The sequence below is a fragment of the Bradyrhizobium sp. WSM4872 genome (assembly GCF_055811715.1).
Genome location: NZ_JBVVPT010000002.1, coordinates 303,304 through 358,393, shown reverse-complemented (window position 1 = coordinate 358,393; position 55,090 = coordinate 303,304). Strand labels below are relative to the sequence as shown.

General features: G+C 64.3%; 57 protein-coding genes and 1 riboswitch (2 of these 58 running past the window's edge). Of the genes, 25 read left to right on the top strand and 32 right to left on the bottom strand.

The genetic code is table 11. The annotated features are described in order from the left end of the window. The 3 genes in view from AC0L3C_RS04830 to grxD are tightly spaced (at most 47 nt apart) and all read right to left on the bottom strand, a layout consistent with a single transcriptional unit that may run on beyond the window. Positions 1 to 1,187 carry the 5' portion of a serine hydrolase domain-containing protein gene (locus AC0L3C_RS04830; RefSeq protein ID WP_473407305.1) on the bottom strand. Its footprint begins 100 nt before the window's first position, so the window shows 1,187 of its 1,287 coding nt (coding positions 1–1,187); it begins with the start codon at positions 1,185 to 1,187; the stop codon falls past the left edge of the window. A gap of 47 nt (positions 1,188 to 1,234) precedes the next feature. Then, positions 1,235 to 1,786, bottom strand: coding sequence for an O-acetyl-ADP-ribose deacetylase (locus AC0L3C_RS04825; protein WP_473259082.1), 552 nt, complete (start codon positions 1,784 to 1,786; stop codon positions 1,235 to 1,237). Positions 1,787 to 1,789: 3 nt separating this feature from the next. Beyond that, the gene (gene grxD / locus AC0L3C_RS04820) at positions 1,790 to 2,116 is read right to left on the bottom strand and encodes a Grx4 family monothiol glutaredoxin (protein ID WP_007602294.1); all 327 of its coding nucleotides are present in this window, start codon (positions 2,114 to 2,116) and stop codon (positions 1,790 to 1,792) included. A gap of 241 nt (positions 2,117 to 2,357) precedes the next feature. Here grxD and egtB point away from each other — a divergent pair, with 241 nt between their 5' ends. Both egtB and egtD read left to right on the top strand, forming a co-directional pair. Then, complete coding sequence (egtB, locus tag AC0L3C_RS04815; RefSeq protein WP_473259085.1) at positions 2,358 to 3,656, top strand: ergothioneine biosynthesis protein EgtB; 1,299 nt, start codon at positions 2,358 to 2,360, stop codon at positions 3,654 to 3,656. A 53-nt stretch (positions 3,657 to 3,709) separates the two neighbouring features. Continuing rightward, positions 3,710 to 4,681, top strand: coding sequence for an L-histidine N(alpha)-methyltransferase (gene egtD, locus AC0L3C_RS04810; protein WP_473407304.1), 972 nt, complete (start codon positions 3,710 to 3,712; stop codon positions 4,679 to 4,681). Between the two features lie 25 nt (positions 4,682 to 4,706). Here egtD and AC0L3C_RS04805 read toward each other — a convergent pair whose 3' ends face one another. Next, a complete protein-coding gene (locus AC0L3C_RS04805; protein ID WP_473407385.1) occupies positions 4,707 to 5,900 on the bottom strand; it encodes a low temperature requirement protein A in 1,194 nt (397 codons plus the stop codon). 24 nt (positions 5,901 to 5,924) lie between these two features. Further along, entirely contained in the window at positions 5,925 to 6,161 is a 237-nt protein-coding gene (locus AC0L3C_RS04800; RefSeq protein ID WP_007602284.1) for a BolA/IbaG family iron-sulfur metabolism protein, read from the bottom strand. 210 nt (positions 6,162 to 6,371) lie between these two features. Here AC0L3C_RS04800 and AC0L3C_RS04795 point away from each other — a divergent pair, with 210 nt between their 5' ends. Continuing rightward, complete coding sequence (locus AC0L3C_RS04795; protein ID WP_027567668.1) at positions 6,372 to 6,731, top strand: DUF427 domain-containing protein; 360 nt, start codon at positions 6,372 to 6,374, stop codon at positions 6,729 to 6,731. 121 nt (positions 6,732 to 6,852) lie between these two features. On the opposite strand, the gene AC0L3C_RS04790 is transcribed toward AC0L3C_RS04795, so the two are convergent. Further along, on the bottom strand, positions 6,853 to 7,026 hold the full coding sequence (locus AC0L3C_RS04790) for a DUF1328 domain-containing protein (protein WP_007602280.1): 174 nt from the start codon (positions 7,024 to 7,026) through the stop codon (positions 6,853 to 6,855). Between the two features lie 189 nt (positions 7,027 to 7,215). Between AC0L3C_RS04790 and AC0L3C_RS04785 the strand changes: the two genes are divergently transcribed. Then, positions 7,216 to 8,394, top strand: a complete 1,179-nt coding sequence (locus AC0L3C_RS04785; protein ID WP_473407384.1) for an acyltransferase family protein — start codon at positions 7,216 to 7,218, stop codon at positions 8,392 to 8,394. A 123-nt stretch (positions 8,395 to 8,517) separates the two neighbouring features. On the opposite strand, the gene purL is transcribed toward AC0L3C_RS04785, so the two are convergent. Then, positions 8,518 to 10,728 carry a phosphoribosylformylglycinamidine synthase subunit PurL gene (purL, locus tag AC0L3C_RS04780; RefSeq protein ID WP_473259094.1) on the bottom strand — a complete coding sequence of 737 codons (2,211 nt, stop codon included), beginning with the start codon at positions 10,726 to 10,728 and terminating at the stop codon, positions 8,518 to 8,520. Positions 10,729 to 10,911: 183 nt separating this feature from the next. Between purL and AC0L3C_RS04775 the strand changes: the two genes are divergently transcribed. Next, a complete protein-coding gene (locus AC0L3C_RS04775; RefSeq protein WP_473259096.1) occupies positions 10,912 to 11,391 on the top strand; it encodes a PaaI family thioesterase in 480 nt (159 codons plus the stop codon). A 75-nt stretch (positions 11,392 to 11,466) separates the two neighbouring features. Continuing rightward, entirely contained in the window at positions 11,467 to 12,423 is a 957-nt protein-coding gene (locus tag AC0L3C_RS04770) for a DMT family transporter (protein ID WP_473407303.1), read from the top strand. Here the strand turns inward: AC0L3C_RS04770 and AC0L3C_RS04765 are convergent, their stop codons facing one another. Beyond that, complete coding sequence (locus AC0L3C_RS04765; RefSeq protein ID WP_473259101.1) at positions 12,424 to 13,398, bottom strand: tripartite tricarboxylate transporter substrate binding protein BugD; 975 nt, start codon at positions 13,396 to 13,398, stop codon at positions 12,424 to 12,426. Then, positions 13,395 to 14,096 carry a phosphoribosylformylglycinamidine synthase subunit PurQ gene (gene purQ / locus AC0L3C_RS04760; RefSeq protein WP_473259103.1) on the bottom strand — a complete coding sequence of 234 codons (702 nt, stop codon included), beginning with the start codon at positions 14,094 to 14,096 and terminating at the stop codon, positions 13,395 to 13,397. Before purQ ends, AC0L3C_RS04765 begins: the two co-directional genes overlap by 4 nt. Before the next feature lie 163 nt (positions 14,097 to 14,259). Between purQ and AC0L3C_RS04755 the strand changes: the two genes are divergently transcribed. Then, entirely contained in the window at positions 14,260 to 15,276 is a 1,017-nt protein-coding gene (locus AC0L3C_RS04755; RefSeq protein ID WP_211397668.1) for a magnesium and cobalt transport protein CorA, read from the top strand. A 10-nt stretch (positions 15,277 to 15,286) separates the two neighbouring features. Here AC0L3C_RS04755 and purS read toward each other — a convergent pair whose 3' ends face one another. Together purS and purC are read right to left on the bottom strand one after the other, a co-directional pair. Next, a complete protein-coding gene (purS, locus tag AC0L3C_RS04750) occupies positions 15,287 to 15,529 on the bottom strand; it encodes a phosphoribosylformylglycinamidine synthase subunit PurS (protein ID WP_007602264.1) in 243 nt (80 codons plus the stop codon). Positions 15,530 to 15,541: 12 nt separating this feature from the next. Then, positions 15,542 to 16,309 (bottom strand): phosphoribosylaminoimidazolesuccinocarboxamide synthase, encoded by a 768-nt coding sequence (gene purC / locus AC0L3C_RS04745; protein ID WP_171944915.1) that lies wholly within the window; start codon positions 16,307 to 16,309, stop codon positions 15,542 to 15,544. Positions 16,310 to 16,618: 309 nt separating this feature from the next. On the opposite strand from purC, the gene AC0L3C_RS04740 reads away from it, so the two are divergent. Further along, positions 16,619 to 16,942, top strand: a complete 324-nt coding sequence (locus AC0L3C_RS04740; protein ID WP_473259107.1) for a DUF1476 domain-containing protein — start codon at positions 16,619 to 16,621, stop codon at positions 16,940 to 16,942. Positions 16,943 to 16,997: 55 nt separating this feature from the next. On the opposite strand, the gene cynS is transcribed toward AC0L3C_RS04740, so the two are convergent. From cynS to AC0L3C_RS04720, 4 genes are all read right to left on the bottom strand, one after another. Continuing rightward, positions 16,998 to 17,480, bottom strand: a complete 483-nt coding sequence (gene cynS, locus AC0L3C_RS04735; protein WP_007612142.1) for a cyanase — start codon at positions 17,478 to 17,480, stop codon at positions 16,998 to 17,000. A 16-nt stretch (positions 17,481 to 17,496) separates the two neighbouring features. Further along, positions 17,497 to 18,420: an ABC transporter ATP-binding protein gene (locus AC0L3C_RS04730; protein ID WP_473259110.1), complete on the bottom strand. Its 924-nt coding sequence runs from the start codon at positions 18,418 to 18,420 to the stop codon at positions 17,497 to 17,499. A gap of 5 nt (positions 18,421 to 18,425) precedes the next feature. Then, positions 18,426 to 19,268, bottom strand: coding sequence for a nitrate ABC transporter permease (ntrB, locus tag AC0L3C_RS04725; RefSeq protein WP_473281943.1), 843 nt, complete (start codon positions 19,266 to 19,268; stop codon positions 18,426 to 18,428). A 160-nt stretch (positions 19,269 to 19,428) separates the two neighbouring features. Continuing rightward, positions 19,429 to 20,808, bottom strand: coding sequence for a CmpA/NrtA family ABC transporter substrate-binding protein (locus tag AC0L3C_RS04720; protein ID WP_473407302.1), 1,380 nt, complete (start codon positions 20,806 to 20,808; stop codon positions 19,429 to 19,431). Between the two features lie 160 nt (positions 20,809 to 20,968). Here AC0L3C_RS04720 and AC0L3C_RS04715 point away from each other — a divergent pair, with 160 nt between their 5' ends. Beyond that, entirely contained in the window at positions 20,969 to 22,897 is a 1,929-nt protein-coding gene (locus AC0L3C_RS04715) for a sigma-54 interaction domain-containing protein (RefSeq protein WP_473407301.1), read from the top strand. 6 nt (positions 22,898 to 22,903) lie between these two features. Here the strand turns inward: AC0L3C_RS04715 and AC0L3C_RS04710 are convergent, their stop codons facing one another. The 3 genes from AC0L3C_RS04710 to AC0L3C_RS04700 are packed head-to-tail and all read right to left on the bottom strand — an operon-like array spanning position 22,904 to position 25,519. Further along, positions 22,904 to 23,782 carry a sulfurtransferase gene (locus AC0L3C_RS04710; RefSeq protein ID WP_473407300.1) on the bottom strand — a complete coding sequence of 293 codons (879 nt, stop codon included), beginning with the start codon at positions 23,780 to 23,782 and terminating at the stop codon, positions 22,904 to 22,906. A 46-nt stretch (positions 23,783 to 23,828) separates the two neighbouring features. Beyond that, the gene (locus AC0L3C_RS04705) at positions 23,829 to 24,941 is read right to left on the bottom strand and encodes an acyl-CoA dehydrogenase family protein (protein ID WP_473407299.1); all 1,113 of its coding nucleotides are present in this window, start codon (positions 24,939 to 24,941) and stop codon (positions 23,829 to 23,831) included. 35 nt (positions 24,942 to 24,976) lie between these two features. Next, complete coding sequence (locus AC0L3C_RS04700) at positions 24,977 to 25,519, bottom strand: OsmC family protein (RefSeq protein ID WP_007612153.1); 543 nt, start codon at positions 25,517 to 25,519, stop codon at positions 24,977 to 24,979. Positions 25,520 to 25,765: 246 nt separating this feature from the next. Here AC0L3C_RS04700 and AC0L3C_RS04695 point away from each other — a divergent pair, with 246 nt between their 5' ends. Next, entirely contained in the window at positions 25,766 to 26,431 is a 666-nt protein-coding gene (locus tag AC0L3C_RS04695; protein WP_473407298.1) for a TetR/AcrR family transcriptional regulator, read from the top strand. Positions 26,432 to 26,501: 70 nt separating this feature from the next. Here the strand turns inward: AC0L3C_RS04695 and AC0L3C_RS04690 are convergent, their stop codons facing one another. After that, the gene (locus AC0L3C_RS04690; RefSeq protein WP_473407297.1) at positions 26,502 to 28,070 is read right to left on the bottom strand and encodes a bifunctional AfsR/SARP family transcriptional regulator/alpha/beta hydrolase; all 1,569 of its coding nucleotides are present in this window, start codon (positions 28,068 to 28,070) and stop codon (positions 26,502 to 26,504) included. 148 nt (positions 28,071 to 28,218) lie between these two features. Here AC0L3C_RS04690 and mddA point away from each other — a divergent pair, with 148 nt between their 5' ends. The 3 genes from mddA to AC0L3C_RS04675 are packed head-to-tail and all read left to right on the top strand — an operon-like array spanning position 28,219 to position 30,741. Then, positions 28,219 to 28,992 (top strand): methanethiol S-methyltransferase, encoded by a 774-nt coding sequence (mddA, locus tag AC0L3C_RS04685; protein WP_473259133.1) that lies wholly within the window; start codon positions 28,219 to 28,221, stop codon positions 28,990 to 28,992. Further along, the gene (locus AC0L3C_RS04680; RefSeq protein ID WP_473407296.1) at positions 28,989 to 29,966 is read left to right on the top strand and encodes an NADPH:quinone oxidoreductase family protein; all 978 of its coding nucleotides are present in this window, start codon (positions 28,989 to 28,991) and stop codon (positions 29,964 to 29,966) included. Before mddA ends, AC0L3C_RS04680 begins: the two co-directional genes overlap by 4 nt. Positions 29,967 to 29,994: 28 nt before the next feature. After that, positions 29,995 to 30,741, top strand: a complete 747-nt coding sequence (locus AC0L3C_RS04675) for a hotdog family protein (protein WP_473407295.1) — start codon at positions 29,995 to 29,997, stop codon at positions 30,739 to 30,741. A gap of 106 nt (positions 30,742 to 30,847) precedes the next feature. Here AC0L3C_RS04675 and AC0L3C_RS04670 read toward each other — a convergent pair whose 3' ends face one another. Beyond that, positions 30,848 to 32,047, bottom strand: a complete 1,200-nt coding sequence (locus AC0L3C_RS04670; RefSeq protein WP_473407294.1) for a TrmJ/YjtD family RNA methyltransferase — start codon at positions 32,045 to 32,047, stop codon at positions 30,848 to 30,850. 368 nt (positions 32,048 to 32,415) lie between these two features. Between AC0L3C_RS04670 and AC0L3C_RS04665 the strand changes: the two genes are divergently transcribed. Both AC0L3C_RS04665 and AC0L3C_RS04660 read left to right on the top strand, forming a co-directional pair. Continuing rightward, the gene (locus AC0L3C_RS04665) at positions 32,416 to 33,630 is read left to right on the top strand and encodes an NADP-dependent isocitrate dehydrogenase (RefSeq protein ID WP_018456365.1); all 1,215 of its coding nucleotides are present in this window, start codon (positions 32,416 to 32,418) and stop codon (positions 33,628 to 33,630) included. Between the two features lie 96 nt (positions 33,631 to 33,726). Then, a complete protein-coding gene (locus AC0L3C_RS04660) occupies positions 33,727 to 34,221 on the top strand; it encodes a DUF3455 domain-containing protein (protein WP_473407293.1) in 495 nt (164 codons plus the stop codon). A 4-nt stretch (positions 34,222 to 34,225) separates the two neighbouring features. Here the strand turns inward: AC0L3C_RS04660 and AC0L3C_RS04655 are convergent, their stop codons facing one another. Further along, the gene (locus AC0L3C_RS04655) at positions 34,226 to 35,452 is read right to left on the bottom strand and encodes a cyclic nucleotide-gated ion channel (RefSeq protein WP_473407292.1); all 1,227 of its coding nucleotides are present in this window, start codon (positions 35,450 to 35,452) and stop codon (positions 34,226 to 34,228) included. A 4-nt stretch (positions 35,453 to 35,456) separates the two neighbouring features. Further along, complete coding sequence (gene alaS, locus AC0L3C_RS04650; protein ID WP_473259148.1) at positions 35,457 to 38,150, bottom strand: alanine--tRNA ligase; 2,694 nt, start codon at positions 38,148 to 38,150, stop codon at positions 35,457 to 35,459. Between the two features lie 222 nt (positions 38,151 to 38,372). Next, positions 38,373 to 38,462: riboswitch (glycine riboswitch) on the top strand. Positions 38,463 to 38,606: 144 nt separating this feature from the next. On the opposite strand from alaS, the gene gcvT reads away from it, so the two are divergent. The 3 genes from gcvT (at position 38,607) to gcvP (ending at position 43,156) form a co-directional block, all read left to right on the top strand. Next, positions 38,607 to 39,755 carry a glycine cleavage system aminomethyltransferase GcvT gene (gcvT, locus tag AC0L3C_RS04645; protein WP_473259150.1) on the top strand — a complete coding sequence of 383 codons (1,149 nt, stop codon included), beginning with the start codon at positions 38,607 to 38,609 and terminating at the stop codon, positions 39,753 to 39,755. Positions 39,756 to 39,766: 11 nt separating this feature from the next. Then, positions 39,767 to 40,135: a glycine cleavage system protein GcvH gene (gene gcvH, locus AC0L3C_RS04640; RefSeq protein ID WP_027518872.1), complete on the top strand. Its 369-nt coding sequence runs from the start codon at positions 39,767 to 39,769 to the stop codon at positions 40,133 to 40,135. Between the two features lie 156 nt (positions 40,136 to 40,291). Further along, entirely contained in the window at positions 40,292 to 43,156 is a 2,865-nt protein-coding gene (gene gcvP, locus AC0L3C_RS04635; protein ID WP_473407383.1) for an aminomethyl-transferring glycine dehydrogenase, read from the top strand. A 133-nt stretch (positions 43,157 to 43,289) separates the two neighbouring features. On the opposite strand, the gene AC0L3C_RS04630 is transcribed toward gcvP, so the two are convergent. From AC0L3C_RS04630 to recA, 3 genes are all read right to left on the bottom strand, one after another. After that, positions 43,290 to 44,210 carry a hypothetical protein gene (locus AC0L3C_RS04630; protein ID WP_473407291.1) on the bottom strand — a complete coding sequence of 307 codons (921 nt, stop codon included), beginning with the start codon at positions 44,208 to 44,210 and terminating at the stop codon, positions 43,290 to 43,292. An 81-nt stretch (positions 44,211 to 44,291) separates the two neighbouring features. Then, positions 44,292 to 45,278, bottom strand: a complete 987-nt coding sequence (locus tag AC0L3C_RS04625) for a hypothetical protein (protein WP_473407290.1) — start codon at positions 45,276 to 45,278, stop codon at positions 44,292 to 44,294. A gap of 99 nt (positions 45,279 to 45,377) precedes the next feature. After that, positions 45,378 to 46,466, bottom strand: a complete 1,089-nt coding sequence (gene recA, locus AC0L3C_RS04620) for a recombinase RecA (RefSeq protein WP_007602214.1) — start codon at positions 46,464 to 46,466, stop codon at positions 45,378 to 45,380. Positions 46,467 to 47,027: 561 nt separating this feature from the next. Between recA and AC0L3C_RS04615 the strand changes: the two genes are divergently transcribed. Beyond that, positions 47,028 to 47,195, top strand: a complete 168-nt coding sequence (locus AC0L3C_RS04615) for a hypothetical protein (protein ID WP_473259156.1) — start codon at positions 47,028 to 47,030, stop codon at positions 47,193 to 47,195. A gap of 711 nt (positions 47,196 to 47,906) precedes the next feature. On the opposite strand, the gene AC0L3C_RS04610 is transcribed toward AC0L3C_RS04615, so the two are convergent. Further along, positions 47,907 to 48,164: a DUF2798 domain-containing protein gene (locus tag AC0L3C_RS04610; RefSeq protein WP_473259159.1), complete on the bottom strand. Its 258-nt coding sequence runs from the start codon at positions 48,162 to 48,164 to the stop codon at positions 47,907 to 47,909. 261 nt (positions 48,165 to 48,425) lie between these two features. On the opposite strand from AC0L3C_RS04610, the gene AC0L3C_RS04605 reads away from it, so the two are divergent. Continuing rightward, positions 48,426 to 48,614, top strand: a complete 189-nt coding sequence (locus AC0L3C_RS04605; protein WP_473259163.1) for a hypothetical protein — start codon at positions 48,426 to 48,428, stop codon at positions 48,612 to 48,614. 161 nt (positions 48,615 to 48,775) lie between these two features. After that, complete coding sequence (locus AC0L3C_RS04600; protein ID WP_027518878.1) at positions 48,776 to 49,009, top strand: DUF6894 family protein; 234 nt, start codon at positions 48,776 to 48,778, stop codon at positions 49,007 to 49,009. A 9-nt stretch (positions 49,010 to 49,018) separates the two neighbouring features. Here AC0L3C_RS04600 and AC0L3C_RS04595 read toward each other — a convergent pair whose 3' ends face one another. Next, positions 49,019 to 49,273: a hypothetical protein gene (locus AC0L3C_RS04595; RefSeq protein ID WP_473259167.1), complete on the bottom strand. Its 255-nt coding sequence runs from the start codon at positions 49,271 to 49,273 to the stop codon at positions 49,019 to 49,021. 105 nt (positions 49,274 to 49,378) lie between these two features. Then, complete coding sequence (locus AC0L3C_RS04590) at positions 49,379 to 49,690, bottom strand: hypothetical protein (RefSeq protein WP_473259169.1); 312 nt, start codon at positions 49,688 to 49,690, stop codon at positions 49,379 to 49,381. A 359-nt stretch (positions 49,691 to 50,049) separates the two neighbouring features. On the opposite strand from AC0L3C_RS04590, the gene AC0L3C_RS04585 reads away from it, so the two are divergent. After that, positions 50,050 to 50,514, top strand: a complete 465-nt coding sequence (locus AC0L3C_RS04585) for a PaaI family thioesterase (RefSeq protein WP_473281982.1) — start codon at positions 50,050 to 50,052, stop codon at positions 50,512 to 50,514. A gap of 110 nt (positions 50,515 to 50,624) precedes the next feature. On the opposite strand, the gene AC0L3C_RS04580 is transcribed toward AC0L3C_RS04585, so the two are convergent. Further along, a complete protein-coding gene (locus AC0L3C_RS04580) occupies positions 50,625 to 50,918 on the bottom strand; it encodes an HdeA/HdeB family chaperone (RefSeq protein WP_007602202.1) in 294 nt (97 codons plus the stop codon). Between the two features lie 180 nt (positions 50,919 to 51,098). Here AC0L3C_RS04580 and AC0L3C_RS04575 point away from each other — a divergent pair, with 180 nt between their 5' ends. Next, positions 51,099 to 51,341, top strand: coding sequence for a PilZ domain-containing protein (locus AC0L3C_RS04575; RefSeq protein WP_473281985.1), 243 nt, complete (start codon positions 51,099 to 51,101; stop codon positions 51,339 to 51,341). Positions 51,342 to 51,387: 46 nt separating this feature from the next. Here AC0L3C_RS04575 and AC0L3C_RS04570 read toward each other — a convergent pair whose 3' ends face one another. Beyond that, positions 51,388 to 53,424 (bottom strand): pyrroloquinoline quinone-dependent dehydrogenase, encoded by a 2,037-nt coding sequence (locus tag AC0L3C_RS04570; protein WP_473407289.1) that lies wholly within the window; start codon positions 53,422 to 53,424, stop codon positions 51,388 to 51,390. Between the two features lie 12 nt (positions 53,425 to 53,436). Then, complete coding sequence (locus tag AC0L3C_RS04565) at positions 53,437 to 53,670, bottom strand: hypothetical protein (protein ID WP_247400416.1); 234 nt, start codon at positions 53,668 to 53,670, stop codon at positions 53,437 to 53,439. A 184-nt stretch (positions 53,671 to 53,854) separates the two neighbouring features. On the opposite strand from AC0L3C_RS04565, the gene AC0L3C_RS04560 reads away from it, so the two are divergent. Further along, positions 53,855 to 54,259, top strand: a complete 405-nt coding sequence (locus tag AC0L3C_RS04560; RefSeq protein WP_473259180.1) for a hypothetical protein — start codon at positions 53,855 to 53,857, stop codon at positions 54,257 to 54,259. Positions 54,260 to 54,369: 110 nt separating this feature from the next. Then, positions 54,370 to 54,702, top strand: a complete 333-nt coding sequence (locus AC0L3C_RS04555; protein WP_473281990.1) for a hypothetical protein — start codon at positions 54,370 to 54,372, stop codon at positions 54,700 to 54,702. 75 nt (positions 54,703 to 54,777) lie between these two features. Here the strand turns inward: AC0L3C_RS04555 and AC0L3C_RS04550 are convergent, their stop codons facing one another. Beyond that, positions 54,778 to 55,090: the 3' portion of a carboxymuconolactone decarboxylase family protein gene (locus tag AC0L3C_RS04550; protein WP_473407288.1), read on the bottom strand. It continues 44 nt past the right edge of the window; the window shows 313 of its 357 coding nt (coding positions 45–357); its start codon lies off the right edge, out of view — the gene reads right to left on this strand; it ends in the stop codon at positions 54,778 to 54,780.

Sequence of the window (55,090 nt, the reverse complement as noted above, 5' to 3'; positions counted from 1 at the left end):
TTGGGGTCGATCACGAAATAGCAGCCGGAGGCGCCGTCCCATTTCAATTCGCCGAGATCGCCGGGCGGCGGCGGTTTGGCGTTGCCGGGATCGGTGCGGACCGCAAGTCCGAGACCGAAGCCGAAACCATCGCCGGGGAAGTAGAAATAATCGCGATCGACGCCCGATTTGGGGCCGATCTGGTCGGTCACCATCAGCTTGAACGTCTCCGGTTTGAGAATCGTCTTGCCGTCGAGGCTGCCGCCGTTGAGCAGCATCTGCGTAAAGCGCTCATAATCGGCCATGGTCGTGACCATACCGCCGCTGGCGAACTGGATCTTCTTGACGACCGTCGGATCGTTGATCCGCCCGACCCGGAAATCGCTGTCGTTCGGCACCGGCTGCGCCAGCAGCTTCTGCTTCTCGGGATCGGTGACGAAGAAGCCGGTGTCGACCATGCCGAGCGGGTCGAGCAGCTTCTCCCGCTCGATCTCGATCAGCGGCTTGCCGGCCGCGACCTCCATCACCCGCGCCAGGATGTCGGTGGAATGGCCGTATTGCCACAGTGCGCCCGGCTGGTTGTGCAGCGGAAGTTTTGCGATTCGCTCGGCGAATTCCGCGAGGTCGAAATCGCCGGCATAGATGTTGGCCTCGCGATAGGCCTTGCGGACCAGGCTGTCGCCGTAGAAGCCGTAGGTGACGCCCGAGGTGTGCGTCATCAAATCATGCACCGTCATCGGCCGGTTCGGCGGCACGAGCTCGAGCGACTTGGTGCCGTCCTCGGCCTTCTTCTCGACGCCGACTTTCACATTGGCAAAGGACGGAATGTATTTCGAGACGGGATCGTCGAGCTTGATCGTACCTTCCTCGATCAACTTCACTGCGACAACAGAAGCGATCGCCTTGCTCATCGAGAACAGACGGAAGATCGTCTTGTCGGTGATCGGCGCGTTGCTGACCGCGTCCTGCACGCCGAAGACTTCGTGGTACACCGGCTTGCCATGTTGCTTGATGAGCACGTTTGCGCCGGCGATCTTGCCGGTCGCGACCTCGTTCTTGAAGAACTCGGTGATCCTGGCGAGCTTGTCCGGATTGAAATGCGCACCGGCCGGAATCTCGTAGGTGCCCTCCGCCCGCGCGAACGACATCGTACCCAACGACACAAGCGCGGCGCAGACCAGCGCGCGCAGTCCAGATTGTGCAATCATATCCCCTCCCCGGAACATGGCCCGGCGGGAGTGTACCGACCGCGTCATCAGGCACAAGGGCCGCCATACCGCGCCAAAACGTCCGCGTGCAGAGCCGCGCTCTTTTCCGAGAAACAACAAAATATGGCGTCGGCGACCAGCGGCGCGGCCGGCAGGGCTTCAATGGTTGCATGGACCGCAATCTTTGCGGCCTGGTCGGCCGGAAAGCCGTAAACCCCGGTTGAAATTGCGGAGAACGCCACGGAGGTCAGCTGATTGGCCTCACAGAGCTCAAGCGCACGGCGATAGCAGGAGCCCAGCGCCTCTGCCTCACCGCAAGTGCCGCCGTGCCAGACCGGGCCGACGGCATGAATCACATGGCGCGCAGGGAGAAGGTAGCCCGTGGTGATCTTGGCATCGCCGGTCGGGCATCCTCCGAGCTTCCGGCACTCGGCGAGAAGCTCGGGCCCGGCCGCCCGATGAATCGCGCCATCGACGCCGCCCCCGCCCAGGAGCGACGTATTGGCCGCGTTGACGATGGCGTCAACGCTCAGCGTGGTGATGTCAGCAACGACGACCTTGAGCTCCGCGCCGCCGATCCGGCGCGTCAGCTGGGTCACCTATCAGGCCGCGACAGCGACGCCCTTTTCGGAGAAGAGCTGCTGCAATTCACCGGCTTGGAACATCTCGCGGACAATGTCGCAGCCGCCGACGAACTCGCCCTTCACATAGAGCTGCGGAATGGTCGGCCAGTTCGAATAGTCCTTGATGCCGTTGCGCAGTTCGGCGGATTCGAGAACGTTGAGGCCTTTATAGCCGACGCCGATGTGGTCGAGGATCTGGACGACCTGGCCGGAGAACCCGCACTGCGGAAATTGCGGTGTGCCCTTCATGAACAGAACCACGTCGTTCGACTTCACTTCGTTGGCGATGAATTCCTCGATGCTCATATCCGTGTCCTTATGGGGCGGAGCCCACTCCAATCGCTTCGGGCTGGCTCAGCCGATTTAACCCGATCCTTGCCTATATATGTAGCCCAAACCGTTGTGCATCCAAAGTAAAATGGCGGCGAGCGGCCGCTGGGCGGACCTCTCTCGGCACCGCCGGCCCGTTGCATGATGGCACGAATATCATGGTCAGGGAGGACTTTCATACCGTCCCGGAGCCCCTATCTAGGACGAACCCGGCGTTTTGGAACCCGGCAACGCCAACAACGTTCTCTTGTCCTGTCTGGAGAAAAACGTGACGAAACAAGCCTCCGCTACGGCCAGTCCGCCGCTTTCGTCACCGTCGGTCGACCCGAGCAACCTCGCCCGGCGGCTTGAGGATGCCTTTCTCACCGTCCGCAACGAGACCGAGCGCCGTGCCGCGCCGCTCTCGCCGGAGGACCAGCAGATCCAATCCATGCCGGATGCGAGCCCGGCGAAATGGCACCGGGCGCACACCACTTGGTTCTGGGAGCAGTTCGTGCTCCGCGAACATTGCCCCGGCTACCAGCCCTTCCACCCCGATTTCGCCTTCCTGTTCAATTCCTATTACGTCAGCGCAGGGCCCCGTCATGCCCGGAATCACCGCGGCGACATCACCCGTCCCAGTGCAAGCGAGGTCGGCGCCTATCGCAGTTATGTCGATGCTGCGGTCGTGAAGTTCTTCCGCGAGGCCGGCGAGGACAAGCTCCGTGCCCTCGCGCCATTGGTCGAGGTCGGGCTCAATCACGAGCAGCAGCATCAGGAATTGATGTTCACCGATATCCTGCACGCCTTTGCGCAGAACCCGATCTATCCCGCCTACGATCGGGACTGGCGCTTTCCGTCCGCAACGCGCGTCGGCAACGACTGGCTGATTCTCAACGAGGGCATCCACACCGTCGGCCATGTCGAGGACAGCTTCCATTTCGACAACGAGAAGCCGGCCCACCGCGCGCTCGTCGGCCCGGTCAAGATCGCACGCAATCTCGTCACCAATGGCGAATGGCTGGCCTTCATGCGCGATGGCGGCTACGCGAACGCAACACTGTGGCTGATGGACGGCTTTGCCGCCGCCAGCAAGGACGACTGGCAGGCCCCGGGCCATTGGCGCGAGGTCGACGGCCAATGGCAGGTCATGACGCTGGCCGGCCTCAAGGCGGTCGATCCCGACGCGCCCGTCTGCCACGTCAGCTATTACGAGGCCGACGCCTTTGCGCGCTGGGCCGGAAAGCATCTGCCTACCGAGATGGAATGGGAAGTCGCGGCCCGCGCCGGCCAGCTCAACGATGCCTTCGGCGTGGTCTGGCAGTGGACGCGATCGTCCTATTCGCCGTACCCCGGCTATCGCGCGATCGAAGGCGCGCTCGGCGAATACAACGGCAAGTTCATGGTCAACCAGCTGGTGCTGCGCGGCTCTTCGCTTGCAACCCCGGAGGGGCACAGCCGTATTACCTATCGCAACTTCTTTTATCCGCACCACCGCTGGCAATTCACGGGACTGCGGCTCGCCGACTACGAGTAAAATTCTCATCCGACGACAAAATGCGCGCCGGACAGCGCGTTCAGGAGAGTATCATGAATGTGCACGCCAGCGCTTTGGCCGAAGCCCATCTTCCCGACGAGCAGACCACCGCCTTTGCCCGCGAGGCCATCGAGGACCTCTCGCAGCAGCCCAAAAAGCTGTCGCCGAAATATTTCTACGATGCGACCGGATCGGAACTGTTCGAGGCGATCACGCGGCTGCCGGAATATTATCCGACGCGTACGGAGCTGGCGATCCTGAAGGAGCGTGGCAGCGAGATAGCAAAGATCATTCCGGAGCACGCAGCCCTCGTGGAATTCGGCGCCGGCGCGACCACAAAGGTCCGCCTGCTGCTCAATCACTGCAAGTTCGCGGCCTATGTGCCCGTCGACATCTCCGGCGACTTCCTGACGGCGCAGGCAAACGGCCTGAAGCGGGATTTTCCGTCACTCGGCATCTACCCGGTGGCGGCCGACTTCACCACCCCGTTCGAGCTGCCCGAGGCGGTGGCGACGATGCCCAAGGTCGGGTTCTTCCCGGGCTCGACCATCGGCAATTTCGAGCCGCATGAAGCGCAGGCCTTCCTGAGCAGCGCGCGCGCCATCCTGGGCCGGGGTGCGCAGATGATCATCGGCGCCGACCTTGAGAAGGAGGAGCGCCTGCTCCACGACGCCTATAACGATGCCGCCGGCGTCACCGCACGTTTCAACCTCAATGTACTGGTGCGGATCAATCGCGAGCTCGGCGGCAATTTCGATCTCTCCGCCTTCACCCATCGTGCGATCTACAATCGCGAGCGGCACCGCATCGAGATGCACCTGATCAGCAAGAAGAGCCAGACCGTGCGCCTGCTCGGCACCAGCTTTTCGTTCCGCCCGGGCGAGAGCATTCATACCGAGAACAGCTACAAATACAGCATCGAGCGCTTTGCCGCGCTGGCGCAGGGCGCGGGCTGGCGGGTGCGCGAGAGCTGGACGGATGCCGCGAAGATGTTCTCCGTGCACGCGCTGGCGGCGGCGGAGTAAGCGCTCTGGCGCCGATGGCGCCGGCTCAATGCTCCCCAGCCTCGTCCGGCGCCGACCCCAGCGACACCGACTCCCACACCGCAACGACGATCATGATCACCGTCGCGGCGACCGACAGCCATAGAGGGGACAGCTCGGCAGCGAACCACGACAGCGCCGCGAGCGCGATGATGCCAATCCCGTGCGAGAGCTGGAGGAAGCCGCGGATCGCGTGCTTGAACAGGATGGTGCCAACAAGGAATAGCAAGGGACCGCCGATCGTGCTGACGATGGTCCTGATGTCTGAATGGCCGAGCGGATGCTTCAGCACCAGCTCGTCGGAGACCGCGGTCAGGATGATGCCGGCGACGATCGGCATGTGCAGATAGGTGTAGGCGAGCCGCGCCAACCGGCCGGATTCGGCGGATTTCGAGATGCGCTCGGCGCCGGCCTCGGCGCCCTTGTGGAAATAGACCCACCACATCGCGATGCTGCCGACCAGCGCGGAGACGAAGGCCAGAATGTTGTCCGCGGTCCAGCCCAGTTCGGCAAAGGTCGCGCCGTTGACGACGACGGCCTCGCCAAGCGCGATGATGACGAAGAGCGAGCAGCGCTCGGCCATGTGGCCGCCTTCGACGGCCCAGGCCTCCACCGACGAGAAGCCCAGCTTGGGGACCCAGAAGCGCACCGCCGGCGAGATGTATTCGATCGTCAGTGCCACGATCCAGAACCACAGCCGCGTCTCGTCATGGGCGAGGCCGCCGAGGATCCAGAAGATTGCGGAGACCGAGAGCCACGTCAGGATGCGGATCGCATTGTGCCGGACCGCAGTTCGATGCCGCGGCGTTGCAAACATCCAGAAGGCGGTGCGCCCGACCTGCATGGTTGCGTAGGCGATCGCAAACCACAGGCCCCGCCCCTCGAAGGCGGTCGGGATCGTCGTCGACAGCACGAGGCCGCCCAGCATCATCAGGAAGATCAGGATGCGGACCGGCGTCAGCTCGGGATCGAGCCAGTTGGTGACCCAGGCGGTGTAGACCCACACCCACCATACCGCGAGAAACAGCACCGCGACGTGCACGGCACCGAGCGGGGTGAAATGGTGCAGCAATGTGTGCGAGACCTGCGTGATCGCGAAAACGAAGACCAGGTCGAAGAACAGCTCGGCATTGGTGACGCGGCTGTGCTGGTTCGGCAGGATGACGCGGAACATCGCGCCGCGCGGATTGTCCGCAGCCATCGTCATCCCCCCGTCACGATCAGATCAGGCGCCCGGCACCCCGGTTTGCAGCGCCAGCGCATGCAGCACGCCGCCCATCTGGCCGCGCAGGGACTGATAGACGATCTGGTGCTGCTGGACGCGGGACTTGCCGCGGAAGGTCTCCGAGATCACGGTCGCGGCATAGTGATCGCCGTCCCCGGCGAGGTCACGGATGGTCACCTCGGCATCGGGGATCGCCGCCTTGATCATCGCCTCGATATCGTGGGCGTCCATTGGCATTCGGGTCGTGCTCCTGTCTCGGCTGCAATCAGCCTTGTCGTCGAATCGCTGCCGGGGTCCATATCTGCAAAGCCAAACTTGCCGGCGGGGCCAAACTTAGCGTGAACGGCCTTCTACGTCACGCCTTCCGGCACTATATCGGTGATCCGATCTGGATAAAGCCACGACAAAGTGCCGCGCGCGGCAGAGTGATCGAAAAGGCGTGAAATCATGAAGCTTCCAGGGCCCGACCACCCCATCACCATTACCCCAAATCCCCGGCGCGTCCGCGTCACGGCCGGCGATATCGTGATCGCCGAGACCACCAAGGCGCTGACGCTGAAAGAGGCGAAATATCCGGCGGTGCAATATGTGCCGCGACAGGACGCCAACATGGCGCTGCTGGAGCGCACCGACCGCGTCACCCACTGTCCTTACAAGGGGGATGCGAGCTATTACAGCGTCAAGGCCGACGGCAAGACGCTGGATAACGCGATCTGGACCTATGAGGCGCCCTTCCCCGCGATGACCGAGATTTCCGGGCATCTCGCCTTCTACCCGGACAAGGTGAAGATCGAGGAAGTGGGGTAGCTGCTTGCGTCATGGCCGGGCTCGTCCCGGCCATCGACGTTCTTGGCCAATCGCGGATACAGCGACGTGGATGCCCGGGACAAGCCCGGGCATGACGACTGGGAATGCTGGAGCAGCCCCGCTACGCCCTGAATATCGTGAGCCCCAGGATCAGCAACACCAGGAAGATCGCGACGAACACGTAGAACAGGAAGCGGGCGATGTCGGCGGAGGCGGCCGAGATGCCGGTGAAGCCGAGCACGCCGGCCACGATCGAGACAAGTAAGAAGATCAGCGCCCATTTCAGGATCGTCATCGCCAGCTCCGAAATTGTACCGCTTGCCGCGGTCCCAAGCCCTTTTGGCGAACGCTAACTTCGTCGCGGGGAACTGGTTCCTAGCGGTCTTGAGACCTGCGGGCGTCCCAAACGACCCTTGCTGAATCCGGTTCCCGGCGGCAAAGTCCGGCCGGGACGGAAAGCGCGACCGGGGCGGCCACGATGACGATGTCACATTCAGCGACGATCGGCGCAGAGGCGCACGCGGTGCCGAAGGCCAAGGCGCGCAATCTGTCGCTCGATCGCGCCCGCACCTTCCTCACGCTGGTGGTGCTGCTGCACCACGCCGTCATTCCCTACACCTATTTCGGGCACACCGATCCGGCGTCCTGGGCCGGTTTCGACGTGATCGTGCTGGCCACCGACAGCTTCTTCATGGCGATGTTCTTCTTTCTGTCGGGACTGTTCACCTGGCCGGGCATCGCGCGCAAGGCGCCGTCAGTTTTTCTCCGCGACCGCCTGTTGCGGCTCGGGCTGCCGTTCGCGATCGCGGCGTTCACCGTCATCCCGCTCGCCTATTACGCGATCGCGCTGCGGCACGATCCCGGGCTGAGCTTCACGGCATTCTGGTGGAAGACGATCACGGTTGGCCCGTGGCCGAGCGGCCCGATCTGGTTCGTGTGGGTGCTGCTGGCGTTCGACCTCACCGCGAGCCTGCTCTACCGGGTCTCCGCGCATCTGGTCGACCCAGGCAACCGCGCGTCGCTGCGCGGATTCGACCAGCCGGCTGTATTCTGGCTGCTGCTCGTCGTCGTCACGACCATCGCCTACGTGCCGGCGCTGCTCTATTTCGGCGGCAGCAAATGGTTCGAGCTCGGGCCGTTCTCGGTGCAGGCAAGCCGCATCCTGCTCTACTTCGCCTATTTCTTCATCGGCGTCAGTGTTGGAGCTGCGAACTTCGACCGCGGCATCCTCAGCGCCGGCGGCCAGTTGCCGAAACAGCGCTGGCTGTGGGTGATCGCCACGCTGATCCCCTACTGCCTGATGTGGGGCATGATCTACATCAAGCGCGAAGTTCTGGGCAATCCAAACCCGCAGCCGCACTGGTACCAGGCCATCTACGGCACGTTCTTCGTGCTGTTCTCAGGTTCGATCCTGCTTGCGATTCTCGCGTTCTTCCTGCACCAGAAATCGCCGGGCCCGAACCTGCTCGACCGCATGCAGGCGGACGCCTACGGCATCTTCCTGGTGCACTATCCGATCGCGTTGTGGATCCAGTACGCGCTGTTCGACTATACGCTGCCTGCGATCGTGAAAGCCACGATCGGCTTCGTGCTCACGGTGATCTTGAGCTGGGGCCTGACGGCGGGCTTGCGGAAGATTCCGGGGGCCACGCACGTATTGTGAGGCCGAGCTCTTTCCATTCGTCATTGCGAGGAGCTCTTGCGACGAAGCAAATCCAGAGTGCCTCGGCGGTGAGGCTCTGGATTGCTTCGCTGCGCTCGCAATGACGGAGTTTGCGGAAGCGCCTTACGCCGCCTTGCCGCCCATATACTCCGGCAGCCAGCGCTCGAACGAGGTTCGCAGCGCCTTGATCGTTACAGGTGCCTCGCCCGCGATCGCGAGGGCGTCGCCGCCGGTGGTGCCGATCCGCACGCAGGGCACCTCGCAGCCGCGCATCTTGGCGAGCACGCGGCCGGCTTCCGTTTCCGGCACGGTAACGAGATAGCGCGCCTGGTCCTCGCCGAACCAATAGGCCTGCGGCACCAGCGCGGTCGGCGCCGCGAGCAGTTTTGCGCCGATGCCGCTCGCCATCGCCATCTCGGCGAGCGCGATCAAAAGGCCACCGTCGGAGAGATCGTGCACGGCGGTCGCGGTGCCCGCATGGATCATGCCGCGCACGCAGTCGCCGTTGCGCTTCTCGGCCGCGAGGTCGACCGGCGGCGGCGCGCCCTCCTCGCGACCGCAGATGTCGCGCAGGTAAACGGACTGGCCGAGCCAGCCATGGGTCTCGCCGATCAGGAGGATCGCCTCGCCCTCGGCCTTGAAGGCAAGCGAGGCCGACTTGGTGAAGTCGTCGAGCAGGCCGACGCCGCCGATCGAGGGCGTCGGCAGGATCGCGCGGCCGTTGGTCTCGTTGTAGAGCGAGACATTGCCGGACACGACCGGGAAGTCGAGCGTGCGGCAGGCTTCCGAGATGCCCTTCAGGCAGCCGACGAACTGGCCCATGATCTCGGGCCGCTCGGGATTGCCGAAATTGAGGTTGTCAGTGATCGCGAGCGGCTTACCGCCGACGGCGGTGATGTTGCGCCAGGCTTCCGCCACCGCCTGCTTGCCCCCTTCAAACGGATCGGCTTCGCAATAGCGCGGCGTCACGTCGACGGTCAGCGCCAGGCCCTTCGGACCGTCCTGCACCCGCACGACGGCGGCATCGCCGCCCGGACGCTGCATGGTGTTGCCGAGAATGACGTGGTCGTACTGCTCCCAGACCCAGCGCTTGCTGCACATGTCGGGCGTGCCGATCAGCTTTTCGAGCGCGGCACCGAGCCCCATCGGGGCCACCACTTCGCGCGCATGCACGACCGGCAAAGCGGCGGAGGGGACATGCGGGCGGTCATAGAGCGGCGCCTCGTCGCCGAGCTCCTTGATCGGCAAATCGGCCATGACGTCGCCGCCATGCTTGACCACGAAGCGCTTGCTCGGCGTGGTGTAGCCGACCACGGCGAAATCGAGGCCCCACTTCTTGAAGATCGCCTCGGCCTCTTTCTCCTTCTCGGGCTTGAGCACCATGAGCATGCGCTCCTGGCTCTCCGAGAGCATCATCTCGTAGGCGCTCATGCCGATCTCGCGCGTCGGCACCGCATCGAGATCGAGATCGACGCCGAGGTCGCCCTTGGCGCCCATCTCGACCGCCGAACACGTCAGCCCCGCCGCGCCCATGTCCTGGATCGCGATGACGCAGCCCTTCTCCATGATCTCGAGACAAGCCTCTAACAGCAGCTTCTCGGCGAAGGGATCGCCGACCTGCACGGTCGGACGCTTCTCCTCGGACTTGTCGTCGAACTCGGCCGAGGCCATCGAGGCGCCGTGGATGCCGTCGCGGCCGGTCTTGGAGCCGAGATAGACGATCGGCATGTTCACGCCCGAGGCGGCCGCATAGAAGATCTTGTCGGTATCGGCGAGGCCGACCGCCATCGCGTTGACGAGAATGTTGCCGTCATAGCGGGTGTGGAAGCGGACCTGACCACCGACCGTCGGCACGCCGAAGGAATTGCCATAGCCGCCGACCCCGGCGACGACGCCGGAGACGAGATGCCGCGTCCTGGCATGCTCGGGCGAGCCGAAGCTCAGCGCATTGAGGCAGGCGATCGGCCGCGCGCCCATCGTGAAGACGTCGCGCAAGATGCCGCCGACGCCGGTGGTGGCGCCCTGGTACGGCTCGATGTAGCTCGGGTGGTTGTGGCTCTCCATCTTGAAGACCACGGCCTGGCCGTCGCCGATGTCGATCACGCCGGCATTCTCGCCCGGGCCCTGGATCACCCAGGGCGCCTTGGTCGGCAAGCCCTTCAGATGGAGGCGGGAGGACTTGTACGAGCAGTGCTCGTTCCACATCGCCGAGAAGATGCCGAGCTCGGTGAAGGTCGGCTCCCGCCCGATCAGCTTCAGGATGCGCTCATACTCGTCGGGCTTGAGCCCGTGGGCGGCAATCAGCTCGGGGGTGATCTTGGGTTCGTTCTTCATGGAATTTGGGCTTTCGGCAGCAGTTGGCCGTTCTTAGGAACATCGGGCGGCTTGGAAAAGCCCTTTATGGCGCATTTTCCCGCTGTCCCACGTTTTGCGGCCGGGGGCTGCGGGAACAGGAATTGCACAGCGCGGACAGATCGGATTTAAGGGCAAAAGACCCGCAATTGAAGGCCCATTTCCTTGCACGAATTGACCAAAGCGCCGCCGCCTCGCCGCCCCGACCTCCACATCGCCACCGATGGCGAATTCCAGGGCTGGCGAACCTGGATTCGCGACAGTTTTGAGAGCCATATCGGCCCGTTCTGGCACAAGATCGAGGACGACGGCAGCGTCCGCTCGGCGTTCCGGGTCGAGAAAAAGCACCTCAACGGCTCCGGAAACGTCCATGGCGGCTGCTTCATGGCGTTTGCCGACTATTGCCTGTTCGCGATCGCGACTCACGAACTGGATGGGCCGGCCGTGACCACCAATTTCGCCTGCGACTTCCTCGACGCGGCGCGCGAAGGCGAGTTGATCGAATGCGTCGGCGAAGTCTCCCGCGCCGGCGGCTCGCTGATCTTCCTGCGCGGCAAGCTGACATCAGGCGGGCGGCCCCTGTTCACTTTCTCCGGCACGATCAAGCGGGTGAAGCGGAAACCGGCACCGCAGCCAAACGCATAGCTCGCTGCCTTTCCTTTTGGCGCCCCGTCGCCCAGACTTGTATCGAGCGCTGTCGCGCCGGGGAGCAACACCAAGGTGCCGCAGAGCACACCGCCGACGACTCGCGCCACGGCCCCGCAATTGCCGTCCATGCCCGCCGCCGGCGCGCGCAACTGGCGCGACTATGCGCTGCTGGTCGCGCTGGCCTGCTGCTGGAGTTCAACCTATCCGCTGGCCAAGCTCGCGCTGGATACGATCCCGCCCGTGACGTTCATCTCGGCGCGCTCGCTGATCGCGGCCGCCTTCCTGTTCGCGATCCTGTGGATGCGCGGCGTCAGGATCCCGACCGACGCGAAGGCCTGGAAGCTGTTCGCGGTCCAGCAATTGATCAACTCGACCGTTCCGTTCTTGATCATCACCTGGTCGCAGCTCTATGTGCCGGCGTCGAACACGGTGGTGCTGGCCTCGACCACGCCGATCTTCGCCTTCCTGATCACCTCGCTGATCACGCGTCACGAGCCGGCAACGCTGCTGAAGCTGTTGGGTGCGATTCTCGGCCTTGCCGGCACCATCGCCATCGTCGGCTTGGATGCGCTGCGCGGCTTCGGCAGCGAGATCGTGGCGGAGATCGCCATCCTGCTCGCCACCATCTCGTTCGCCTGCGCAACCATCTTCGGGCTGCGGCTGTCCGAATATGATCCCATGGTGGTGGCAGCCGGCTCGCTGCTGTTCGGCGGCCTCGTGCTGCTGCCGCCTTCGCTGATCATCGACCAGCCATGGACGCTGCACCCGACGCCGACCGCGATCATGGCGACCATCGTCATGGGCATCGTCTCCAGCGCCTTGGGGCTGATGCTGTTCTACATGTGCCTCGGCAGGCTCGGCACGCTGACGACGAACGCACAAGGCTATTTACGCATCCCGATCGGCGTCGGCCTCTCCGTAATGCTGCTCGGCGAGAGCGTGCCCTCGAACCTGGCGTTGGGACTGGTGCTGGTCATGGCGGGCGTCGCCGCGATGACGGTGCCGACGGAACGGCTGAAACGGCGCTAGCTATGGCTTGGCGTCGTCCGCCAGCATCTTGCGGTACTTCTCGACGTCGCGCGTCACGAGCTTTTGCAGCACCTCGGGCGTGTGCTCGTCGGCATCGGGGGCCACGGTCGAGAGGTCGGCGAACCGCTTCTTCACCGCGTCGGTTTCGACCGCCGTGCGCGCAGCGGCATTCAGCTTGGCGATGATCGCCGGCGGGGTGCCCTTGGGCGCGAACAGGCCATTCCAGCCCTGCGCTTCGAATTCGGGCAGGCCGGCTTCGGCCGACGTCGGCAGATCCGGCACTGTCGCGAGCCGCACGGTCGAGCCGACCACGAGCCCGCGCGCCAGCTTCTCGTTGATCGACTGCGAGACCGAGGCTGCCGCATCGCAGACGCCGTCGATCTGGCCGCCGATGGCGTCGGTGAGCGCGGGCGCGGCGCCGCGATAGCCGACCAGCGTCGCGTCGATGCCGGCGGCCGTGACGAAGCTCTTGCAGATCAGGTAGTTCGAAGAGCCGACGCCGGCATGGCCGAGATTGATCTTGCCGGGGTTCGCCTTGGCGTAGGCGATGAACTCCTTCAGATCCTTCGCCGGAAAATCCTTGCGCACGGCGATGATGCCGAACGTTTTCGCCACCATGGCAATCGGCACGAAGGAGTCCGGCGTGAACGGCAGTTTGGGATAGATCGTATAGGTCGCGGCGTTGGTGCCGGCATTGCCGATCGCAATGGTGTAGCCGTCAGGCTCGGCGCGGGAGGCGCGCGCCAGTGCGGTCGAGCCGCCGGCGCCGGCGACGTTCTCGATCACGATGGTCTGGCCGAGCGCGATGCCCATCTGCTCGGCAACGGTGCGCGCGATCACGTCGGACGTGCCGCCGGCCGCGAACGGCACGATCATCGTGACGGGACGCTTGGGGAAATCCTGCGCGAACGCGGCCGTCGCGAACGCAACGACGGCGACAGCGGCCGAGAGCCGCTTCAGCACGAACGCAATCACGCGGCTTTTTCCAGATGCGCGGTGAGGCCGGCGAACAGGCCGCGGCCGTCGGTGCAGCCCATGATGTCTTCGACGTGGTTTTCCGGATGCGGCATCATGCCGAGCACGTTGCCCTTGTCGTTGACGATGCCGGCGATGGATTGCGCGGCGCCATTGATGTTGCTGACATCGTCGATCGCGCCGTCGGCCGAGCAATAGCGGTAAAGCACGCGCCCCTCGCCTTCGAGCCGCTTGATGGTCTCCGCGTCCGCCGCATAATTGCCCTCGCCATGCGCGATGGGCACGCGGATCACCTGCCCTGCATTGTAGCCGCGCGTGAACGGCGTGTCGGAGCGCTCGACGCGGAGATGCACGTCGTGGCAGATGAATTTCAGCCGCGCATTGCGCATCAGGACGCCGGGCAAGAGGCCGGATTCGCAGAGGATCTGAAATCCGTTGCAGACGCCGAGCACGAGGCCGCCCTTGGCCGCGTAGTCGCGCACCGCGTCCATCACCGGCGCCCGCGCCGCAATCGCGCCGCAGCGCAGATAATCGCCATAGGAGAAACCGCCGGGCACCACCACGAGGTCGGTGCCATCGGGCAGCGACGTCTCGGCATGCCAGACCATTGTGGGCTCGCTCCCCGAGATCAGCCTCAAGGCACGCGCCATGTCGCGCTCGCGGTTGATTCCGGGAAAGACGAGGATGGCGGCTTTCATGGCAGAGGTTCCGAACGAGGATTGAATGGGCTGGCACGGCTGCCAAATCGGCAGCAGACATAACCATTTGACGGGGATTTTACCAGTGCTAGCCTTGCCCGCGAGCGTTGTGCACAGGCCATAGCCCGCCATTCGGCCGATCGATTCGCCCGGGATTAAAGCCATGAATGTCCCCTCGCTGCCCGCATCCCTCTCCGAGCCGGTGTCCACCGAGGGCGTCATCGCCGCCGGCGCCTATGTCGACGGCCGGCGCGTCGCCAATATCGCCATCAGCGAGGCCTCGAGCTGGCGCGCGAAACCCGGCCACGTGGTCTGGATCGGGCTGCACGAGCCTGACATGGCGCTGCTCAGCGCGGTGCAGAAGCAGTTCGACCTGCACGAACTCGCCATCGAGGACGCCAACCACGCCCATCAGCGACCGAAGATCGAGCAATATGGCGAGGCCCTGTTCATCGTGGCGCGGACCGCGCAACTGATCGAGGGCCGGATCGCCTTCGGCGAGACCCACATCTTCGTCGGCGAAGGCTATCTGGTCTCGGTGCGCCACGGCGCGTCGACGTCCTACACGCCGGTGCGCGAACGCTGCGAAAGCTGCCCGCGAGCGCTCGCGCGCGGCGAGGACTACATCCTCTACGCCATCCTCGATTTCATCGTCGACAACTACTCGCCCGTGCTCGAGAGCATTCACGAAGAGGTCGAGAGCATCGAGGATGACGTGCTCTCCAAGGCGATCAGCAAGGCGCAGATCGAACGGCTCTACATGCTGCGCCGCGACCTCTTGCGGCTCCGGACCGCGATCGGCCCTCTGGTCGAGGTCTGCCGCCGGCTCGAGCATGACGAGCTGGCGATGGTGCGCGCGACGATGCAGCCGCTGTTCCGCGACGTCACCGACCACGTCAGGAACATCCAGGAGCGGATCGATTCGATGCGCGAGGTGCTGGCCTTCGCCTTCGAAGCAAGCCTGCTGGTCGGCCAGGCCCAGGAGACGGCGGTCTCCAAGAAGCTTGCCTCCTGGCTCGCGATCATCGCGATCCCGACCGCGCTTGCCGGAATCTACGGCATGAACTTCAAGCACATGCCGGAGCTGGACTGGGAGTACGGCTATTACACGCTGCTCGGCGTGATGCTGGCGGCGTGCGGCGCGCTGTACTGGCGCTTTCGTCGGGTCGGATGGCTGTGAGCCATCCCGTTCACCCGATCAGCTCGACCCGATAATTCTCGATCACGGTGTTCGCCAGCAGCTTGTCGGCGGCGTCCTTCAACGCCGCCTCCGCCTTCGCCTTGTCGGCGCCGGCGAGCTCGATGTCGAACACCTTGCCTTGGCGAACGCTGGCGACGCCGTCGACGCCGAGCGACTTCAACGCACCCTCGATCGCCTTGCCCTGCGGATCGAGGATGCCAGTTTTCAACGTAACGGTAACACGTGCCTTCACGTCAGATCCCTCTTAGCTCTTCACCAGCACCGGGCCGGAGCCCGCCGGACGCTCGTTCTCCATGAGAATGCCGAGACGCTTGGCGACTTCGGTATAGGCCTCGAGCAGCCCACCGAGATCCCTGCGGAAACGGTCCTTGTCGAGCTTCTCGTTCGACTTGATGTCCCACAGACGGCAGCTATCCGGCGAGATCTCGTCGGCGACGATGATCCGCATCATGTCGTTCTCGAACAGTCGGCCGCACTCCATCTTGAAGTCGACGAGGCGGATGCCGATGCCGAGGAAGAGACCGGTGAGGAAGTCGTTGACACGGATGGCAAGCGCCATGATGTCGTCGATCTCCTGCGGCGTCGCCCAGCCGAAAGCAGTGATGTGCTCTTCCGACACCATGGGGTCGTTGAGCTGGTCGTTCTTGTAGTAGAACTCGATGATCGAACGGGGCAGCTGCGTGCCCTCCTCGATGCCGAGGCGCTGCGACAGCGAGCCGGCGGCAACGTTCCGCACCACCACTTCCAGCGGCACGATCTCGACTTCGCGAATCAATTGCTCGCGCATGTTGAGGCGGCGGATGAAATGGGTCGGCACCCCGATGTCGTTGAGGTGCTGAAACAGGTACTCCGAGATCCGGTTGTTGAGGACACCCTTGCCCTCGATCACCTGGTGCTTTTTCGCATTGAACGCGGTGGCGTCGTCCTTGAAGTGCTGGATCAGGGTACCGGGCTCCGGGCCTTCGTAAAGAACCTTTGCCTTGCCTTCATAAATGCGACGCCGACGGCTCATGGGGATGTACCGTGTTTTGTTGAAATCCATGTATTTGGTGTGCTCCGGTTGACGAGACTACGACCCACAGCGGAGCTGCCGTGAACGGCCCGGAACCCCTAGAAACAGAACGGGAACCCAGCCTGAGGCAACCTATCCGATTGGCTGTCCCAGCACAATCGATCCGGCCGTCCGGCATCAAACTTATACCGTCTTGCCTGCGGCTTAACGGCTCGTTGTTTTGCCGATTCGTGCCCCCTATCTAGGCATGCACCGGGGCTCTCGCAACGAGGGCCAGCCGGGTCCAGTCAGCAGGGAATTGGAAAAGGCATGAGCACGTTGGACAAGCGCGAGGAAGGCTTCGAGAAGAAGTTCGCCCTCGACGAGGAGCAGAAATTCAAGGCGGAAGCCCGCCGCAACCGCCTGCTCGGGCTGTGGGCGGCCGAAAAGCTCGGGATTACCGGCGATGCCGCCACGGCCTATGCCAAGGAGGTGGTCGCGGCCGATTTCGAGGAAGCCGGCGACGCCGACGTCCTGCGCAAGGTCATGGGCGATTTCGCCGCCAAGAACGTCGCCGTCACCGAACACGCGATTCGCGCCAAGATGAACGAGCTGATCGCGGTGGCGGCGGCCGAGGTGAAGGCCGGGAAATAAGGCGAAAGCGTCATTCCGGGGGCACGTCGAGGACGCGCCCCCCGGAGCCAACAAGCTATCCCTCCTTGAACCCGTATTCCGGCACGTTGCCGCTGGCGCCATAATATTTGTACGGCAGGAATTTGCCGCTCATGGTGATCTTGACGCGGTCGCCCTTCGGGTTGGGCAGGCGCTCCATCACCATGTCGAAATCGATCGCCGACATGATGCCGTCGCCGTACTCCTCCTCGATCAGCGCCTTCCAGGCCGGACCGTTGACCATGACCAGCTCGTAGAAACGATAGATCAAGGGATCGGTCGGCGGCATCGGCATGCCGCGCATCGGCGTCTCGTTCAGCATCGTGGTCTCGGCCTTCGTCAGGCCGAAAAGCTCAGCGGCGTTTGCGGCCTGCGGCTTGGTCAATTTCATTTGGCCGAGGATCGCGCCTGTTATCAGCACCTCGGAATAACCGCCGATCTGCTCGCAGATGTATTTCCAGGTCCAGCCCTTCTCGCGCTTGATGTCGAGCAGCTTCTCGGTGAGGTCTTCGCGTTTCATGTCAGGGTCTCCTTTTTCAAGCAGTCAGCCCGGGACTCGTCCCGGGTATCCAGGTCTGTCGTTGCTCGTCGCCACCGGACGCGACGGTCAGTCCGGGCTTGCCGATACGCACCACCGGCACATTGCGCGGATCGTGACCGGGCGTCTCGGCCGCGAAAGTCTTGCTGCGCGTCACCAGGAAATCAACGATGTGGTTGCGCAGCGCGTAGTACAGCGGATGGCGGTGCAAATCGGTGCGGCCGCGATCCCGCGGCAACGGGTTCTCGACCACTTCCGCCAGCACCGCGCCGGGTCCATTGGTCATCAGAAAAATCTTGTCGGCGAGATAGATCGCTTCGTCGACGTCATGGGTGATCATGAACGCGGTCTGCCCGGTCTCCAGACAGATGCGCCGCACCTCGTCCTGCAGCGTGCCGCGCGTCAGCGCGTCGAGTGCCGAGAACGGCTCGTCCATCAGCATCATCTTTGGCGTGATGGAGAGCGCACGCGCGATGCCGACGCGCTGCTTCATGCCGCCGGAAAGCTCGGAAGGTCGCTTGTGTTCCGAACCCGTCAGGCCGACGAGATCGATAAATTTCTGCGCATGCGCCTTCACCTTGGCGCGATCCCAGCTCCGCCATTTCGAGCTCACGGCGTAGGCAACGTTGCCGAGCACGGTGCGCCAGGGCAGCAGCGCATGGCTCTGGAAGATCACGGCGCGATCGAGGCTCGTCCCTGAAATGGCCTGCCCGTCGACGATCACCGCGCCCTCGCTCGGCGCGTCGAGACCGGCAAGGATGTTGAGCACCGTGGTCTTGCCGCAGCCGGAATGGCCGATCACGCAAGCGAACTCGCCGCGCGCCATCGACAGCCACAGATTCTCGAAGACCGCAGTTGTCGCGCCGTCCGCGCCCGGATAGCGCTTTGCGATTGCTTCGATGGAGATGAATTTTTCGGTCAACGGCCCTACTCCGGAAACGTGACCATGCGCGTGAAGCGCGCGAGGATCTGGTCGAGCAGCATGCCGACGATCCCGATCAGCAGGATCGCGATGATGACGTTGGTGATCGACAAATTATTCCACTCGTTCCACACGAAATAGCCGATGCCGGTGCCGCCGACGAGCATTTCGGCCGCGACGATCACGAGCCAGGCGATCCCGATCGAGATGCGCATGCCGGTCAAAATCGTCGGCGCCGCTGCCGGGAGGATCACGGTGAAGGCGCGCCTGATCGTTCCGACCTCAAGCGTTCGCGCGACGTTGATCCATTCCTTGCGTACGCTCGCGACCCCGAACACGGTGTTGAGCAGCATCGGCCAGATCGAGCAGATGAAGATGACGAAGATCGCGGAGATCGAGGAATCCTTGATGGTGTAGAGCGCGAGCGGCATCCACGCCAGTGGCGAGATCGGCTTCAGCACCTGGATGAAGGGATCGAGCGCCTGGCTTAGCAGCGGCGACATGCCGATCAGGAAGCCGAGCGGGATGGCGACGAGCACGGCAAGCAGATAGCCGGCGCCGACGCGCGCGATCGAATAACCGAGCTGGATGCCGAGCCCCTTGTCGTTCGGCCCGTTGTCGTAGAACGGCCTCCTCAAATGCTCCCAGAGCTTTGCGCCGACATCGAACGGTCCGGGCATGGCAGATTTTCCCTGCGTCGCGGTCAGGCCCATCAGCTTGGCGTATTCCGCGCTCATCGTGGCCACCGGTGCCGTCGAGCGCACGGCGAGATGCCAGACGCCGAGGAACGCGACGAGCAGCACGATCGATACCAGGCCGGCGCGGAGACGGAGGGAGGCGGTGGTCATCGCGCAAAACCTCTCCACGCGTCGTCCCGGCGAAGGCCGGGACCCATAACCACCGAGCTGGCTTGTTGTGCGGGATATCCGCCCGCGCGGCCCATCGCGAGAGCACGGCGTATGGGTCCCGGCCTTCGCCGGGACGACGGTGTTGAGAAAGCGCGGCCTCTCACGACGCCTTCCTGATCTTGAAGCCCGCCAGATAATCCTCGGGCTTGGCCGGATCGAAACTCTTGCCCATCACCGCGAACGATTTGTAGCTACCGGCTGGCGGCGCCAGGCCCATCTCGGTCATCAGCTTCCTGGTGTCGGTGGCGAGATACACCTGCTCGGCGATCGCCTTGTAATCGACGTCGCCCTTGATCTGGCCCCAGCGCTTCATCTGCGTCAGCATCCACACCGCGAAGGACTGCCAGGGGAACGGATCGAAATCGACGCGCTTTTCATCCGTCTTCACGCCGCCGAGGCCGTCGGCATAGGTGCCGGTCAAGACCTGCTCCAGCACCGTGACCGGCGCGTTGATGTAGTTCGCCGGCGCGATGGCTTCCGCGATCTGCTTGCGATTCTCCGCCTTCGACGCATAGGCGGTGGCATCGACGATCGCGCGGGTTAGCGCTGCAAAGCTGTTCGGCGCCGTGGTGATGAACTCGCGGCTGGCGGCGAAGCTGCAGCAGGGATGGCCGTCCCAGATTTCCTTGGACAAAAGATGCATGAAGCCGACGCCGTCATAGATCGCGCGCTGGCAGATGTTGTCGGGCGCGAGGAAGCCGTCGATGTTGTCGGCGCGCAGGTTTGCCACCATTTCCGGCGGCGGTACCGAACGCAGCTGCACGTCGGTGTCGGGGTCGATGCCGTGTTCGGCGAGATAGTAGCGCAGCAGATAATTGTGCATGGAATAGTCGAAGGGAATGGCGAACTTCATGCCCTTCCAGTCCTTCGGGTCACGCTTGTCCTTGTGCTTGCTCGCCAGCACGATGCCCTGGCCGTTGATGTTCTCGATCGCGGGCACGGCGAACGGAATGGCGTTGGCACCCAAGCCCAGCGAGATCGCGAGCGGCATCGGCGCCAGCATGTGCGCGGCGTCGTATTCCTTGTTGATGGTCTTGTCGCGGATCACGGCCCAGCCGGCGGTCTTGACCACGTCGACGTTGAGGCCGTGCTTGGCATAGAAGCCCAGCGGCGCCGCCATGATGATAGGCGTCGCGCAGGTGATCGGGATGAAGCCGACCTTGAGGTCCTTCTTTTCCGGCGCGCCGGCTTGTGCAAAGACTTCGGTGGCGGTCTGAAGCGGGAAGAACTGCGACAGCGCGGCCAGCGCGGTGGAGGCACCGACCGACTTCAAGAATGCGCGCCGCGCAACGTCCTGCGGAAACATCGCGCGCATCACGGCAGAGGCGACGACGCCCTCGTAGCGCTTCTCTTCGCTCTCGACGGGATCACAGCGCAACGCGGTGGCCTGTTCGTGCTCAGCCGCGGATTGATGCTGACCACAGGCACAGCCGGCTCGCAGGTTGCGATCGGGATCAAACGGATTGTCGAAAGTGGACATCGGACCTCCTGCGCGTCATTTGCGAGGAGAATTACGCAAAGAGCATGCCATCACCTCCAGGCCGGCCAGTGCCTTGATGACGCAGCACTTTCGCTCACGCTTGGTCATTACGAAAATTCGTGATAAACGATATTTCGTAGCTAGATAACGAGATTTCGTAATGGCAACGACGCCAATCCTCGCCCACGACGATGTGGCACCGACGATCGATCCGCGCGTCGCGGCCTTCGAATCCTCGGTCGAGGCGACGCTGCTGGTCGACCCCTTCGGCGACCAGATTGTCGATGCCAATCCCGCCGCCTGCGCCCTGCTCGGCTACGACCGCGCGCTGCTGCGCCAGACCAGGGCGAGCACGCTGCATGCTGGCGAGCTTCCGGCGCTGACCGTGTTCACCCAGGCCGTGCTCCACAAGGGCGCCTACTGGACCACGGCGCTCAACCCGCGCCATGCCACCGGGCAAAATCTCCGGCTCGAATATGCGGGAAGCGTCCTGCCCCATGACGGGCGCACGCTGGTTCAGCTCACCCTGACCGATCTCGAAGCGCGCCGCCGCCGCAATGTCGATGCCGCCGCCGAAGACCACATGCGCAGCGGCATCTCGACCTGGCAGCGGGTCGAGCGCGTGTTCCAGGACATTGAGCGCGAGAACCAGCTGATCCTGCGCGCCGCCGGCGAAGGCATTTACGGCGTCAACGCGGAAGGAAAGACCACCTTCGTGAACCCCGCCGCCGAGCGGATGCTGGGCTGGACGGCCGAGGAGCTGGTCGGCAAGGAAATCCATCCCATCATGCACCACACCCACCATGACGGGCGGCACTATCACAACCACGATTGCCCGATCTACGCGGCGTTCCGCGACGGCGCCGTGCACCAGGTCGACGGCGAGGTGTTCTGGCGCAAGGACGGCTCGCCGGCCTGGGTCGAATACACCTCCACGCCGATCCGCGACCGTGGCGTGGTGGTCGGCGCCGTCGTGGTGTTTCGCGACGTCAGCCAGCGCCGCGAGGCCGACGAGAAGCTGCACGCCGCGCTCGCCGAGGTCGACCGCCTGCGCGAACGGCTCGAGCTCGAAAACGCCTACCTCCAGGAAGAAATCCGCATCGAGACCAATCCGCGCGGCATCATCGGCGGAAGCCAGGCGATCCAGACGACGTTGCGCCAGGTCAAGCTGGTGGCGCCGACCAGCGCGGCGGTGATGATCACCGGCGAGTCCGGCACCGGCAAGGAGCTGATCGCGCGCGCCATCCACGAGGATTCCACCCGCAGCGACCGGCCGCTGATCCGCGTCAACTGCGCCGCGATCCCGCGCGAATTGTTCGAGAGCGAGTTCTTCGGCCACGTCCGCGGCGCGTTCACCGGCGCGACGCGCGACCGCATCGGCCGGTTCGAGCTCGCCGATGGTGGTACGCTGTTTCTCGACGAGGTCGGCGAGATTCCACTCGAATTACAGGGCAAGCTTCTGCGCGTATTGCAGGAGGGCAATTTCGAGCGCGTCGGCCAGGAGCGCACCCGCGCGGTCGACGTTCGCGTCATCGCCGCAACCAACCGCGACCTCAAGCAGGAGGTGCAGCGCGGCCGTTTTCGCGAGGACCTCTATTTCCGGCTCAACGTGTTTCCGATCGAGACGGTGCCCCTGCGCGAACGGCGCGAGGATATTCCGCTGCTCGCCCAGCATTTCCTCACCCGCGAGAGCAAGGCGCTGAAATCGAATCTGCGCCTGTCGGAAGGCGATGCGCGTCGGCTGACCCGCTATGACTGGCCGGGCAATGTCCGCGAACTACAGAACGTGATCGAGCGCGCTGCGATCCTGTCGCAGAACGGCCGTTTGCGGATCGATCTGCCCGACTCCTCCGGCACGCAGGCCCCAGCCGGCGCCACGCGGCAGAAGGCTGACGCACGGCCCGTTGTGATGACGTCATCCGAAATGCGCGACCACGAGCGCGCCAACATCCTGGCCGCGCTCGAGGGCTGCGCCGGAAAAGTGTTCGGCCCCGGTGGCGCGGCCGAGATGCTGGATATCAAGCCGACCACGCTGGCCTCGCGGATCAAGGCGCTGGGAATCGCGCCGCGTCCGCGGGCCGGCGGCTAGCAGCGATCACGCCGCCTTGATCGTGACCTCCGATGCGATCGGCAATCCCTGCTCGATCGGCAGTGACGGATCGCGCGACCATTCGTTCCAGGAGCCGAAATACATCCGCACGTCCTTCACGCCGGCGTTCTTGAGCGCCAGGAACGTGTTCGAGGCGCGCGCCCCCTTGAAGCAATAGAGGTAGACCGGTGTGGACGGCGAGATGCCGACAGTGGCGCATTCCGCCAAAATCTCGTCCTTGGACTTGAAGCGCGGTCCCTCGGCGGTCGGCTTCATCATGCGGTACCATTCCAGCCATACCGCGCCGGGGATACGGCCCTTGCGCGGGCAGAAATCCTTCCCATAGGGCGACGAGCTGTCGCCGATCCACTCGTCGACGTCGCGCACATCGAGAATGGCGACGCCCGGCTTGCCGACGGCCGCCAGCATGGTCTTGGCGTCGATCAGGATATCGCCCGCTTCGGGCACGATTCCGAACGACGCCTTCGCCGGCGCCGGCACATCTTTCGTCACCGGAAGACCCGCGGCCGCCCACGCGTCGAAGCCGCCATGCAGCACCTTGATCTTGGGATAGCCGAGCATGGTGAGCAGGTAGTAGCCGCGGCAGGACTGGCCGAAGCCGGAGTTCATCGACTGCTCGTAGATCACGGCCGTCTCCTTGCCGGACAGGCCCGCGCCGCCAAAGGCGTCGGCGAACTTGGTCTTCAGCTCGCTCATGCCTTCCGGCGTCGATGTCGCAAGAAACGTGAATATCTCATGCACGTTCACGGCGTTGGGCAGGTGCCCGGCGCCATAGGCGTCGGGGTTGCGGGTGTCGATCACGACACAGGGCTCGGTCTTCAAGAGATCGGCAAGTTCGCTGGCAGAGATCAGAACGTCCGTCATTGGCAGCCTCTCCGTTGAGGTTGGATGGTGGGTGGGCTCGTAGAACTCAGGAATCGGCGAGCATCTTGCGCAGCTGCTTGGTGGCAGGCGTGACGATCGCGACGAAATAGGCCTCGCGCAGGCGGCGCTGCGCGCGGTGGGACTTGAGGTAGCCGCGCGCGCCACAATGCAGCATCGCCGCATGCGCCGCCGCGACGCTGGCCTCGCCGGCACGAAGCCTGAGCGCGATCACCTTGCGCCAATAGGTCTCCTCTTCATTGTAGGGATCGCGCGCCAGCGTCATGGTCTCGGTCTCGAGTTCGGCGGCGAGATCGCGGAAATGCACCGGCTGTTGCGGCAAATAGCGGTTGATGTGGCCGAGGGGATTGTCGACCTCGTCCATGATGTTGATGCAGTCCTTGATGAGCCCGAGCGCCATGCCGGCCTGCAGCAGGATGAACCCGGCGCGGATCTTCTTCACGAAGGGGCCGGCGGGATCGGCCAGGATCAGCTCGTCCGGCACGAAGGCGTCGCGGAATTGCACGCCGTAAGTGCCGGTGCCGTCCATGGCCAGAAACGGCTTGCATGGCGCCAGCGAGATCGCGGGGTCCGAACAGTCCGCGAGGAACATGACAGTGCCCGGCTCGTCCTCGCGTTCGAAGATGGTGCCGAAATAATGGTCGGGGCCGAGATTGGAGACCCACGGCAGCGCGCCGCGCACGATGTAGCCGCCTTCGACCTTGCGCCCTTTCAGCTTCAGCTTCTCGATGCCGAAAAAGCTCTTCATCGGATTGGAGAGCCCGGTGCCGCCGAGCACGCGACCGGTCGAGAACCCATCGCCGAAGCGCTTGGCCAGCTTCATGTTGGTGGAGTTGGCGGCGTACCAGACCAGCGTGTTTTGGCACCACGCCATAAAGGCGGTGCTGCCGCAGACCTCGCCGATCGCCGCCATCGCCTGGATCGCACAGCGCAGATCGGCAGGCCCTTCGTGCGGCACGTGACTGCCCCAGGCGCCGACCTCGCCGAACTTGCGCAGCACTTCGGCCGGATAGACCGAACCGTCGTCGATGCCGGCGGCGAGCGGCGCGAGCTGCTCCCGCGCAATTCGCGCCACCTCGCCTGCAATGGACGGTGCGGGCTGATCCAAAACCTCGGTCCGTGATAAAGCCAGTGAACCCATGATCGTCTCCCGCACCTTGTCCTGTTGCCGTCAGCTCAGATGCCGACCTCGAGATTGACCGGGCGGGTGAAGGTGTTGGCGACGGGTGACCATTGCTTCACATGGGCGACCAGCGCATTGATCTCGTCCGGCGAGATCCCCTCACATTCCATGTCGACCTTGACGCGCACGTCGGTGAAGCCGACCGGCTTGTCGGAGACGTCGCCGGTGCCCCAGACCGCGGTGATGTTGAGGTCGCCCTCGAGCTCGAGCTCGAGCTTGTTGACGATCCAGCCGCGATGCACGGCGTTGGCGTGCAGGCCGACGGCGAGGCAGGAGCCGAGCGCGGCGAGCGAGGCTTCGGACGGATTGGGCGCAGTGTCGTCACCCAGAAGCCCCGGCGGCTCGTCGACGATGTAGGGCTGCAAATTGCGGATGTAGTTGGCGTGGCGGAATTTTCCTTCCGCGACCGTCTTGCACTTCAAGGTCTTGATGACCTTCGGATTGGCCTTGCCGTTGGCGATCAGTTGCTCGAGGCCATTCTTGTCGATGGGCGCGAGGCAACCCGTCAGCACTGTCTTTTGAACGACGGCAGTCATCATCTTCTCCCTGGCAGAAGTGGAAATCGGTAGGATACCGAACGGTCTGTTTCCCTGCATGGAGCGTGCCAGAGCCGGCCAAAATCAAAAGGCGAAGCATTGGAGCCGCTTAGCGGGAGCTGCCTGCGGATTGATCAGGGATCGTCTGCTCAAAGGCGATGCAGATCAGCTTTCTCCTGCGAATCTTTTCAGCGCCGAACAGATGCGGCTTGCTGATGCGGCGCGGCTGCGATTAAGTTGCATCCCATGGCCAAGCCCTCACCCAAGAAGACGTCGAAGAAGATGTCTCATTTGCCGCACGGCGGCACCAGCGACGACGAGTCCGCGCGCGGGCGCCTGCTCAACGCCGCGACACATCTGTTCTGCAAGAACGGCATCAACGCCACCGGCATCGACGCGATCATCGCTGAAGCCGGCACCGCGAAGACCACGCTCTATAAATTGTTCGGCTCCAAGACCAATCTGGTCAACGCGGTGCTGGAGAGCGAAGGCAAGCAGTGGCGCGAATGGTTCATCGGCGCCATGGAAGAAGGCGGCGGCGACGCGCAAGCCAAGCTCACGCGTATCTTCCCGGCCCTCAAGAGCTGGTTTGCGGAAGAGCGCTTCTACGGATGCCCCTTCATCAACGCGGTCGGCGAGCACGACAAGGACGCCAAGCAGTTCCGCAACATCGCGATGAAGCACAAGAAGGTCGTGCTCGGCCATATCGAGAAGCTCGCCGGCGAGCTTGGATCGAACGAGCCCCTCGTGCTCGCGCACCAGCTCGGGCTGTTGATCGACGGCGCGATCGTCGCCGCGATGGTATCGCGCGACCCGGGCGTGGCGGATACGGCGGCGCTGACGGCAGGTCCCCTGCTCAGCCAGCCCAAGGCAAAGAAGAAGCGCGCGGCGGACCAGCTCGAGGCGGTGTGACCTCGTAGCCCGCATGGAGCGCAGCGGAATGCGGGGACACTGTCCCGGATTGCGCTCCGCTCCATCCGGGCTACAGCACCTTACGGCCCGCTCTCACCTCGCCCGGCAACAGATCTATGAACCGCCTGATCGCCCCCAGCACCGGTCCCTGATCGCCTGCAAAGAACCAGTGATCATGGCCGTCGAGCTCGACGAATTGCGCACCTTTGATCCGGCTCGCCACATCCCGGCCGGCCGCGATCCGTACCGCCTTGTCGTCACGACGATGCAGCACCAGTGTCGGCATGGCAATCTGCGGCAAAAGCTGCCGCACGTCGGCGTCGCGAAACGCCTCGAGCACCGCCGAGATGCCGCCGGGGCTGGAGGCCGCGCGCAATAGCCCCGCCCACCAGGCGCGGGCCTGGGGATCGCCGGCAAGGCTGGGCGCGAAGGTTTCAATCTCCACCGGACCTCCCCATTGCGCAATGAGGCGCTTGCTCCAGGCGTCGTACTGGCTGGCGCGCAACGCGTGCGGATAGTCCGGCGACCAGCAGCCCTTGGCCAATGCACCGAACAGGATGAGTCCGGCCACGAGACGCGGTTCATCGACCGCAAATTTGATGCAGGCTGGCCCGCACTCGGATGCGCCGAACAGCACGACGCGGCGCGAGCCGGTCGCGCAGAGCACCGTGCCGATATCCTGCGCGGTGACGTCGATGCCGGGCGCAGATCCAACCCGGTCGGACAACCCGATGCCGCGACGATCGAACACGATCAGGCGCCCAAGCTTCATCAGTGAGGCCAGAAACGTCCGGCTCGCGGGATGCTCCCAGGCGCGTTCCACATGCGACACGAAGCCGGGCATGACCAGGAGATCGAGCGGACCGCTGCCATAGGTCTGATACGCCAGATGCACACCGGCGCCCTTGACATAGCGCGTCGCTGGAACGTCGGCTGCCGCCGCAGGACTCATTAACGCCTCGGTCTCCGCTTCGGGCGTAACACCGAGTTCGTCACGCAGCCGCTGCGTCAGCGCGGCGTGGTGCCGCTCTGCCGCGCTGCGGTCACCCGCCAGCAGCAGGCTGCGGATCAGATGCCGGCCGTAGACCTCGCTCAAAGGATCGAGCTCGACCAGACGGGTCGCATGCGTGGCCGCGGAAAAGTAGTCGCCGGCGGCGGTTTTGTCCTGCACCAGGCGCTCCAGCGCGTGCATCAGCCGTCCCCGCAGCGCCTCGCGGCGAAAGAACGCCCAATCGTCGAATTCCGGACAATCCTCCGGCGAGAAGCCTGCGAGGAAATCTCCCCGATAAATCCGGCAGGCCTCGTCAAAGTCACCGCGATCGCAGGCGCTCTCGAACAGATGTGCATCGACGCTCAAGGCGACTGCCGGAGACCATCGCAGACTGGTCCGATCGGTCTCGAACACCTGCTGACCGAGCGTCAGCTCGATGCGGTGAAGCAGCCGCCGCAATCGCGCAAGCCCAGTCTCGCGGTCAGTTTCAGGCCACAGCAGCGTGGCCACGATTTCGCGGGCCACGGCGCTCTTGGCCTCCGCGAGATAGACCAGCAGCGCGAGGCCCTTGCGCAGGGCCAATTTGATCGGGCGGCCGTCGGCATGGACCTCCGGGAACCCGAACGTCCCCAGCGAGAAAGCCGTCATGAAACTCCTCCCTCCCCTCGCGGCGCCCCCGGGGGACGCACAGGGGACGGTCCAGCAATAGCAATCGGGGCAGATCGAGCCTGCTCGCCGGCGAGCCATTCAGACTCCTGCATGCGGCACGGCTGCATCAGGCACAATAGGAAAAAACATGATCTCGCGCCTCCTGATCCTGCTCTACGCCATCGTGAGCTACGTCATCTTCACGGTCTCCTTTCTCTATGCGCTCGGTTTCGTCGGCAATTATGTCGTGCCCAAATCGATAGATATGTCGATTGATAAGTCGATCGACATGCCGATCGGCGTCGGCAGCCCGACGGACCTGAGCGTGGCCATCGTCGTCAACCTGCTGCTGATGAGCCTGTTTGCAATCCAGCACAGCGTCATGGCGCGGCCGGCTTTCAAACGATGGTCGGCCAAATTCCTTCCCCTCGCCTGCCAGCGCAGCACCTACGTGCTGCTCTCCAGCCTGATTCTGCTGCTGCTGTTCTGGCAGTGGCGCCCGATTCCGACGCCGGTCTGGCAAACGAGCGGGATAGCGGCCTGGTTGCTGATCGGCGTGCATTGGCTTGGCTGGGTGATCGCGTTCGCCTCGACCCACATGATCGATCATTTCGATCTGTTCGGCCTCCGCCAGGCCTTCATCGCGTTCCGCGGGAGCGAGATACCAGGTCAATCGTTCAGGACGCCGCTGCTCTACAAGCTCGTGCGCCATCCCATCATGCTCGGTTTTCTGCTCGCGTTCTGGGCCACGCCCGAGATGACCGTTGGCCACCTTCTGTTTGCGCTCGCCAACACCGCCTACATCCTGGCCGCACTTCAGTTCGAGGAGCGCGACCTGATCGCCGAGTTCGGCGCGACCTACCAGGACTATCGCCGACGCGTTCCCATGCTGCTGCCGCGTCTTTTCGGAGCGCCCCGATGAAAGCGATTCTGTGCAGTTCATTCACTGGCCCTGCGGATTTGTGCGTCGGCGAGATCGACGAGCCGAAGCCGGCCGGCGACGAGATTCTGATCGACGTCCATGCGGCCTCGGTCAGCTTCATGGACCAGCTGGTGGTCTCGGGCCTCTACCAGATGCGACCACCAACGCCCTTCGTGCCCGGCACGGAAGCGGCCGGTGTCGTCGTCGCGGTCGGCGACGAGGTCACGGGATTCGCGCCGGGCGACCGCGTGGCGTGCAGCGCCTGGACCGGCGGCTACGCCGAACGGATGATAGCGAAGGACTCAAAGTGCGTTCTTCTGCCGGAAGGCGTCGCATTCGAAGCCGCGGCGACGGTCCTGCATAATTACGGCACGGCCTATTATGCGCTGGTTGAACGGGCCGGGGCGCAGCGCGGCGAAACGCTGTTCGTCACCGGTGCTGCTGGCGGAGTTGGCCTTGCCGTGGTCGATCTCGGCCGCCATCTGGGCCTGCGCATCGTCGCCGGTGTCGGCTCCGATGACAAGGCCGCCCTGGTGCAGAGTTATGGCGCTAGCGAAATCGTCAACTATCGCAGCGAAGATCTGCGCGGCCGGATCAAGGCGATCACCGGCGGCGAAGGCCTCGACATCGGCTTCGACAATGTCGGTGGCGCGATATTCCAGCAGATGGCCCGGTCGATGAAGTGGGGCGGCCGGCTGATGCCGATCGGCTTCACCAGCGGCGAGATTCCCCAGCTCCCGATGAACCTGCCGCTGTTGAAGAACTATTCCATCCTCGGCATCTTCGTCGGCGCCTGGGCGGAAAAATTCTCCGCGGAAGCCGCGCGTATGAACGCCACGCTGATGCAACTGCTGGCCGGCGGAAAAATCCGCCCGCACATTGATCGCGTCCTCCCTTTGGAGGAGGCCGGAGAAGCCATGCGTGCGGTGGCCAACCGAACGGTTCAGGGGCGAATTGTCCTCAAGATCAGGTAAGGTACAAGGGGAAGAGAGAACAAAACCGATGACACAGATCATCATCGACAAGCGCTTTTGCGGTCCTCCCAACTCCGGCAACGGCGGCTATGTCTGCGGCCGGCTGGCCCGCCACATTCCCGGCACCGCGGAGGTGACGCTGCGCGCACCGCCGCCGCTGGACACGCCGCTCGATGCGGTCGCGACGAACGACGGCACATGGGAGCTTCGCGACGGCGACAAGATCGTCGCGACCGGGCGGCCGGCAAGCGTCGAGCTTGCGCGCGTGGAAACAGCCAGCTTCGAGGAGGCGTGCGCGGCCGAATTGTTGACGCCGGTGAAGCCGCACGAGCATCCGCTGCCGACATGTTTCGTCTGCGGTCCCGCGAGGGCGAAGGGAGACGGCCTGCGCATTTTTGCCGGCTCGCTCCGTGGTCACAACGCCGTTCTCGCAGCGAGCTGGACGCCCGATCCAAATCTCGCCGCCGAAGACGGTCTCGTCGCCCCCGAATTCCTCTGGTCCGCGCTCGATTGTCCCACCGGCTTTGCCTGCAATTGCGATCAGCAGACCGGCAGCTTCGACCGGACGCCGCTGCTGCTGGGCCGCATGTCGGTTCGGATCGAAGCCCGCCCGCGTGCCGGCGACCGCTGCGTCATCACGGCCTGGCCCACGGGCCGCGACGACCGCAAACGCACCGCCGAAGCAGCCGCGCACGATGAAGCCGGGAGGTTGCTGGCGGTCGCGAAGGCGACGTGGATCGCGGTCGACCGCGACGTGCAGCGCGGGCGTGGATGACGGTCTCGTAGGTGGGCAAAGGCGCGTAGCGCCGTGCCCACCACTCCTGTCTCAGCTCTCGAGCACATGGTGGTGGGCACGCTTCGCTTTGCCCACGCTACGAGAGCTACACGCTTTGCTCGATCATCCCCTGCAGCCGCACCAGCTCCGCCTCAAGATCCCGCTCCACATCCGCCGCCCGCATCTCGATCACCCGATAATCCCGCGCCTCGAGCCACATCCGCCGTCCCGCACGGTCCGCCGCGATGGTCTCCCCCTCCCCCGCGTTCACCAGCTCGATCGCGATCCGGTGCGGGAACGAAACGAAGTCCGGGATGTGCCGCCCCACAGGGGTCTGGCGCTTGAACCCGCCTGCGAAGCGGCGATCACGGGTTAGGGCCTGCCACAGCAGGCGCTCGGCATCGGTCGGGTTGCGGCGGAGCAGGCGGGCGAGGCCGCGTACGGTGGAGCCACTGTCGGGCACGCCGCCGCCCTGCCCGTGCTCGGCCAAAAGCGCACGCAGCCGCGTGGCCTGCTCGCCGTCGAGCACGCCGCCCTTGGCCGGGCCTTTCCGTCCTTCTGCGATCGCCATCACCACCCCGTGGAGAGTGTGCATGTCCTGCTTGGTCGGCTCCATCCGGCTGAAGATGTTGCGCAGGTTCACCAGCATGGTGTCGCGCTTCTCGGCCGGGCGCAGAAATTCGACGCGATCGAGCTCGCGGATCAGATTGTCGAAGAACGCCTGCATCTGGTGCTGCGAGGCGCGCTCGGAGCGCTCCGGCATGGCGTGCGGCAGCTCGCCGGAGGTCGCCCGCTTGAACCATTCGTAGCCGACCAGGAGCACGGCCTGGGCGAGGTTGAGCGAGGCAAAGCCCGGATTGACCGGGAAGGTGATGATGCGGTTGGCGAGCCCGACCTCCTCGTTGGTGAGGCCCCAGCGCTCCCGGCCGAACAGGATACCGGCCTTGCCGCCCGCCGCGACGTGCCCTGAAATCTCGCTAGCTGCGGCTTCCGGCCCCACCACCGGCTTGGCCTGGTCGTGGGGGCGCGCCGTGGTGGCGAACAGCAGGTCGAGGTCGGCGACGGCCTCACCGACCGTGTCGAACAATTCGACCTTTTCCAGAATATGGTCGGCGCCCGCGGCCGCGCGCTGGGCGGCGATGTTCGGCCAGCCGTCGCGGGGGTTGACGATGCGCAGCGCGGAAAGTGCAAAATTGCCCATGGCGCGCGCGGCCATGCCGATGTTTTCGCCAAGCTGCGGCTCGACCAAGATGACGATGGGACCGTCGAGGGAAAGGCCCGCCTTGCTCTTGTCAGTCCCCGACATCTCGCTTCGCTTTCACACTGGTTCTCAAGGCCTTGGACAGGCGCTCTTAGGATTTGATTCAAGGCCGGTCCTGACCTGGTCTCGACCCGGTCTTGACCTGCTCTCGGGCCGGCTGCCCGTTCGCCTGTCGTTTGCCTGTCCTGACGAAATTCTCAAGAGAAATAACGGGTTGGATTCGACTTTTGAATCTCGCGTGAAACTTCACCCCGGCCCCCGCGGCGGGGCTGCTCCCGCCCCCCATCTGCGGAGGCTGGATGAGCTAAAAGTGCATAATCCCTTGGCTTTCGCCGGCCGCGTCCCGGTGCTAAGAGGCGGCGGATATTCCCGTGGCGCGCCAAAAGCGCCGTTCCCAAGAGGCTTCCCCGATCATGGCAAAAATCAAGGTGTCCAACCCCGTCGTCGAACTCGATGGCGACGAGATGACTCGGATCATCTGGCAGTACATCAAGGACAAGCTGATCAACCCGTTCCTGGATGTCGAGCTGCAATATTTCGACCTGGGAATGGAGTACCGCGACCACACCAACGATCAGGTGACGATCGACGCCGCCGAGGCCATCAAGAAGGTCGGCGTCGGCGTCAAGTGCGCCACCATCACTCCGGACGAGGCCCGGGTGAAGGAGTTCAATCTCAAGCAGATGTGGAAGTCGCCGAACGGCACCATCCGCAACATCCTCGGCGGCGTGATCTTCCGCGAGCCGATCATCTGCAAGAACGTGCCGCGCCTGGTTCCCGGCTGGACCAAGCCGATCATCATCGGCCGCCACGCCTATGGCGACCAGTATCGCGCCACCGACATCAAGTTCCCGGGCAAGGGTACGCTGACGATGAAGTTCGTCGGCGAGGACGGCACCGTGATCGAGAAGGAAGTGTTCAAGACCCCGGGCGCCGGCGTCGCGATGCAGATGTACAATCTCGACGATTCCATCATCGACTTCGCCCGCGCGTCGTTGAACTACGGCCTGCTGCGCAACTACCCGGTCTATCTCTCGACCAAAAACACGATCATGAAGGTCTATGACGGACGCTTCAAGGACATCTTCCAGGACATCTATGAGCGCGAGTTCAAGAAGGAATTCGACGCCAAGGGCCTGACCTACGAGCACCGCCTGATCGACGACATGGTGGCTTCGGCGCTGAAATGGTCCGGCGGTTACGTCTGGGCCTGCAAGAACTACGACGGCGACGTGCAGTCCGACACGGTGGCGCAGGGCTACGGCTCGCTCGGCCTGATGACCTCGGTTCTCCTCACCCCCGACGGCAAGACGGTGGAAGCCGAAGCCGCCCACGGCACGGTGACCCGCCACTACCGCGAGCACCAGAAGGGCAAGGAGACCTCGACCAACTCGATCGCGTCGATCTTCGCCTGGACCCGCGGCCTGTCGCACCGCGCCAAGCTCGACAACAATGCCGAGCTCGCCAAGTTCGCGAACACCCTGGAGAAGGTCTGCGTCGACACCGTCGAGGAAGGCTACATGACCAAGGACCTCGCGCTCCTGGTCGGCGCCGACCAGCGCTGGCTCTCGACCACCGGCTTCCTCGACAAGGTCGCCGAGAATCTGGGCAAGGCGCTGGCGGCGTAAGCCGTCCGCAATTTCGCCCGACTGGGCCAGGCATCATCACGGGCCGCGTCGCAAGCGCGGCCCGTTCTTTTTGAGGCCTTTCGCGGAGATGTGACCATGTCGATCAAGCTTGCCGTCCCCTGCCTGTTGCTGCTCGCTGGACCGGCTGTGGCCGCCGACCCGCTCCCCGACGCCATCGCCGCGCCCGGCGAGACTGTCGTGCTCAGCGTCCACGCCGAGGGCGCGCAGGTCTATGAGTGCAAGGCCGGCACCGACGGCAAGCTCGCCTGGGCGTTCCGCGAACCGATCGCCACGCTGTTGTCTGAGGGCAAGACGATCGGCCGGCACTATGCCGGACCGAACTGGGAGCATGCCGACGGCAGCGCGGTGGCCGCCAAGGCCGCCGGCAATGCGCCTGGCGCGACCGCGGCCGACATTCCCTGGCTGAAGCTGGAAGTGACCGCCCACCGCGGCAGCGGCGTCCTCACGCCGGTTACGACGGTTCAGCGCATCAACACCCATGGCGGCAAGCTCGAAGGTTCTTGCGACAAGGCCGGCGATTTCAAGAGCGCACCCTACTCGGCGGTGTACGTCTTCCTGAAGAAAGGCTGAGCCCTCAGCGGTCGGTGCCTTCGCGCTCCGCCTGCGCCAGCTCTGCTACCGCAAGATCGCCGCTGCCCTCCAGCCGCGCCTTCGCCGTCCTGTGGACGTGCGCGGCGAGCGTCGGCATGCGTTCGATCAGGGCATGAAAGTCCTGGGCGTCGAGCACCAGCAGCCGGGTCTTGCGCGTCGCCGTCACCGTGCCGCTGCGTTTTGTTTTGTGCAGCAGCGCGATCTCGCCGAAGAAGGTGCCATCCGCGAGCCGCACCTGCTGGTTCGGCAGCGCGATCTCGACCTCGCCGGCGGTGATGAAATACATCGACGAAGCCGCATCGCCCCGCCGCACCAGGATCTCGCCCTGCTCGATCGTGCGCGCCCGCAGCAGCCGCATGATGTCGGCGATCTCGGATGCGCTGAGATGCGAGAACAGCGGCACCCGCGCCAGCATGCCCCAGGTGACCACGAAGTCGCGCCGCTTCACCTCTTCCGCAAAGGCCGTCGAGATGATCGCGACCGGCAGCGCGATCATGGCAAATCCGCTGATGATGGTGAAGACGGAGATGAACTTTCCGAGCGCCGTCACCGGCACGACGTCGCCGTAGCCGACGGTGCCGAGCGTCACGATCGCCCACCACATCGCCTGCGGAATGGTGCCGAGCTTGTCCGGCTGCACATCGCGCTCGATGGCGTAGAGCAGCGAGGCAAACGTCAGCACCGCGCCGATCAGGATGACGATGCAGCCGATCAGCGCCCGCCGCTCCGCGTGCACGGCCGCGAGCAGCGAGCGCATCGCGGGCGAATAGCGCACCAGCTTGAAGAACGGCAGCACGCCGAGCGCTGCCAGCGTCGCGTGCCGGCCCGTGGCCAGCACGACCGCGGCAGGCAGGAACGCGAGGAGATCGATGATGCCGAGTGCGGAGAAGACATAGCTGAGCCGGTCGGACAGCGCGGACGCCGTGCGCTGGGTATGGCCCGCCACCGTCCACAGCCGCGCGGCATATTCCAGCGCGAACACGATCACGGAGAGGATGGAGATGCCCGCGAACAGCGCGCCGAATTGCGCATCCAGCTCCGGCACCGAGGCAAGGATCATCGCGGCGACGTCGAGCACGATGACGCCGATGATCAGCTGGATGAAGCGCGATCCGACCGAGTAGGCCAGCGGATCGTGCTCCAACAATTCGTAGAGGCGATCCCTCAGATCGGGATCGGTTGAGCCACGTCCTCGCGGAACGGGGCGCACCTGCCTACGCGCCGGTCGATTTTTGTTCAGTCATGGCTTTTTCGATCGCCGTGAGCGCCGCGGCCGCATTCGCACCATCAGGGCCGCCGGCCTGGGCCATGTCGGGACGGCCGCCGCCGCCCTTGCCGCCGAGCGCCTCGGAGGCGACCTTCACCAGATTAACTGCATTGAAACGCGAGGTGAGGTCCGCGGTGACGCCAACCACGACGCCGGCCTTGCCATCCTCGGTGACGCCGACGATGGCGACGACGCCGGAGCCGATCTGCTTCTTGCCGTCGTCGGCAAGGCTCTTGAGATCCTTCATCTCGATGCCCTCGACCGCGCGCGCCATCAGCTTGACGTCGCCAACCTCGCGCACGCCGGAGGCTGCGCCGTTGCTCGAAGCTGCACCGCCGCCCATCGCCAGCTTCTTGCGGGCGTCGGAGAGCTCGCGCTCGAGCTTCTTGCGCTCCTCCATCAGCGCGGCAATGCGCGCCGGGACGTCGTCGATCGAGGTGCGCAGTTCGTGGGCCGCGGTCTTCGCCAGCGCCATGGTGTCGTTGGCATGTTTGCGCGCGTAGTTGCCGGTCAGCGCCTCGATCCGGCGCACGCCCGAAGCCACCGCGCTCTCGCCCGTCAGCGTGATCAGCCCGATGTCGCCGGTGCGCCTGACATGGGTGCCGCCGCACAGTTCGACCGACCAGCCGAGCGCGTTGGCGCCGCGCTCGCGCGCGGTCCGCCCCATCGAGACGACGCGAACCTCGTCGCCATATTTCTCGCCGAACAGCGCACGCGCGCCGGCCTCGCGGGCCTCGTCCACACCCATGACGCGGGTCGAGACCTCGTCATTCTCCAGCACCACGTCGTTGGCGATGTCCTCGACGCGCGCGAGTTCTTCAGCCGTGATCGGCTTCGGATGCACGAAGTCGAAACGCAAACGGTCCGGCGCGACCATCGAGCCGCGCTGGGCAATGTGGTCGCCGAGCACCTGGCGCAGCGCCTCGTGGATGAGATGGGTCGCCGAGTGATGCGCGCGGATCGAAAAGCGCCTGCCGTGGTCCACTTCGAGCTGCAGCGCGGTGCCGAGCTTCAGCTCGCCGCTCTCGACCGTGCCGACGTGAACAAAGAAATCGCCGAGCTTCTTCTGCGTATCGGTGACGCGGAACTTGATGCCCCCCTCGCCGGTCAATACGCCGGTGTCGCCGACCTGGCCGCCGGACTCCGCGTAGAACGGCGTCTGGTTCAGCACGATCGCGCCGGTGTCGCCGGCCTTGAGGCTCGCGACTTCCTTGCCGTCCTTGACCAGCGCGGTCACCACGCCTTCGGCGCTCTCGGTCTCGTAACCCAGGAATTCGGTTGCGCCGAGCTTCTCACGCAGCGGGAACCAGATCGCCTCGGAAGCAGCTTCGCCAGACCCCTTCCAGGATTCGCGCGCCTTGGCCTTCTGACGCTCCATCGCATCGGTGAACGAGGCCTGGTCGACGCTGATGCCGCGCGACTTCAGCGCGTCCTGCGTCAAATCGAGCGGGAAGCCGTAGGTGTCGTACAGCGTGAAGGCGACGTCGCCGTCGAACATGTCGCCCTTCTTCAAGGAAGCACTCTTCTCGTCGAGAATGGCGAGGCCGCGCGTCAGCGTCTTGCGGAAGCGCGTCTCTTCCAGCCGCAGCGTTTCCTCGATCAGATTTTCCGCGCGCATCAAATCCGGATAGGCCTGGCCCATCTCGCGCACCAGCGCCCAGACCAGGCGATGCATCAGCGGCTCTTTGGCACCGAGCAGCTGCGCATGGCGCATCGCACGGCGCATGATCCGGCGCAGCACATAGCCGCGGCCCTCGTTCGAGGGCAGCACGCCGTCGGCGACGAGGAAGGCCGACGAACGCAGATGGTCGGCGATGACGCGGAACGAGGCGACGGTCTTCTCGTCCGGTCCGCTTCCGAGAGCCGACGCGGTCGCGTCGATCAAATGACGGAACAGATCGGTCTCGAACACGCTGTCGACGCCCTGCATGATGCAGGCCATGCGCTCAAGGCCCATGCCGGTGTCGATCGAGGGACGCGGCAGATCCACGCGCTCCTCCTTCGTCACCTGCTCGTACTGCATGAACACCAGATTCCAGAATTCGAGGAAGCGGTCGCCATCCTCCTCCGGGGAGCCCGGAGGGCCGCCCCAGATGTGCTCGCCGCGATCGATGAAGATCTCCGAGCACGGACCGCACGGGCCGGTGTCGCCCATCGCCCAGAAATTGTCCGAGGTCGGGATGCGGATGATGCGGTCCTCGGAAAAGCCCGCGATCTTCTTCCACAGCCCGGCCGCCTCGTCGTCGGTGTGGTAGACAGTGACGAGCAGCTTGTCCTTCTTGAGCCCGAACTCCTTCGTGATCAGCGTCCAGGCCAGCTCGATCGCGCGCTCCTTGAAATAGTCGCCGAACGAAAAGTTGCCGAGCATCTCGAAGAAGGTGAGATGGCGCGCGGTGTAACCGACATTATCGAGGTCGTTGTGCTTGCCGCCGGCGCGAACGCATTTCTGCGACGTGGTGGCGCGCTGATAGGGCCGCTTCTCGACGCCGGTGAAGACGTTCTTGAACTGCACCATGCCGGCATTGGTGAACATCAACGTCGGATCGTTGCGCGGCACCAATGGCGAGGACGACACGATCTCGTGGCCGTTCTCGGCAAAGAAGTTCAGAAAGGTCGACCTGATCTCGTTGACGCCGCTCATGTTCATCCAATCGGGTGTGCTTGCACCCGCCTTCCAGCCATCCAAACCGCGAGTTTGGGCTGATATCTGCGGGTCAAAGCGCTTTTAGACAAGGCCAGCTTCGCTGTCCAGAAACTGTGCAGCCAGATCAAGGCGTTGCCGCAGTCGCGTAATCCGTTGGAAAGCCGCCGATGCCGCGTTGACAGGCTTGGCCGGCCTGTGGTCTTTACCCATCTGTATCGTACGGCCACGTCGGGAGAGACCGGCACTGGTAGCCGGCGCCGAAGGAGCAACCGCCCCGGAAACTCTCAGGCAAAAGGACCGCGTGGCTTTGACAGCATCTGGAAAGAGGCGCCGACGGGTTTAGATCCGGACAGCGTCCGCCGACGGGATAATACTCTCAGGCACAGCGACAGATGGGGCTTCGACTGGTGTCCACGGGAAATCGTTCCCGGGGAACCGCCGAGGGCCCCCCCGATGCTTGCACGTGACGACAAAGACTCCCTGAAACGCACCCCCCTTTACGACCTGCATGTTTCGCTCGGCGGCAAGATGGTGCCGTTCGCGGGCTATGACATGCCCGTGCAATATCCGGCCGGAGTCCTGAAGGAGCACCTTCATACCCGCAACGCAGCCGGCCTGTTCGACGTCTCCCACATGGGCCAGATCGCGCTCCGGCCGAAATCCGGCAAGGTCGAAGACGCCGCCCGCGCGCTGGAACGGCTGGTGCCGCAGGATATTTTGGCGATCGCGCCGGGCCGGCAGCGCTACGCCCAGTTCACCAATGCCGAAGGCGGGATTCTGGACGATCTGATGGTCGCCAATTTCGGCGATCACCTCTTCCTGGTCGTCAATGCCGCCTGCAAGGCCGAGGACGAGGCGCATCTGCGCGCGAATCTTTCGGACGACTGCATCATCGAGCAGCTCTCCGACCGCGCGCTGATCGCGCTGCAGGGGCCGAAGGCGGAATCGGCGCTGGCGAAATTATGTGCAGAGGCACCCGCCATGAAGTTCATGGATTCCGGCCCGCACAAGGTCGCCGGCCTCGACTGCTTCGTCTCGCGCTCCGGCTACACGGGCGAGGATGGATTCGAGATTTCGGTTCCTGCGGAGGATGCCGAACGGCTCGCCAAGGCGCTGCTGGACAATGCTGACGTCATGCCGATCGGGCTCGGCGCCCGTGACAGCCTGCGGCTCGAGGGCGGGCTTTGTCTTTACGGCCATGACATCGATACCGCGACCACGCCGGTCGAGGCGGCACTGGAATGGTCGGTGCAGAAGAGCCGCCGCACCGGCGGCGCGCGTGCCGGCGGCTTCCCCGGCGCGGAAAAGATTCTCGCTCATTTCGATCACGGCGCATCCCGCCGCCGTGTCGGCCTGCGCACCGAGGGCCGCGCGCCGGTGCGCGAGGGCGCGCTGCTGTTTGCGAATGCGACCTCCGCCGAGCCGATCGGAAAGGTCACCTCGGGCGGTTTCGGCCCGAGCCTGAATGCGCCGGTCGCGATGGGCTATGTGCCCACCGCATCGAGCGCGATCGACACAAAACTCTTCGCCGAAGTGCGCGGCCAACGCCTGGCCGTGCAAATCGCCGCCATGCCCTTCGTGAAAAACACCTACAAACGCTGAGGACCGAGACAATGACCACGACGCTGTACACCTCCGACCACGAATGGCTTGCGATCGACGGCGATGTCGCCACCGTCGGCATCACCGACTACGCGCAGTCGCAGCTCGGCGACGTCGTGTTCGTCGAATTGCCCAAGCTCGGCCGCACGCTGAAGAAGGCGGAAGCCGCCGCCGTCGTGGAATCGGTGAAGGCCGCATCGGACGTCTATGCGCCTGTGACGGGCGAAGTGCTCGAGACCAACGCCGCGCTCGCTGCCGAGCCCGCGCTGGTGAACTCGGATGCGCAAGGCGCGGCCTGGTTCTTCAAGATCAAGATGGCCGACAAGAGCGAGCTCGGCGGTCTCATGGACGAAGCGGCGTACAAGGCCCATACGGCGTGAGATGATGCAGACCCAACCGATCGTCATGCCCCGCGAAGGCGGGGCATCCAGTAGCCACCGGCAGCACGGATTGAACCGAGAAGCCGCGGCGTACTGGACCGTCCGCCTTCGCGGACGATGACGACGACGACAGATGACCTAAAGCGAGGACCCATGATGACCGCGCACCGCAAATCCAACGGCGACACCACCGCCTTCGTTCGCCGCCACATCGGCCCTTCCGCCCGCGACGTCACCGCGATGCTCGAGGCGGTCGGCGCGAACAGCGTCGACGCGCTGATGGCGCAGACGCTGCCGGCCTCGATCCGGCAGGCTGCCCCACTCGATCTCGGCAAGCCGCTCAGCGAAACCGAGGCGATCGCGCATATGGGCGAGCTCGCCGCCCAGAACCAGGTCTTCACCTCGCTGATCGGCCAGGGCTATTCCGGCACGATCCTGCCTGCGGTGATCCAGCGCAACATTCTGGAGAACCCGGCCTGGTACACCGCGTACACGCCCTACCAGCCCGAGATCAGCCAGGGCCGGCTGGAGGCGCTGCTCAACTTCCAGACCATGATCTGCGATCTCACCGGGCTCGACGTCGCCAACGCCTCGCTGCTCGACGAGGCAACCGCGGCCGCCGAAGCGATGGCGCTCGCCGAGCGACACTCGCGGGTCGAAGCAAAGGCCTTCTTCGTCGACAAGGACGTGCATCCGCAGACGCTCGCCGTGATGCGCACCCGCGCGGAGCCCCTGGGCTGGACCCTGGTCGTCGGCGATCCCCTCACCGATCTCGACAAGACCGACGTGCTTGGCGCGCTGCTGCAATACCCGGGCTCGTCAGGCGCCGTGCGCGACCTCAGGCCCGCGATCGCCAGCCTGAAGGCCAAGGGCGCGCTCGCGGTCATCGCCGCCGATCTGCTGGCGCTGACACTGCTCGCCTCGCCCGGCGAGCTCGGCGCCGACATCGCCATCGGCTCTGCCCAGCGCTTCGGCGTGCCGATGGGTTATGGCGGCCCGCACGCGGCCTATATGGCGGTGCGCGATGCGCTGAAGCGTTCGCTGCCCGGCCGCATCGTCGGCCTCTCCGTGGACTCGCGCGGGATGCCGGCCTACCGTCTCGCGCTGCAGACCCGCGAGCAGCACATCCGCCGCGAGAAGGCGACCTCCAACATCTGCACCGCGCAGGTGCTGCTCGCCGTGATCGCCTCGATGTATGCGGTCTATCACGGTCCCGAAGGCTTGACGCAGATCGCGCGCAATGTGCATCGCCGCACGGCGGTGCTGGCCGCAGGCCTGCGCAAGCTCGGCTTTGCGCTACAGTCCGACAGCTTCTTCGACACGCTCAGCGTGGATGCAGGCGCGAAGCGTGCCGAGATCATCGCGCGCGCGGCCGCCGAGAAGATCAATCTCGGCGTTGGGGAAGACAGCTTGCGGATCGCGCTCGACGAGACCACGACGCCGGCGACCGTGGAAGCGGTCTGGCGCGCCTTCGGTGGCCAGCTTGCCTATGCCGAGATCGACGCGACCACGCGCGAGGCGCTGCCGGAGGCGCTGAAGCGCGCGACCGCCTTTCTCACCCACCCGGTGTTCCACGCGCATCGCTCGGAGACCGAGATGCTGCGCTACATGCGCAAGCTCAGCGATCGCGACCTCGCGCTCGACCGCGCGATGATCCCGCTCGGCTCGTGCACCATGAAGCTGAACGCGACCACCGAGATGATGCCGCTGACCTGGCCCGAGTTCGGCTCGTTGCATCCTTTCGCCCCGCGCGAGCAGGCACGTGGCTATCACGCGTTGTTCGCGCGCCTGGAGAAATGGCTGTGCGATATTACCGGCTATGACGCGATCTCGCTGCAGCCGAATTCCGGCGCGCAAGGAGAATATGCCGGGCTTCTGGCCATCCGCGGTTATCACGCGGCGCGTGGCGAGACGCATCGCAAGATCTGCCTGATCCCTTCCTCCGCCCACGGCACCAACCCGGCTTCCGCCGCGATGGTTGGCATGGACGTGGTGGTTGTTGCCTGCGAGAAAAATGGCGACGTCGATGTCAACGACCTCCGCGCCAAGGCCGAGAAGCATTCGAACGACCTTGCCGCCGTCATGATCACCTATCCTTCGACCCATGGCGTGTTCGAGGAGCACATTCGCGAGATCTGCGACATCGTGCACGGCCATGGCGGGCAGGTTTATCTCGACGGCGCCAACCTCAACGCGCAGGTCGGCTTGTCCCGGCCCGGCGATTACGGCGCCGATGTCAGCCATCTCAATCTGCACAAGACCTTCTGCATCCCGCATGGCGGCGGCGGCCCCGGCATGGGCCCGATCGGCGTCAAGGCGCACCTTGCGCCGTTCCTCCCCGGCCATCCCGCGACGGACGGGAACGCGCCTGTGGGGCCGGTCTCGGCGGCGCCGTTCGGCTCGGCTTCGATCCTCACCATCTCCTACATCTACATTCTGATGATGGGCGGCGAAGGCCTCAAGCGCGCCACCGAGATCGCGATCCTCAACGCCAACTACGTCGCAGCCAGGCTCGATGCGCACTTCCCGGTGCTCTACAAGAACGAGAAGGGCCACGTCGCACATGAATGCATCGTCGACCCCCGCGCGCTGAAGACGACCTCAGGTGTCACCGTCGACGACATCGCAAAGCGCCTGATCGATTACGGCTTCCACGCGCCGACCATGAGCTTCCCGGTGCCGGGCACGCTGATGATCGAGCCGACCGAGTCGGAATCCAAGGCGGAGCTCGATCGCTTCTGCGATGCCATGATCGCGATCCGGAAGGAAATCGCCGAGGTCGAAGCCGGCCGCTTCAAGATCGAGGCTTCGCCCTTGCGCCACGCCCCGCACACCGTGCACGACATCGCGGACGACGATTGGAAGCGCGCTTACACCCGCGTCGAGGGCTGCTTCCCCGCGGGCACCTCGCGCACGGACAAATATTGGTCCCCGGTCGGGCGCGTCGACAACGTCTATGGCGACCGCAATCTGGTGTGCTCGTGCCCGCCGGTGAGCGATTACGCGGAAGCCGCGGAGTGACGGATCGTAGGGTGGGTTAGCTGGCGGGCTGCGCAAAGCGCAGTCGCTGGCGTAACCCACCACTTCTGTCTCCGAGGAAATGGAAGAGGTGGGTTACGCTTCGCCAACCCACCTTACGGCACGGAACACGCATTTAGGGCGCGATCAACGAGCGCGTCTCGGGGTCCCACCGCCAGAGACGCTCGTTGGTCAGGTGAGTGCCGCCCCACCAGCGATCAATCCGGTTGTGCCGGCGAAAATCCTGGTCGCCTCCCAGCACCGCCTTGCCGAACTCGGTCAGCGACAACTGCGACCGCTTGTACCGATCGAAGCGACTTGAATCGTCGTGCATCTCTAGTGAAAACGGACCTTCATCCAGTCCCGCCACGGCCGGCCTCTCGCAGCGCGCAAGACCGTCAAGCAGCGCTCCAACTTCCCAATAACCATACACATCCGGCTCGTTGCACTTCTGATGGCCCGGGAAGACATCGAAAGGCTGCATGCCGCCTCGCGCGATGAGCTGGAGTATCCGCGCTTCCGTGGCTCCAAGGCCTGAGGCAGGGCGCGGAAGTTCGTTGAGCAGAGCCCTCACGTGAGGGCCGAGTTGTGGCAACCAGCTCAAATCCGTCTTGAAGAGATCCGGCCACCTTTGCGGGGTCGGCGCACGATAGGCCCGCCATGCACGGCGGGCCGATTTGAGTTGACGAGCTGTGATCGCGACAGCCGGCGGGTAGAGTTCGCTTCGCGGTGGGTCGACATCCCTGACACCCAAGAACAGGGAGCGCACGACAAAGCCAGGATTTGCATCGTGTCGGCGGCCCCAATGATCGAGCAGCCAGAGCAGGATCAATTGCGCATTTGGCTCCGGCCCTCGCCAAAACTCGACCGTGTCATATTCCGCGAGCAGTTCGATCAGTCCTCGATCCTTCGCGCTTGATCCGTCGAGACGCCAGGACGGCGTATCGTCGAGCCAATGAAGCCCGCGAGGCTGCGTCCTACGCGGCGCAAAGAACGCGTCCAGCTCTGCATCGGTCGGCAGCGGTCCCCAGACCAGCCGGCGCTCGATCGCAATCACGAGGTCGGCAAGGCCCGCCTGTTGAATGGCGCCGGCGATGGACGAGTCGGTTGTGACAATTAGCCGGGTCATGCCGTGGTCTCAAGGCTTCGTCAAAACATGGCCGTAACGCCACAGCCGATCGTTGGTCAGGTGCGTGCCGCCCCACCAGCGGTCGATCCGGTTGTGGCGACTGAAATCTTCCTGATGAGCCAGGACGGCCTCCCCGAACTCGGTCAGTGACAGTCGGCTGCGGACATATGCGGCATGCCGATCCCTGTGATTCTCGCGGTCGATCGTGCGCAGTTCGTCGTCCAATCCGGCCACTGCGGGCCTGGGGCCGAGCGCGAGCCCGTCGAGCAACCGACCCAACTCAGTCTCTCCAAACACGAACGTGCGCCGATGCGAGCGCAGGTGAAACAACGCACCCGTGTTCGCAAACCCTCTGGCAAGCATCTCCAAGAACCGCATCTCCGTCGCACCGAGTCCCGTCGAAGGCGACGGGAGTTCTGCTAGGAGATCGAGCAAGGCCGGGCGCAGCATCAGCAATGCACTGAGATCCTGGTGAAGGAGATCGACGCAGGCCTCAGGGGTCGTCGCGCGGTAGGCCGACCACGCCAACCGGGCAGTCTCGAACTCCTGGGCCCTAACAGGCACGACATGAATGTGCGGCTCGGACGCAGCGAGATCTTCACCGCGTTCCGTCGTCAGCTCGGATGCCACAAGTCGAAGTTTAAGCTTTGGCACCAGCGAGGAGCAGGAGCTGAGGTGGTCCAGCAGGCAGACGAGCTGCAATTGATCCCGGGGAGCTGGGTCGAACCAAAGTTCAACCACGTCATATTGCTCGCAGAAGTCCGCAAGGGACAAGTCTTTGCGGTCCTTGATGCCCTTGGGCCACCGGATGCCCCAGTCAGACCAATGATCACCTGGCCCGAGATTCGCCGAACGCGCCGCGAAAAAGGCTGCGAGCTTCTCGGGCGAGGGCAGCGGTCCCCACTCAAAGTGAAACGAGGATGAAATGACAAGCTCCGCCAAACCCGATCGGGCGAGCCCGCTTCCGGACGAACTGGTCAGGATCACATTCTTCATGGCCCCGCTCACCCCACGCAAAACGAAACAGGCGCCGAAGACGTCGGCAACTCAACGTCCTCAGCGCCCGCTCCTCGCGAAAAACTCTACTGTTGAAGCTTACTCGTCCCCCGGCTCCTCGCCGTCGGCGTCACGCTCGGGGCTGCCGGCGAGAATCTGCTCGGCGATCAGGCCGGAGTTCTGGCGGATCGAGGTCTCGATCTTGGCGGTGATGTCGGGGTTGGCCTTCAGGAACGCTTTCGAATTCTCGCGGCCCTGGCCAAGACGCTGGCTGTCATAGGAGAACCATGCGCCGGATTTCTCGACGATGCCGGCCTTGACACCGAGATCGAGGATCTCGCCCATCTTGGAGACGCCCTCGCCGTACATGATGTCGAACTCGACCTGCTTGAACGGCGGCGCCAGCTTGTTCTTGACGACCTTGACGCGCGTGGTGTTGCCGACCACTTCGTCGCGCTCCTTGATCGCGCCGATGCGGCGGATGTCGAGGCGGACGGAGGCATAGAATTTCAGCGCATTGCCGCCGGTGGTGGTCTCCGGCGAGCCGTACATCACACCGATCTTCATGCGGATCTGGTTGATGAAGATCACCATGGTATTGGACTTGTTGATGGACGCCGTCAGCTTGCGCAGCGCCTGGCTCATCAGGCGGGCCTGCAGACCCGGCAGCGCATCGCCCATCTCGCCCTCGAGTTCGGCCTTCGGCACCAGCGCCGCGACCGAATCGATCACCAGCACGTCGACCGCGCCGGAGCGCACCAGCGTGTCGCAGATTTCCAGCGCCTGCTCGCCGGTGTCCGGCTGCGAGATCAGCAGTTCGTCGATATTGACGCCCAGCTTGCGCGCATAGACCGGGTCGAGCGCGTGCTCGGCGTCGATGAAGGCGCAGATGCCGCCCTTCTTCTGCCCTTCCGCAACCGTGTGCAGCGCCAGCGTGGTCTTGCCCGAGGATTCCGGCCCGTAGATCTCCACGACGCGTCCCTTCGGCAGGCCGCCGATCCCGAGCGCGATATCGAGCCCGAGCGAGCCCGAGGAGACCGCCTCGACATCCATCGAACGGTCGTTCTTGCCGAGCTTCATCACCGAGCCCTTGCCGAACTGCCGCTCGATCTGGGAGAGCGCGGCGGCCAGAGCTTTACTCTTGTCCATGGAAGATCCTTCGACGATACGCAGGGCAGTGGTGGACATTGGGTCGTGCTCCTTATGGCGAGGATTCGCTAGAGGGACAAACGGCTGGCGAGGCGGCGCGGCGATAAAATCAATGTACCCTATTTGTTCTAGGTTCGCAATATGTTCTTTTGCCAAAGCGGCCGCCCACTGAGGCGGCCTTACTTAGGATCCCACGTCAGGTGCCCGTTTCGACATTCAGCAATTGTGAACATCCGACCTGTCCTCGGATCGGCAATCTCTGTGATCCTCACGATCTCAGCGTCGCATCGAGTGCACTTCCCATGCTTCGTTGCATGATCCCGATCCGGTTTCATTGTGGCTCCGTTGCCAGATTGAACGAACAATCCGTACGCGGAGAAACGACCGGAGCACCTGATATGGATCAAACCAGGCCGCTGCCAAATTCAACTTAGGCCACTGGGGCTTAGGACAGGCCACTACCCGGATCTTGGCGCTCTCTGACACGCATCAAAGACGGATGCCCTGCGCGCCGTCAGAATTCCGCAATCCTGCGGCACCGAACCTTTCGCGGTCTGCGGTCTTCTCTTGGATGGGACCGTAACTCTGGGGACTTCAGTCATGACGGACAACACGCATCACGATACGATCCGGCGCATTCCGCTGCTGGAGGCGGCGCGGGAGGAGATGAGCAAGTTCGAGCGCAAGGAAAACGAGTTCCGCAAGAAGGACCGCGACGAGCGTGCCGCCGAACTCCTTTTGCCGCTGGACGCGATCAAGGTTCACTAAGGCCGTCGGGACGAGGGCGTAGGAGCCGAGGCCAGCCGGCCGACGCGTCAGGCGTGGCGATGTTCGCCAGCGGCAACGCGCTGGCGACAGTGCCGGAGCGGCCGCCCGTTGATCTCAGGGAATCGGCACAGGAATCGAGATTCGGATCGCCATGGAGGCGAGTCCGAGCCGATATGGTATCCAAATACTACAAGTAAGCCATTGATTAAACGAGGGAATTTGTAGGCGGGCTACTGTGCATGGGGTTGTTTTCGTGTTTTTGAAAGGCGCGCATGGGCCTTTCCACCCCGGAGCCGTCTCCCGCAGCCAACACCGCCTACAGCAGAACCAGCAACCCGATCCCGATCACCAGCACGACGAAGCCAGCCGCCGTCGCGGCGGCGAATGACCGCTCTACGTTGTCCATGATGCCACCCCGTTGCCGGCACGCCACGTTTCCCCCATGGCAGCACCGTCATTGCGAAATCTCGCCTGCGGTTGTGTCCTGAGTTGTGCGAACGGATGTCGAAATTGGGACCGGTGCGGGGCCAGTGTGCGGCCCCGCGCTCTTGGCTTTCGCTGCCGCCGGCGGGCCTTGTCAGGCTGTCGTAAGCTGAGCCGGCTAGGGTCGCCTAGCTATGGTGTTGCAGCCCAGCACCTCAGCCTCCAATAACCTTCTCCCCGCTTGGTTCTCCAAGCGGGGTTTTTTCATGCCGATTTTCATGCCGCCTTTCATGCCGGCCGGCCGGTTTGCGAACCGCCCTCCTCCCGCGTCAGGCGCAGCGAGAAGGCGCGGATCGCCGGCGCCGCGAGCAACACGATCGGCAGCATCGCCGCCCATGCGATCAGCCACGACACCATCCAGTGCGCGAGGAAGTCCAGCGCGTTCCCTACAGGAAGGCTGGCGATGCCCGCGGCGACCAGCGAGGTCAGTCCGGACTGGATGATTCCGAACACGAAATGAGAATAGCGGCGGGGAATGCCCGGCATGACGCGCCCATGTTGCTGACCGTCATCGAACCAAGCAAGGCACATGCCGCCGCGTTCCGGAAGGCGCCCTTACCCATCCCAGGAACTCTGTTCTTGGCCGGAGAACCACGGGAGAGGCCTCGCGCCGCCGCTGGGCGGCAGTGCGTGCGTTTGCGGGATAGCCGTGAGGTATCCGGGGCCTACCGACAGATTGAGCTTTCGCTGGAATATTATGCCGCCCAGCATGTTCTCAGTGATGGAAGTGAATCGTGGGAGATCGCCATGAATCACAGGGGCGTCGAGTTCACCGTCACCAAGACGGCAATTCCCGGGATCTGGCGGTGGCAGTTCCGGATCGGCGAGCAGATCAAGACCGGCAGGACCGAGACCAAGATCGATCTGTTGGCGATCCGGCGGGTGCAGCTGAGGATCGATCGGGAGCTGAAGGCGATCGGGCGCAAAACCGCCTGAACGGCCGCACCGAGATCGTCGGCGGCATGGCTTGCAGGGCGCTCGCCGCGCCCACGGGGCTATTCCGTAGCCGCCCGGAATTGATCTGCCGATGGTTTGGGATTGGACTGCCGCGATTATGGCCGTGGGGACGGAGCCATCAGGCGCGATCGGTACGAACCATGCCGCTCTACTTTTTTCGAATCCGGAACGGCAGCTATTCCGGCTGTGCCGACCAGGCGTCGGAATTTGCCGATCGCGATTTGGCCTGGAAGGAGATGACCAGCGTCTGCGCCGACATGGCCGCCGGCATCGCCCGCAAGCTCCAGGAAAATTCCGAATGGAACATGGAGCTGCTGGACGAGGCCAAGGAGCCCGTGTTCCGGATCCGCATCACATCCGAAACGTTCGAATAGGGGCCAGGCCTAATCCGCGCTGGGCAGCCGCCGCATCGTGAATTCGATGTCGCCGCCGGGCAGCTCGCGCCAGGTCTCGACCGCGCTCATATAGCCGGCCTTGGGGTAGCGGGCGAAGAAAGCCTGCGCCCTCTCCCGCGCCGCCGCGCGCGGCAGCGTGAAGGTCTCGCGCAGATAGCCGTCGCCGGCCCTCGTGCCGGGCTTGCCGCCCATCTTGCGCCGGCGCGCCATCCGCTCGGCGAGATCCCGCGGACGATCGGCCATGTTCTGCTCTCCTCGACGCAATACGCTCCCGCGCAATGTAGGAAGCAGGCCGATCAAAGAGGAGTCCCGGCCGGAGGCATCAACCGCCTCCGATCGGGCAGACGGTCAATTGGCGGTCGTGCCGGATTTCTTCTTCGGCGCACCGGTCGCGGCCGACGCCTTTGGCGCCGCCGCCTGCTTCGGCGGGTCGGAGCGCATGCCGCCCCAGGGATCGTTGGAGGCCTTGGAATCCGGAATCTTCTTCAGCGTCTCCTTGTAGGCCCTGTCACGCTCGGCTTCCGCGGCCTTCTCCTCGGGGGTCTTGCCAGGCCCCTCCTGCAGCAAATTGAGATTGGGCATTTGCGCATAGGCCGGTCCCGCCAGCACGGTCGGTCCCGCCAGAACAGCCAGCACCGCGGCCATACGGAAAAGCTTCATCATGTACTCCTTGATCATCCATGGCGGCGCGGGTCGCCCGTGCCTTGTCACCCCTGTCACAACCGCAGGGGCCGCTCGGCCCGCTAGAGCCGGTCCGATCTGCACGATTTCGGCGCATGGAGCCAGTCGTCCCAGATCGGGCCGCACTTGGTGCACCCGTTCAGCAACAGGCCGAGCCCGGCCAGACAAAACACGAGGACATACCGACGCAACATCACCCACCCATACCCACTCCGTGGCATCATACCGGGCGAAGTCAGGCATTTTCAAGCCGACGGGCCCGTAGCAGACCGGGTGACTTTGCCGCGCCGGTCCGCTCGGAATGCCGAACATGCGACAATACGGAGGGAACGACAGCAATGCCATCGCAGCCAGAAGCCGAGTTCGGCATCTCTGAGGCCCGACGCATCCTCGGCGAAGTCTTTGCCCCCTGGATCCAGGATCTCAATCTGTCGGTCGAGCGCATCGAGCACCTGCCGCCGCCGGACGTGCCGGACTGGCAGCCGGCAGCGCTCCTGCGCATGCCGTTCTCGGAACGGCTGTGCCGCAACGGCGGCGTGGTCTGCGGCCAGGCGCTGATGGCACTCGCCGACACCGCGATGGTGATCGCAAACCTCGCCGCCAACCGCGGCTATCGTCCGATGACCACCGTCGACCAGACCACGCATTTCATGCGCGCGGTCTCCTCGTCGGACGTGCTGGCCGACGCCCGCGTGGTGCGACTCGGGCGCACCATGAGCTTTGGCCGGGTCACGCTGCTCTCGGCCACCGACAACAAGCCGGTGGCGATGGTGTCGAGCGCGTTCGCGATGCTGCCGGGGTGAGCATCAAAGAAGAAAGCCGCGTGAGCGCAATGCGCACCGCGGCTCTCGATGGCGTCATGTCGAGACGGGAAACGCGGTTGTGATCGCGCGTCGCGCCGTCACGGCAGAAGCTACTTGCCGAGCACTTCGTCAGCCGCGGTGACGATGCTGACGTTCGGATTTTTTCCGCAATAGCTGCCGAACTGCTTGGCGTTCTCGACGAACACGTCGGTGTCGATGATCGCGTTCTCTTCATCGCCCTTGTACCAGCCGTCCATCCAGGTCAGCACCATCTTGATGGTGTCGTCGCCGCTCTCCAGGAACTGCTTGCAGCTCATGGTCGCGAGATCGAGCTTGGTGGCGTGGGCGGGCATGGACGACAGCGAAAGCGCTGCGGCGAACAGAAGCGAAAACGTGGTCTTCATCAATATCTCCATCGGCGCGTAGCGCCACAAAGGAACGGCTTGGGGGAAAATCGGCGGAGTGACTTCCGCTTCGACGTCGTAAACGAAATCTGAAGCACTGTGCAAGTAGCGCCAGTATTGAGTTTAGTTCAACGTAATTTCTATGCACTACTTCACAAAGATCATTATGGATTAACGCGGATGATCGAGAAGCGTGCAGCGCAGCGTTACCGTGTTTTCAAGGGTGGAAAGATCACCTTTGAAAACAGCGGCATCACGTGCACGGTGCGAAATATGTCGGCGGACGGCGCCGCAATCGACCTCGATGCCCTCGTCACATTGCCGCAATCGTTCACACTCGCGATCGCGCGCGACAATTTCGTGCGCAAATGCCGCCCCGTCTGGCGCCACGAAAGGCGCATCGGCCTCGCTTTCGTACAGTAGTGCACATGATGTGAATGATCGTTCGCATCGCGCGCGCGATGCCGCGTCATGTTCGCGCGCTACGTCGCCGGCGCCGCCAGCGCAGGCTTGCGACAACGAGCGCGACAATCGCGAGCGCGATCACCGATGATGCCGCAAAAAATCGTCCACCGGGGCGATCGATGGTACGCGACCACAGCGACGGCCCCTCGCCCGGCCGTGCCAGGCGAAACGCAACGACGCTGTCGCCGATCGAGGTGCCTGCCTCGGAGTGGCCACCGGCGCCGATCGCGACATACTGCTCGCCCTTCCAGAGATAGGTCATGGGATTGGCGACGCCGGGCACGGGCAGCCGACCCTGCCACAGCTCCCTGCCGCTGCGCGCATCGAAGGCGCGCAAATAGGCGTCCATCGCTCCGGTGAAGACGAGCCCGCCTGCCGTGACCGCGAGCCCGTTGACGAGCGGCGCACCCCACGGCAGCGGCACGCCGAGCGGGGCGAGATCCTCGGTGGTGCCGACCGTCGAACGCCAGAGGATCTTGCCGGCCTTCAGATCGACCGCGACCATCTCGCCCCAGGGCGGCTTGTTGCAAAGAAACCCGAGCGGCGACATTACGACCGCACGCGACATCGCAAACGGCGCACCATTCTGCTGGCCGAAATCATGACCGGGCGGAGGATCGAATCCGGTCGCCTCCGCCCGCGGAATCAGCTTGATGAGATGAACGGCCCGGCTGGTATTGGCATAGAGGACCTGGTTGAGGGGATCGAAGGCTGCGCTGCCCCAGTTGACGCCGCCGCCGGTGAAAGGGAACTCCAGCGTGCCTTGCGTTGAGGGTGGCGTGTACAGGCCCTCGTTGCGTGCCTCCGCGAACTGCTTCTCGCAAGCTGAGCGGCGCAGGCTAGGAACGAGCGAGAGCGCATCCTCAGTCGAGATTTTTTGCGACATCAGCGGTGGCACATGCGTTGGGAATGGCTGCGTGGGCGACAGCCGTTCGCCTTCCGCGGCCCCCTGCGGGACGCTGCGCTCCTCGACCGGCCATACCGGCTTGCCGGTGTCGCGATCGAGCACGAAGACAAAGCCCTGCTTGGTCGGCTGGATCACGACGTCGCGCTGACCTTCGTCGGTGTCGATGCGCGTGAGTGTCGGCTGCGCCGGCAGATCGTAATCCCAGACGTCGTGATGCACGGTCTGGAATCCCCATACGAGCTCGCCGGTCTCGATGCGCAGCGCGACCACCGAATTGGCATGCTCGTTGTTGCCCGGCCGCTTGCCGCCCCAAAAATCCGGCGACGGCGAGGACGTCGGCAGGAATACCAGTCCGCGCGCCGCGTCGACCGACATCGGCGCCCAGACATTGGCGTGACCGGCTTCGATGCCGTCGCGCTTGAGCGGCTCGAAGGTCCAGCGCGGCTGACCGCTGCGCGCATCGAACGCGCGCACCATACCGCTCGGCGCGTCGACGCGGCGGTTGTCGCCGATCGCGGAGCCGACCACGACGACCCCGCGCCCGACCGCCGGCGGCGAGGTGATCTGGAATTCGCCGGGCCATTCCAGCTTCATGCCGATATCGGGCCTGACCTCACCACCCCTGCCGAATCCGCCACAGGGGATTCCCGTCTTCGCATCGAGCGCGATCAGACGAACATCGTTGGTGCCCATGAAGATGCGCGATCGACATGCGGCATCTACAGGCGCCTCGTCGTCGATCCAGTAAGTGACGCCGCGGCAGACGTAACGATTGGCGGGACGCTGGTTGATCGCGATCTTGGGATCGTAGCGCCATTTCTGCGCGCCCGTGCCGGGATCGAGCGCGATCACCTCGTTGAAGGGCGAGCAGAAGACCAGGCTGTCCTCGACGAACAGCGGCGTCGCCTGGAATTTGGTTCGCCGCATCACCCCGGGCGGCCGCGCCGCGAGATCGCCCGTGTGGAATTCGAAGGCCCGCACCAGGTTGCCGACATTGCCGGGCGTGATCTCTCGCAATGGCGAGAAGCGCGAGCCACCGGGATCGCCACCCCAGCTCTCCCAAGCGATGCCTGGCCACGACGAAAACAAGAGGAGCGTGACGAGAGCGGCCGAATAGCACGGGCGGCTCGCCAACGCCCGCCTCACCTATTTCGGCTTCTTGGCAGGTTCAGGCGGCCGCGCCCCGCTCCACGGATCGTACTTCTCCTTGGACTCGGGAATGCGCTCGAGTGCGGCCTTGTAGGCCTTCTCGTCGACCTTGGGCTTGTTGTCCGCCTTCTGGCCGCCCTCGTTAGGCTGACGCCTGCCGCCTCCCATCTGCGCCTGCGCGGAGGCAACCGCCAGCGCCAGCACGGCGGCCGCTATGATCAAAATCCTCATGGGCGCAATCCCCCTCGTCTGGGGTACAAACTAGCCGGCAATTATCGAATAGCCAATGCTGCGGGCTCCGGAGCTTGAGCAAATCCTGACTTCAGGAAATCCCGGCTTCAGCAAATCTTGATCGGCCGGGTCTTCGTCGGATCGCATTCGTGCCTATGTTTTGGCCCGCAGGGGACCTTCACGGATGTTACGGATTATTGCTCATGCCGCGCTGATCGCCAGCGCGCTCGCGCTCGGGGCCTGCGGCTTTGCGGACAGCCGCGCACCGGTGCCCGAGTTCATGCGCATGAAGGAGGCCGAGCAGCCTCCGCCCGAATCGCCCCCCGACGTCAAACGCGTCGTGCGCGAGCAGATCGAATTCGTCTTCCTCAGCACGTCCTATCCGCGCGAGGTGCATGTCGCCACACCCCATCGAGAGGTGCGGGGATCGGGTTGGACAGCTTGCGTCCGAGCCCACCTCACCTCGGCGACCGGCTCGCCGCTCGGGCCACAGACCTACATCGTGACCATATCAAGCGGAAAGGTGGTCGATCGCCGCCGCGCCGAAGCGGACGACATCTGCGGGTCGGAAAGCTACGAGCCGATCTAGGGAACGGATCAAGCCGACATCCGATCCGGTTCCGGGAAAAACCTGTAATTTTGCCGGAACGATCACGGCCTCCCCTTCTTGTTACCGCCGAGGGCAGTTTCGAGGAGGACATGATGAGGACATTCACGATTGCGTTGCTGACTGGTGTCGGAGCCTTGGCAGCGGTGAGCGGCGCGAAGGCCGCCGACGTTTACACGAGCAGCGAATACACCAGCCCCGATCTCGTCCAGCAAGTGCGACTGGTCTGCGATGATTCCGGCAATTGCTATCGCACCCGCGGCGGCTCGCGCGTGATCGTGCGCGACTCCTACGCGACCATGCCGCGCGACCGCTACTATGAGCGCCGCACCTATCGCGACTGGGACGACGGTCCGCGCGGCGGCGTCGGCATCCGCGCGCCCGGCGTCAGTGTGGGCGTCGGTGTCGGCGGCGACCGCTGGTAGTCGATGAAGCCACGACAGGCGGGAGCCGACGAGACAACTCGCCCGGTCCCGCCTCTGCAATTCGCATCGCAGACGTCAGGCGGCAAGCGTCTGCTGCTGGAACTGCTCGTAGGCCGCGATCGCATCCGCGGCATACATCAGCGATGGCCCACCACCCATATAGACGGCCATGCCGAGCGTTTCCTCGACCTCCTCGCGCGTTGCACCGAGCTTGACCAGGGCTTCGGTATGGAAGCCGATACAGCCCTCGCAATGCGCGGCAACGCCGAGCGCGAGCGCAATCATTTCCTTGGTCTTCTTGTCCAGCGCGCCGTCGCGCGTGGCGGCCTGGGCAAGCGCGGCAAATCCTTTCATGGTGTCCGGAATGTCACTGCGCAGCTTGCGCAGG

Bases quoted from the DNA above. Each gene is read 5' to 3' on its own strand.
- grxD (WP_007602294.1), bottom strand. From the start codon at position 2,116: ATGAGCATCGAGGAATTCATCGCCAACGAAGTGAAGTCGAACGACGTG.
- egtD (WP_473407304.1), top strand. From the start codon at position 3,710: ATGAATGTGCACGCCAGCGCTTTGGCCGAAGCCCATCTTCCCGACGAG.
- AC0L3C_RS04805 (WP_473407385.1), bottom strand. From the start codon at position 5,900: ATGGCTGCGGACAATCCGCGCGGCGCGATGTTCCGCGTCATCCTGCCG.
- AC0L3C_RS04800 (WP_007602284.1), bottom strand. From the start codon at position 6,161: ATGCCAATGGACGCCCACGATATCGAGGCGATGATCAAGGCGGCGATC.
- AC0L3C_RS04795 (WP_027567668.1), top strand. From the start codon at position 6,372: ATGAAGCTTCCAGGGCCCGACCACCCCATCACCATTACCCCAAATCCC.
- AC0L3C_RS04790 (WP_007602280.1), bottom strand. From the start codon at position 7,026: ATGACGATCCTGAAATGGGCGCTGATCTTCTTACTTGTCTCGATCGTG.
- AC0L3C_RS04785 (WP_473407384.1), top strand. From the start codon at position 7,216: ATGTCACATTCAGCGACGATCGGCGCAGAGGCGCACGCGGTGCCGAAG.
- purL (WP_473259094.1), bottom strand. From the start codon at position 10,728: ATGAAGAACGAACCCAAGATCACCCCCGAGCTGATTGCCGCCCACGGG.
- purQ (WP_473259103.1), bottom strand. From the start codon at position 14,096: ATGAAAGCCGCCATCCTCGTCTTTCCCGGAATCAACCGCGAGCGCGAC.
- AC0L3C_RS04755 (WP_211397668.1), top strand. From the start codon at position 14,260: ATGAATGTCCCCTCGCTGCCCGCATCCCTCTCCGAGCCGGTGTCCACC.
- purC (WP_171944915.1), bottom strand. From the start codon at position 16,309: ATGAGCCGTCGGCGTCGCATTTATGAAGGCAAGGCAAAGGTTCTTTAC.
- AC0L3C_RS04740 (WP_473259107.1), top strand. From the start codon at position 16,619: ATGAGCACGTTGGACAAGCGCGAGGAAGGCTTCGAGAAGAAGTTCGCC.
- cynS (WP_007612142.1), bottom strand. From the start codon at position 17,480: ATGAAACGCGAAGACCTCACCGAGAAGCTGCTCGACATCAAGCGCGAG.
- ntrB (WP_473281943.1), bottom strand. From the start codon at position 19,268: ATGACCACCGCCTCCCTCCGTCTCCGCGCCGGCCTGGTATCGATCGTG.
- AC0L3C_RS04720 (WP_473407302.1), bottom strand. From the start codon at position 20,808: ATGTCCACTTTCGACAATCCGTTTGATCCCGATCGCAACCTGCGAGCC.
- AC0L3C_RS04715 (WP_473407301.1), top strand. From the start codon at position 20,969: ATGGCAACGACGCCAATCCTCGCCCACGACGATGTGGCACCGACGATC.
- AC0L3C_RS04710 (WP_473407300.1), bottom strand. From the start codon at position 23,782: ATGACGGACGTTCTGATCTCTGCCAGCGAACTTGCCGATCTCTTGAAG.
- AC0L3C_RS04705 (WP_473407299.1), bottom strand. From the start codon at position 24,941: ATGGGTTCACTGGCTTTATCACGGACCGAGGTTTTGGATCAGCCCGCA.
- AC0L3C_RS04700 (WP_007612153.1), bottom strand. From the start codon at position 25,519: ATGACTGCCGTCGTTCAAAAGACAGTGCTGACGGGTTGCCTCGCGCCC.
- AC0L3C_RS04695 (WP_473407298.1), top strand. From the start codon at position 25,766: ATGGCCAAGCCCTCACCCAAGAAGACGTCGAAGAAGATGTCTCATTTG.
- AC0L3C_RS04690 (WP_473407297.1), bottom strand. From the start codon at position 28,070: ATGACGGCTTTCTCGCTGGGGACGTTCGGGTTCCCGGAGGTCCATGCC.
- mddA (WP_473259133.1), top strand. From the start codon at position 28,219: ATGATCTCGCGCCTCCTGATCCTGCTCTACGCCATCGTGAGCTACGTC.
- AC0L3C_RS04680 (WP_473407296.1), top strand. From the start codon at position 28,989: ATGAAAGCGATTCTGTGCAGTTCATTCACTGGCCCTGCGGATTTGTGC.
- AC0L3C_RS04675 (WP_473407295.1), top strand. From the start codon at position 29,995: ATGACACAGATCATCATCGACAAGCGCTTTTGCGGTCCTCCCAACTCC.
- AC0L3C_RS04670 (WP_473407294.1), bottom strand. From the start codon at position 32,047: ATGTCGGGGACTGACAAGAGCAAGGCGGGCCTTTCCCTCGACGGTCCC.
- AC0L3C_RS04665 (WP_018456365.1), top strand. From the start codon at position 32,416: ATGGCAAAAATCAAGGTGTCCAACCCCGTCGTCGAACTCGATGGCGAC.
- AC0L3C_RS04660 (WP_473407293.1), top strand. From the start codon at position 33,727: ATGTCGATCAAGCTTGCCGTCCCCTGCCTGTTGCTGCTCGCTGGACCG.
- alaS (WP_473259148.1), bottom strand. From the start codon at position 38,150: ATGAGCGGCGTCAACGAGATCAGGTCGACCTTTCTGAACTTCTTTGCC.
- gcvT (WP_473259150.1), top strand. From the start codon at position 38,607: ATGCTTGCACGTGACGACAAAGACTCCCTGAAACGCACCCCCCTTTAC.
- gcvH (WP_027518872.1), top strand. From the start codon at position 39,767: ATGACCACGACGCTGTACACCTCCGACCACGAATGGCTTGCGATCGAC.
- gcvP (WP_473407383.1), top strand. From the start codon at position 40,292: ATGACCGCGCACCGCAAATCCAACGGCGACACCACCGCCTTCGTTCGC.
- AC0L3C_RS04625 (WP_473407290.1), bottom strand. From the start codon at position 45,278: ATGAAGAATGTGATCCTGACCAGTTCGTCCGGAAGCGGGCTCGCCCGA.
- recA (WP_007602214.1), bottom strand. From the start codon at position 46,466: ATGTCCACCACTGCCCTGCGTATCGTCGAAGGATCTTCCATGGACAAG.
- AC0L3C_RS04615 (WP_473259156.1), top strand. From the start codon at position 47,028: ATGACGGACAACACGCATCACGATACGATCCGGCGCATTCCGCTGCTG.
- AC0L3C_RS04610 (WP_473259159.1), bottom strand. From the start codon at position 48,164: ATGCCGGGCATTCCCCGCCGCTATTCTCATTTCGTGTTCGGAATCATC.
- AC0L3C_RS04605 (WP_473259163.1), top strand. From the start codon at position 48,426: ATGAATCACAGGGGCGTCGAGTTCACCGTCACCAAGACGGCAATTCCC.
- AC0L3C_RS04600 (WP_027518878.1), top strand. From the start codon at position 48,776: ATGCCGCTCTACTTTTTTCGAATCCGGAACGGCAGCTATTCCGGCTGT.
- AC0L3C_RS04595 (WP_473259167.1), bottom strand. From the start codon at position 49,273: ATGGCCGATCGTCCGCGGGATCTCGCCGAGCGGATGGCGCGCCGGCGC.
- AC0L3C_RS04590 (WP_473259169.1), bottom strand. From the start codon at position 49,690: ATGAAGCTTTTCCGTATGGCCGCGGTGCTGGCTGTTCTGGCGGGACCG.
- AC0L3C_RS04585 (WP_473281982.1), top strand. From the start codon at position 50,050: ATGCCATCGCAGCCAGAAGCCGAGTTCGGCATCTCTGAGGCCCGACGC.
- AC0L3C_RS04580 (WP_007602202.1), bottom strand. From the start codon at position 50,918: ATGAAGACCACGTTTTCGCTTCTGTTCGCCGCAGCGCTTTCGCTGTCG.
- AC0L3C_RS04575 (WP_473281985.1), top strand. From the start codon at position 51,099: ATGATCGAGAAGCGTGCAGCGCAGCGTTACCGTGTTTTCAAGGGTGGA.
- AC0L3C_RS04565 (WP_247400416.1), bottom strand. From the start codon at position 53,670: ATGAGGATTTTGATCATAGCGGCCGCCGTGCTGGCGCTGGCGGTTGCC.
- AC0L3C_RS04560 (WP_473259180.1), top strand. From the start codon at position 53,855: ATGTTACGGATTATTGCTCATGCCGCGCTGATCGCCAGCGCGCTCGCG.
- AC0L3C_RS04555 (WP_473281990.1), top strand. From the start codon at position 54,370: ATGATGAGGACATTCACGATTGCGTTGCTGACTGGTGTCGGAGCCTTG.